This window comes from Bacillus sp. CGMCC 1.16607 (assembly GCF_042683745.1).
Lineage (GTDB): Bacteria > Bacillota > Bacilli > Bacillales > Cytobacillaceae > Pseudoneobacillus.
Window position 1 is genome coordinate 57,672 of record NZ_JBHUJX010000019.1, and the last position, 57,671, is coordinate 115,342.

The window sequence follows — 57,671 nt, forward strand, 5'->3', positions numbered from 1 at the left end:
AAAAAATTTGGTTAGCCGCTAGCTGCGGCATGTTTGTTGTAATGATCAGGTGTTGACGCACCTGATCTATTCTCTTATATCCTTATTATAGAGAAGATATTCGTTTAACTCAAGTTTCCCAAAGCCTTCGATCATAAAGTAAGCATAACCAGGAGGATGTTCCAGATGGTCTCTAATACTAAAAATAAAAAACTGTTCTTCAAACCCATTTACTAATGACAACATGTTGTGTTCGTTATTTCCAATTCCATGCATCACAAAAAGTGCAGGATAGGTTTTATTAGGGTCAATCTGTTTCGGTCGACGAAGTTCATAAATCATAGGTGCATTAAACTTTCATCATCCCTTCTTTACTATTTTTCTACTAGTAGCATTCCTTTTTATCTTAGCTCTAGTCATACCAAGAGCATAATCTCGTGCGGTGTCTCCCACTTCCCTCAATTTTCCGCAAGAGTATAGTGAATTCCGCTCTAATCAACAGTTGCTAAAAATCAACATTACCTTACAACGCAATCCAAAAAAACAGCTTGTCCCCAGCACTAGGAACAAGCACTTCACTTGAGTTAAGAACCTTAATAATTCCCAACTTCCCTCAAAGCTTTATATTGATTAGAAATCATCTGATAATAAATTCCTTCACTAGCCATCAGTTCATCATGGCTACCCTTTTCAGCAATTCCCCCATTTTGAATCACCATTATCGTATCCGCATCGCGAATAGTGTTCAATCTGTGAGCAATGATAAAGCTTGTTCTCCCTTTCATCACTTTCGCTAGTGCATCCTGGATATGTAACTCTGTTCGAGTATCAATACTACTTGTTGCTTCGTCAAGGATTAGCAAAGATGGTTGACTAAGTATGACCCTTGCAATCGCCAATAATTGTCTTTGACCATGACTTAGATTTCCACCATTTTCAGATAGTTCTGTCTCATATCCTTTTGGCAAACGATTGATAAATAAATCGGCATTCGCCATACGGGCTGCTGCAACTACTTCCTCATTTGTTGCATCCCGCCTGCCATATTTAATATTTTCCATAATGTTCCCAGAAAACAAATACGTGTCCTGAAGAACAATTCCAAAGCAGTTCCTTAAAGACTCTCTTGTATATTCTCTTATATCACGACCGTCAATGAAGATTTGCCCTTCTGTCACATCATAAAATCTAGTTAGTAGATTAACAATCGTTGTCTTACCTGCACCGGTTGGTCCGATTAAGGCTGTACTACTGCCTGCCTCTGATGTAAAGCTTACATTTTTTAAAATCGGTACATCTTGACGATATCCAAAACTTACATTTTTAAATTCTACACGACCTTTTGGGTTAACGAGAGGAATAGCATTGGGATAATCCTTAGGTTCTTCCTCTCCATCAAGAATTTCAAACACTCTTTCTGCTCCAGCAATACCTGATTGTAAAATATTAAATATATTCGCTAGATCATTTAATGGTCTGACAAATTGACGTGAATAGGTGATGAAGCTTGCAATGACACCAATCGTAATCATATTTTCAACAGCCAAATATCCACCTACAACGGCCAAAATTGTAAAACCAAAGTTATTGATCACATTCATGATTGGCATGAGAAATCCTGACCAAATTTGTGCCTTTGTTCCGACTTTACGCAGTCTTGAATTGATTTCTTCAAATTCGGCAATCGCCTTTTCTTCATGATTAAAAGCCTTTACGACCTCTAAACCTGAAATCGTTTCTTCAATATGCCCATTTAACATTCCTAGCTCTTTCTGCTGATTTCTAAAGTAAACTTTGGTTCTTTTTGCGATTGAACGTGTTAGTAAAAAGACCAAAGGCACCGTCACAAGACTTGCTATAGTTAAGATTGGGCTTAAAGCAATCATCATCACCAGTGAACCAATAATCACGATGGAGCCGGACATCAATTGAGTGGTTGTCTGAGAAATTGTATTACTTACGTTATCAATATCATTCGTCAATCGGCTCATCATCTCTCCATGTGTACGCGAATCAAAGAATGATACGGGAAGATTTTGGAGTTTTTGAAATAGATGGCTTCTTAATCTCTTAACAATCCGCCCAGCTACTCCAGCCATCATCCGACCTTGGGAAAAATTCAACAGTGCATTGGTGATATAGGCAATGAAGAGGGTAATAACCATCACATGAAGGTACCCAAAATCCACTATTTTTCCAAGTGACATGGCATCAACTGCTTTACCAATTAAGTAAGGTGTAGACAAAACAATTATCGAATCTAATAAAATGAAGGTAAAAACAATCGTTAAAAGCTTTCTCTCTTTTCCAAAATAGGACCAAAGCCTTTTAATCGTTCCCTTAAAATCCTTTGGTTTGACAACCTGACCACGAAAACGAGCAGCAGCTCCTCCAACTGGACGACCTGGTATCGGAGGGATGTTATTGTCCTTTTGCTCTTGATTTGTTTTTTCAGCCATTTAGTGCACCACCTTACCGAACTGCGACTGATAAATTTCTTGATAAGTCACGCAGCTTTTTAATAAATCTGCATGTTTCCCATTTCCTACGATCTCGCCATCATCTAACACAATAATCCGGTCGGCATCCATGACAGAAGAAATTCGTTGGGCAATGAGAAGGCACGTTAACCCATCGGCATACTTTTTCAGAGATTCCTTGATTCTTGCTTCTGTTGTGACATCTACGGCACTGGTACTATCATCCAATATTAAGATTTCGGGCTTTTTAATAAGAGCTCTTGCTATCGACATTCTTTGTTTCTGACCACCGGAGACATTAACCCCACCTTGACCAATCCGTGTTTCATACTTTTCAGGTGATTCCATAATAAATCCATAAGCATCCGCGATTTTGACCGCTAATTCAATTTCTTCCAAGGAGGCATTCTCACGTCCCCAGCGGATATTTTCTTCCACTGTCCCTGTAAACAAGGTCGCTTTTTGCGGCACAACAGCAATTTTTTGACGTAAAGCTTTAGGGTTAATTTGACTGATGTCTTCCCCATTGATTTTAATTTTGCCAGTTGTAATATCGTAAAAGCGTGGAATGAGACCAACTAGACTGCTCTTTCCCGACCCAGTCGAACCAATAATACCAACAGTTTCTCCTGGCATACAGGTAAATGTAATGTTTTTAAGAACAGGTTCACCTGATCCCCCCTCATAGGAAAAAGACACATTCTCAAAATCAATTCTGCCACCTTTTTTAGCAGAAGTTATCGTCTCCTGATTCCATGTCATGTCATCTTCCTCAGCCAATACTTCTCCGATCCTGCTAGCAGACGTTTTTGCTCTGACAAACATATTAAAAACCATCGATATCATCATTAGAGAAAAGAGAATTTGGGTCATATAGTTTGTAAATGCAATAACATGCCCTACTTGAATGGTCCCCTTATCAACACCGTAACCCCCAAACCATAGTACTGCAACGATTTCCAAATTCATGACAAGCATGATGAAAGGCGTAATGGTCGCAATCACTTTGGCAACCGCAACGGATTTATCCTGTAATTCTTCATTAAATCCGCTAAATTTTTCAATCTCATAGTCAAAACGATTGAATGCTTTTACCACCCGCACTCCAGATAAATACTCTCTCATAATCCCATTTACTTTATCTATTGCCTGTTGTACTTTCGCAAAAAGCGGTAAGCTCATTTTCATATTTAGAATAATCAAAACAGCAACCATTGGAACTACAACAGCCAATACAACAGATAGTTGAATATTTAACCTTGTCGCCATAATCAGCCCGCCTATGGCAAGTAGCGGAGCTTTTACAAAAATTCGCATGAGACCATTCACAAATATTTGGACCTGCCCCACATAATTCGTTAATCTCGTAATCAATGACGCGCGATCATAGCGATTAATATTTTTAAAAGAAAGATGTTGAATCTTCCGAAATAAATCAAAACGTAATTCGGAACCAAAGTTTTGCGAGGTAATGCTGGCTACGATACTTCTCGTTGAGGCGGCAACTGCTCCCAACATAGTCACCCCAAGCATCACTGCCCCCATTTTTAATACATAATCTAAATCCCGGTTAACGACACCTACATCGACGATTTTTGCCATGATCGTAGGTTGAAGTAAATCACAAATAGCCTCTAGCGTAAGAAATAAAACAGCAATACTAAACGGCTTGCCGTATTTTTTTAGATACTTCTGAAAATTCGACATATCCATTCCCCAATCTTTCATAAGAACACTTAAAAACCGTAAAATACAGTTCTTTAGTTAAATTGTCCTCACAACTTTCATTATGTTTATTAATAAATTGACTATAACAACAAAAGTTTTTTAATGGAAGAGAATTCATTCAAGCTTCTCATTCGTGAACATCCTCGGCCAAAAGTTGTAATCTCTCTCAAACTATTAATGGACTCATTCAAATATTATTCCTGCTATACTTTCCCTATAAGAAAGTTAATGAGATATAAGGTGGGATACAAATGAAAGTCCGATTTGAATTATTTGTTGATGAATTAGAAAACTCCCTTTATTTTTACGAACATGTACTAGGCTTCAAAAAGGGATATATGAACAGGGAGTATGCAGAGGTATTTAATGGATCAGTTGAAATTGGGATATGTCTAATGGAAAAACTTTCGGAGGATCACCCATTAAAAACGAAGTCATCAGATGAAAGGAAAGGTCTAGGTGTTGAAATTGTTCTAGTCGTAGACGAGTTAGCATCTTTATATCAGAAAGTGATTGATTCTGGCTATCCGATTTCTGCTGACTTACAAACACAGCCCTGGAAACTTAGGGATTTCCGCCTTGTTGACCCAGATGGTTATTATCTTCGAATCACCGAATAGGATTAGAAGCAGGAAACAGTCCCCTGCTTCTATTTTTGAATAAAAAACATCCCAGTCATCTTCCGTTCGCTCATCTAGTTCCTTATTCATCTCTCCATTTTGATAGCGAATGGGCAGTTCTTTTAAAAATTGATCAAAAGATTTAGGAAGTTGTAAATGGTCCAATGACTCGATAGGATCTTCTTTTTTAATTTCCATACGTTTTAACCTCCTGTATAAAGGTGGTGGATTCATTCATGATTTCGGCAAGCATTTGCTTCCCACGTTTCATCCTTGTTTTAACAGTATTGAGATTTTCACCTATGATAAGAGAAATGTCCGCCACTGACATGTCCTCATAATAATGAAGAGATAGTGGTAGACTCAGTTTTCTTTTCAATTTTAAAATTTCATTTAACATTTCCTGTTTATTTTCTTTTTGAATAACCAATTGCTGGGCAGATTGATTGATCAATTTCATATGTACTTCATTTTCACGATCAACATCGTTATGTATGTGTCGTTTGTTTTTGCGATAAATATCAATCGATCTTGAATACACTAGACATATAACCATGCCTTAAAATTGGGCATTTCTTTATTTTTCATGATGCTAACATAAGCACCCTCTAAAGCGTTTTGAAGGGCATCTTCTGCGTGTTCCTTTGATCTAAGGATCAAAAAAGCCTTTTTATAAGCAATAGGAAGCAAATCTTTTACCAGAAGACCAAATGCCTCTTGCTCTCCACTTCTTACTTTTTGTAATAATTCCGTTCCTTCTTCAACTAGGTACCTCCATTATTCAAGCTGTCTATAAAGATAACGAAATGAACACAATTATTGGTTTCGCATTATCTGAAAAAATTCTATTTTATTCAATATAAATTTTCTTTTTATTTTGAAAATATTATTTTATTTCGCCAATCGAAATGATAAAATAGATTCATAGTTTACAAATATGGAGGTAATTTAAATGACGAAACGTCCTATTACAGCTGAAGATCTAGTTAAGTTTAAGTTTGTAGGTGATCCTGTAGTGTCTCCTGCTAAAGACAAGGTTGCTTATGTTTTAACTCATGTAGATAAAGAAAAAGATGGCTACTATTCTTATATCTACGTAACTGATTTAAACGGTGAAGGCAGACAGTTTACCTCTCATTATTCAAAAGATAGCTTAGTTAAAGATGTTGCTCCAAATTGGTCACCAGATGGAAGTATGATTGCCTTCCGTTCGAACCGCACTGGGAAAAATCAAGTTTGGCTTTTACATACTGATGGCGGTGAAGCCGTTCAATTAACAGACGTAAAACAAGGAATTGGTGATTTTGTTTGGTCTCCAGATGGTAGTCAACTTGCTCTTACCATTAGCGGCGAGTTAAAGCTTACCTCTGATAAAGAAGACGAAAAGAAGGAAGATAAAAGTGATGTCAAAGTAATTACTAGACTTCGTTATAAAGGTGACGGAGTTGGTATTTATAATGATGATCGTAAGCATGTGTACTTATTTGATGTAAAGACAAAGTCTTATACGAAGATTACAGACGGAGAACATGATTTTGGACAGCCGCGTTATTCTTCTGATGGCAAAATCCTATTCTATATTGGAACAAAGGCTGAAGATAAAGAGTGGGGTTACCTCCCTGCGATTTGGAAATATGATATTGCTACAAAGGAAGAGGTCCTTTTTTATCAAGGAAATGGATATATTATGGCACCTTCCGTATCACCAGACGGTAAATGGTTAGCCGTTGCAGGTCATACTCGTGGTGAAAGAAGTCAAGGAAATGCGAATGTTCTCCTACTTTCTGTTGAAACAGGTGAACTAACGAATTTAACAGAAAGCTTTGATTACACGGTTGGAAATCTTGTTGGTGTCGATGCGAAATATGACACAGCTGAGCAAAAACTCGTTTGGGACGCTTCGAGCTCTCACATTTACTTTAACGCAACGGTTGGTGGAGATTGCCAACTGTTTAAGGTAAATCTAGCAGGTGAAGTTTCAACTACTCTATCTCCTTCAGTCGCATCTGTTACTTCTTTTGATATCGTAAGTGAGGATCAAGCTATTCTTATTCTGGCAACACCTCATTCAACAGGAGATGTCGTGACTCAAGATTTAACGAATGTGAATAACGTTGTGAAATTAACGGATTGGAATAAAGAGTTATATAACGAGGTTTATTTAAGTACTCCAGAAAATATCCATTACAATAGCACAGATGGCAAGGAAATTGAAGGCTGGATCATGAAGCCTTATGGATTTGAAGAAGGTAAAAAGTATCCAATGATCCTGCAAATTCATGGTGGTCCAGCTACCGCTTATGGAAATGGTTTACACCACGAAATGCAATTAATGGCTGCTAAGGGTTATGTAGTGCTTTACACGAATCCACGTGGAAGCCATGGGTATGGACATGATTTTGTGAATGCTGTTATCGGTGACTACGGTGGCATGGATTATGAGGATATTATGGCTGGTGTAGATTATGCTTTAGCTAGCTATAACTACATTGACCAAGACCAATTATTTGTTACTGGAGGAAGCTACGGCGGGTATATGACTAACGTCATCGTGACTCGTACAGACCGTTTCAAAGCAGCCGTTACTCAGCGCAGTATTTGTAACTGGCATAGCTTCTACGGAACGAGTGATATCGGTTTCTTCTTCGCTGAATGGCAGCATGGACATGCGGATCTTTGGGATGATGTCGAGAAGCTATTAAAAGTATCACCACTTACCTATGCTCGCAATGTAAAAACGCCAACACTCATCCTTCATAGTGAACAGGACTTACGCTGTCCAATGGAGCAAGCGGAGCAATGGTATATTGCCCTTAAACGTCTAGATGTGGAAACAAAGCTAGTCCGCTTCCCGGATGAATGCCATGAGCTATCTCGCTCTGGTAAACCGAAACACCGCTTAGAGCGTTTACAGCATTTAATTGGTTGGTTTGATGATCGACGAAATTAAAAATCAATGATAAAAGGAGAAAGGGTCCTATCGGACTCTTTCTCTTATTTTTTCATTAAAAGAAGCAAGGGGACGGTTCTTTTGCTTCCCCTGCTTTATTTTGTGTTAAAAAAGAAGCAGAAGAACCGTCCCTCTGCTTCCCACAGGTTGGCATTCTCTACATCATCCAGTAAAATCTGTAGAGGGGTTATGACTAAGTGCAAATGAGCAGATGCTAAATTTAGTGGGTAATTAAGATTATATTAAAGGCCAGTAGGAGAGTTTTTATGAGTATTTTATTTCTAATTTTGCTAAACGTTATTTTACCAGTATTTTCACTAATAGGGGTAGGAGCTTTTCTACATAGGAAATTTACATTTGATATGAACACTTTATCAAAACTAAATACCTTTTTATTAATGCCCGCTGTAAGCTTTGTGAATATTTACGAAAATAAAATTGGAGGAGGAACCCTTTTACATATCATTGGTTTCCTGATTATACAAAGTCTTTGTTTAATGGTCTTGAGTTCTGGAATATCGAAAGTAGCTAAGTTTGAAAGTAGTTTATCAGCAGCATTTAAAAACAGTATTGTTTTAAATAATTCCGGGAACTTCGGGTTACCTGTAAGTCAACTTGTTTTTCAACATAACCCTTTAGGCTCTTCCATCCAAGTTTTGGTTATGATATTTCAAAACCTTTTAACCTACACGTATGGATTATTTAATTCTGTATCAGTAGATAACAGCAGCCTAAAAGCAATTAAGGAATTCCTTAAAAACCCTGTTATATATGCTTTTTTGTTAGGGTTGATTCTACATACCTTTTCAATAAGCATACCTGGTTTTATTTGGACTCCTATAGATAATATTTCAAATGCATTTCTTGCGGTTGCCCTTGTTACACTTGGTGCTCAAAGTGCTTTCCTAAAAATAAATCGCTTTTCCTTGCCATTGGTTTTGAGTATACTTGGTCGCCTCGTCTTATCTCCAATAATAGCGATGATCATTATTTTCACTTTAAAATTAGATGGTATTACAGCACAAGCGTTATTTATTGCAAGCTCATTTCCAACTTCAAGAAATAGTGCCCTTTTCGCCTTAGAATATAACAATCATCCTGAATACGCAGCACAAGTTGTTTTGATGTCTACCTTACTAAGTATGGTCACAGTAACCATTGTCGTATATTTATCAACTATATTATTTTAGCAAAAAAGGCTTTGCTACTTGGAGGAATGTTCCCTGAGTTCCATAAAAGTTTCACTACAAACAAAAATACTCTGGCTAGTTCTTTCATTAGGACTATTATTAATTCTTTTATTAACAGGATTTTTCAGCTATATGGAAAGCAAACAAATCGAAGAAAACCAAGCTAGAATGGCACTACAATTATCTAAAACGGTATCATTTATACCAGACATCATCGATGCATTTCAAACGAATGACCCTTCCAAAACAATTCAGCCAATCGCTGAAAAGATTCGGATTGAAACAGGTGCCGAATTTGTCGTAATAGGAGATAGAAATGGCACACGATATTCTCATCCTAACATTTCTAAAATTGGGAAGAAAATGAAAGGCGGAGATAATGACAAGGCGCTTACTAAAGGAGAATATTATGTATCCGAGGCGAAGGGTTCGCTTGGTCCATCTCTTAGAGGAAAATCCCCTATCTTTAACAATCAGGGTGAGATTATTGGAATTGTTTCTGTCGGATTTCTTCTCCAGGATATCCAGCAGTTAATAATGAAAAAAGTTTTCAAGGTGCTACTTGTCTCGCTTTTCGCACTTCTAGTTTCCATTATTGGAAGCATGTTATTAGCAAGAAATATCCGCAGGGATACAATGGGGCTTGAGCCGTATGAAATTGCAGCACTTTATAAAGAAAAAAACGCTGTGCTGCATGCGGTAAAAGAAGGAATCCTAGCCATAGATAAAAAAGGCTACATCACAATGATGAATCCGCAGGCGAAGAGACTTTTACATATTCAAGGCTCAGTCAGACATATGAAAATTGACGGGCTATTCCCTTCTACCTATCTTTATGAAGTATTAAATTCAGGAAATCCTTTAACAGATAAAGAAATTGTCTGGAAGAATAATACAGTTATTGTGAATAGCACTCCACTATATGATAAAAATGGTATCAGGGGAGTTGTTGCCTCTTTTCGGGATAAAACAGAAATTGAGCAAATGCTGAACACCATCTCAGAAGTCAAAAGATATTCTGAAGATTTACGCGCCCAGACACATGAATATACAAATAAATTGTACGTTTTATTAGGTCTGCTTCAACTCGGTGAATATGACCAAGCTATCGATATGATTCAAACAGAAACACAAGTACTGAAATATCAAAATTCCGTTGTCTTTAACCAAATAAAGGATACGAAAGTACAGGCGATCCTATTAGGAAAATTGGGAAAAGCATCTGAAAAGAAAATTAAGTTTGAAATTGTTTCAGACAGTTATCTGGAAACATTGCCATCTCACTTTAAGCTTTCTAACTTAATTGTTATCCTTGGAAACCTAATCGATAACGCTTTTGAAGCCGTTTATGGAATAGAATCACCATCGGTCAAATTTTTTGCAACAGATATCGGAAGTGATATCATTTTTGAGATATCAGATAATGGGGTGGGAATAAGTAATGTTGATATTCCACTTCTCTTTGACAGGGGCTTTTCTTCTAAAAGTGGTGTTGAGCCTAGAGGATATGGCTTACCAAATGCTGAAGAGGCTGCGCTTGAAATGAAGGGGATCATCGAGGTTCATAGTTCTCCTGAAAGTGGAACAGTCTTTACGGTGTATCTACCAAAGAATTACATAGGGGGGCTTTAAAACTTGAATCGAATTAAAGTAGCCATCGCGGAAGACGACTTCCGAATAGCCGATATTCATGAAAAGTTTTTAATTAGATTTAAAGAAATTGATGTAGTTGGTAAAGCATTAAATGGTACTCAAATTCTTCAATTGTTAAGAGAGGAAAAAGTTGATTTACTCCTACTGGATGTATATATGCCAGATATACTAGGATCTGAGCTGCTTCCAATTATACGAGAAAGTTTTCCAAAGGTTAGTATTATCATGATAACTGCAGCAACGGATAAAGCTTTTATTGAAAAGGCCTTAAGCTATGGTGTAGAAAACTATTTGATTAAACCCGTTAGCAAAGAAAGATTCGACGAAATCATACAGGAGTTTATTAAAAAGCACTCCCTTCTATCATCCAATCAAGAGGTAAATCAGAATTATGTAGATCTATTATTCGGTAAAAGTAAGGATGAAAGCATAAGCAAGAATACTTTATTACCAAAAGGAATTGATGAAATCACTTTGGGAAAAGTGAAGGCTGTTCTCCATCTTAGTAAAGAAGGTTATTCTGCCGAAGAAGTCGGGAAGGAAATTGGAGCTTCACGGATTACCGCTCGCAGATATTTGGAATATCTCTCATCAATCAAAGAAGTAAGGACGGAAGTTGTTTATGGCATTGTTGGCAGGCCAGAAAGGAAGTATTATCCGGTGTAGTGGGGATGACATAACACTCCCCTCTCCGAAAGAGTTTTTCAAACAGGATTATTCTATGAACTTAATGTACTAAATATATTTAATTTACGATAATAACATTATTTTGAAAACGTTTTCACTCGTTGGTATTTTCAGTATATTTGAATTACTAACAAAAGGGGTGAGAACATTGTTGGCAACATTAGGATTTTTAATGATCATTGTATTTATGGTTTTAATTATGACAAAACGCCTTCCGGCTATGATTGCATTAATAGTGATTCCTATAATTTTTGCATTAATAGGCGGATTTGGAAAAGAAATGGGCCCTATGGCGCTCGACGGAATAAAAAGCGTAGCCCCTACAGGGATCATGATTCTTTTCGCTATTCTCTTTTTCGGGATAATGATTGATGCTGGAGTATTTGATCCTATCATTACAACGATCTTGAAAATTGTAAAAGGAGACCCTGTAAAAATTGCCATTGGAACCGCTGTCCTTGCCTTATTGATTTCACTAGATGGTGATGGAACAACCACATATATGATTACCATTTCAGCCATGCTTCCTTTGTATAAAAGAATTGGAATGAAACCATTGATTTTAGCAGGAATTGCTGTTTCATCTTCAGGTGTTATGAATCTTCTTCCTTGGGGAGGACCTACGGCTAGAGCAATGACAGCATTGCATCTTGAAATGTCAGATATCTTTACTCCAGTTATCCCAAGTATGGTTGGAGGAATATTGTTTGTATTGTTCATGGCCTACTGCCTTGGAAGAAAAGAACGGAAAAGAATAGGTGTTCTAGAAATCGATTACAGTACAATTGCCAAAGCAACAACTTCATCAGGGGATGTAGAACTTAAACGCCCTAAGTTAATTATAATAAACTATTTATTAACCATTCTTCTTTTAGTTTCTTTAATCAAAGAAGTTCTACCGACCACAGTATTGTTTATGATTGGGTTTGCAATTGCTATTACGATAAATTATCCAAAGTTAAGCGATCAAAAAGCACGGATTGCTCACTATGCAGATAATGCGTTATCTGTTGTATCTATGGTTTTTGCCGCAGGAGTCTTTACTGGTATTCTTTCAGGTACGGAAATGGTGGATGCAATGGCCAATTCTATGATAACTCACATACCAGAAGGACTTGGTTCACATTTTGCAATTATTACCGCGGTTATCAGCGCACCGTTTACATTTTTCATGTCAAATGATGCATTCTATTACGGGGTTTTACCATTGCTTGCTAAGGCTGCTAGTGTATACGGAATTGATCCTGCCATGATTGGACGTGCATCACTATTAGGACAACCCGTCCATTTATTAAGTCCACTTGTACCTTCAACATATTTATTAGTCGGTATGGTTGGAGAAGATTTCGGAGATTTGCAACGCATGGTCTTAAAATGGGCCTGTGGATCAACAGTTGTTATGATTGTAGTTGCACTACTATTAGGAATATTTCCATTTTAAAATGGGAAAAGAGAATATTGGAATTAAAATGCACAGTGTAAAAATACTGTGCATTTTTTGTTTTTTTCATGGACGAGGGAACAGGTTTACTGTCTTCTCGTCCTATCAGACACCAACAAAATGTTAAAAAAAATGGGCATTTTAATCAAATTCAGAATATAATCTAATTATTTATTGCATTCTAATTTATTAGAACGTATAATCATTTTAAATCATTAGATAAATTTGGAAAGGCGATGGAACATGGAACATGAAAAGAATTACATGGAAATCAATTTGGAGCAGCAAAAACTTATTTCCAATCCGTTAAGGGTGAAAATTATTTATTTGCTGGATGAGCGTCCAATGACAGCGAAACAAGTAGCAGATGAACTGGGAAAAACGGCAGGCAGTATCCATTACCATATTCAGCAGCTCTTTCAAAGCGGTATTTTAGAAATTGAAGAAACAAGAGAAAACAAAGGGATTATCGAGAAGTACTATCGGTCAAAAGCTACTTATTTTAAGCTTAAGGATGAAAATGAACCAATGCTTGATAATCTAGTACGCACAAGAAGCACCAGTCTTTCTCTATCAGATGAAGAATTAAGAGAATTCGAAGCAGATTGGGATGTCCTCATAACGAAGTATTTAAAGAAAACGATCAATTTGGGTAAAGAAAGAACACCGTATCATGTCGCTTGTCAGTTTAAAAAACTATCCGAAGAGGAGGAAAATTAAATGGCCAATGCCATTCAAAAAAATCTCATATTATTTGTAATTGGGAAAATGACAGCAGTTCTAGGGTCATCCATATATTCTTTTGCCATTGGACTCTATATTTTAGATAAAACGGGGTCCAGCCTTAACTTTGCGATTACACTCTTGTTGGGTGCTTTGCCGCGAATTCTTCTATCTCCAATCGCTGGAACATTAAGTGACCGCCTCAATCGAAAGCTTATTATTATTACATCTGATTTTGCTTGTTCCATTTGGCTTGCGATTGTCTTTTTCGTTTTTACGTTTATCTATTCAGAAATTTGGGTGTTATACTTAGCAACCGCCATCCTTAGCATCCTCAATACCTTTTACTCCAATGCTGTGACATCTGCGATCTACAATATGGTCGGCCCTGACCACCTGCAAAAGGCTATGTCTTTAAATCAGGCAGCAGGTTCTGGTTCCACTATATTAGGCCCTGTTCTTGGCGGTGTCTTCTTTGGATTATTTGACATCAGTTTATTCATGATTCTTAACATCATTACGTTTATTATTTCAGGACTTGCAAGTATTTTTATCCAATACGATCTATTTGCTGAAAAAAAAGCGAAGCCTACTGGCAACTCCATTTTTACCGATCTTAAATTAGGTTTTGTTTACGTTAAGCAGCAGTCATTTATCAAAAATTTAATATTGATTAGTATTTGGCTTAATTTTTGGTTTGCAGTTTTTCCTGTCGCCGTCCCTTATCTTGTCCTAACCGTTAGAAAAATGGAGTCGTTCCAGCTTGGGATTATAGAAGGTACTTTCTCAGTAGGTATGTTGATCACATCAATCATTTTATCAACACGTCCTGAAATAAAGCGAAAAGAACTGACTCTATTCGGTGGACTCATTGCGATGTCCACGGTGTTAATATTACTCGGACTCCCTAACTTCCCTGGTATGGCAAACGTTTCTAACATAGTGTTCTTTCCCTATTTAGTCATCATGGTGTTCCTGCTATCTACTTTTATCATGATCGTCAATATGCCCATGATGGTTCTTCTTCAAAAGAATACCCCAGATGAATATCGGGGTCGAGTCATGTCCCTTCTAGAAACAGGCGCAAGTGCCATGACACCACTTGGTTTTATCATCTTTGGCTTCACACTTGAAAAAATGCCTGTCTGGGTCCTACTTGCCATATGTGGACTAAGCATAATCACTTTAATCCTATATCATCTCAAAAAGCAAACCATCACTCCTTACCTACATGGACATCACCAAGTCAAGCAAAATGCATAATTGAAAATAGGTGGGACATAGGGACAGGTTCACTGTCCCCACGCCCCACTATTCTTTCTCTGCATCTATATCCAGTGCCGCTTTATCGACCTGATAAGCGATATCTGTTAGTGTCTTAATGGATGCTGTACTTGCCAAAACCATCGTATAGCTGTTCCGTTCCCAAGTGATATAGTTTGTTACGTCGGTTTGATCGGTTTGACTAAATTGATAGGATAGTACATCTGCTTTGATTCCATTTATATCTACATTTGATTTAATGACAGGATTAACACTATATCCATCAAATTGAGGCAGATTAATCGCATTCGGTACAACAGAAAAGATAATCGGTTCATTTTCTACATTAATGGAAGTTGTTATTTCATATTGATTTTCACCAAATTTATCAACCCTAATAAACGAAACTTCACCACCAACTATTTTCGGAATATCCATTTGAATATATTCCTTCAATTCCTCGGTATATCCTTTAAACATTTGTGTTTCAACAACTTCTAGATTGTATGGTCCACTATCCTCATTTCCAAAGTGAAAGGTAGAACCATACATAACATTTGGATTCTCTTCAACCTGTGTTAGATCCTCATAAGTGGCTGAAAAAATATAATTAAGGCCAGGTACCTTTGAGAGAGCAGCTGCCATAGTTGGAGACGCAAATCCTGAGCCTATGATCCCAGTAGATAATAAGCCAACTGCCGCCGCTGAATAAAGCCAGTTCCTTTTTTTACTATTCGTTGTTTTCAAAGTAATGAAATTTTGTTGATCTGGGAGTTGACTCAATGCTTTTTCTAGTCCTGCACTAAAAAAAGCTGGTACTGACTTCTTTTTATTTTCCTCAGCTAATGATTTAAAACCGGAATCTAAATTAGATTTGTTCATTTAAAATCCCTCCAATATGATTTTCTTTCCCTAAGTACCCTGCCAGTTTTTTTCTTGCCCTGCTAAGTCTTGACTTAATGGTTCCTTCTGGTTGTTCTAGTATCTCTGCAACCTCCTTGAGAGGAAGATCTTGAATATAATAAAGTAAAATAACTATCCGGCATTCGTCCTCTAAAGCATTAATAGCTTCTTTCAATTCAAGATTGTCTACATTATTCTGATTCTTATTATCAATTACTTCTTGCATAGAAATGATTTTACGTTGATTCCGTTTCATTCGAGCACATTCTCTAATTAAAATTCGAGTAATCCAGGTTTTAAAATATTTAGGTTCTTTAAGGTTAGGAAGAGAAATGTAAGCTTTTATAAGAGCCTCTTGTGTCGCATCTAATCCCTCTTGATCTGAGCCCATAATCGAAGTAGAAATCCTATAAAGATAAGATTCTAAACTCCCTATTAATCGAGTAAAAGCAATCTTATCCCCCATCTGCGCTTTTCTAACATCACCTTCTAGTTTATCCTTCAAAACGATACCTCCTTTTTCAATCTCACTTATTAGAAACGCAAAGTGGGTAGATTGGTTCTCACAAATATAGAAAAATTTTTGAGAATTTATTTTTCTACCAGTCATAATGGTCTTACCACTAATCATTACTTTTTATTTATTCATGTCTTTTACCTAATATTGGTTTATAATAATTGAATATTGCAATCTGTTTCACATCAATGAAACGTACAATCGGAGGATATACATATGAACAGGCTTTTAAATGTCTTTAGGACCTATCATCCTATCGTCATTATCCTAATTATAGGAACAGCACTAATCTTCACTGGTTTGGCAATGAGCACACCTTTTCTCGCCATTTATTTAGCAGAGAAGACGAACTTGAATGCTACTTCGATAGGGCTATTAATTGGCTTAGGAGCACTTTCAGGGACCTTTGGGGGCTTTTTGGGAGGGACATTTTCTGATTTATTAGGAAGAAAATCGTTAATCATCGGTTCTCTATTAACATCTAGCCTCGTTTATTTTGGCTATGCATTCGCAAATCAAATCTTCCTTCTATCAACCTGTATAATTGCTGGGGGATTTGCAGCTTCGATTTTTCGGACGGTATCTAATGCATTTATAACGGACTTAACAGAGAAAGAGCAGCAGATTAAAGTCTTCTCTTTTCTAAATATGGCTGTTAACATCGGGTGGGGAGTCGGACCACTGATTGGCGTTTATTTCGGTTTAACCTCGACGAACATACCGTTTATTCTTACCGGAATCATTTATGTTTTTTACACTTTTACTATATTTGTTCTGCTATCCATTTATCATGTTCAGCCAAAGGTTCAAGAAAACAGGCCTTCGCGTATTACCTTTACACAATCTTTAAAAATGCTTAAATCGGATAAAGTATTATTTTGGTTTGTATTGGGTGGTTTAGTTCTTGCCATTTCTTGGGGGCAGTTTTCCATTTTGTTATCACAATTTTTAGTTTCTGAGTTTGATAATGGCACAAAATTATTTGGAATTTTACTAAGTGTTAATGCGGTATCGGTCATTGTCATGCAATTACCGATGACAAGATGGCTTGAAAAAAAGCAGCCACAGCAAATTCTAACTGTTGGAGTCCTATTCATCCTTGGAGGGTTGCTCGGTTTTTCTATTTCGTATCATATCATTACCTTAATTATCGCTATAATTTTATTAAGTATAGCGGAAACAGTTATTATGCCTTTATCCAATGTATTAATTGATGAAATTGCTCCGAAAGGAATGAGTGGAACTTATTTTGGTGCACAGAACTTTTCTTCTTTAGGTATTTTCATGAGTCCGATCCTCGGAGGGTTTTTATTAGATGTATTTAACGGAAGAATTATGTATATCGTACTTGCAGCCATTGCTATTGCTAGCATCGGAGTCTATCATATTGGTTTCAGACTGCATCAATCTAAACAGCAGAAAGTACTTTCTGAACGGCAAAGCGCAGCTTACTAGAATTCTATAAAAAGCAAAGTGGCCAGTTCATTCCAAGACTGGCCACTTTGTCATGCAATATTGACTAAACTCTTATACCTTTTCGTCCAATAAACTCTTCTTTTATCTGTTCCAAAAGCTCTTTGTTTGTCAAAACCTCATATCCTGTTAATGCCATTGCTTTAGCTCCAAGAATCATCGCTTCCCTCGCTTGCTCACTCATCGCTGCCTCGCGAAATTCGTGAGTATGACAAGCATAAGCTTCATTACAGATTTTGATATAAGGATGAATGGAAGGAACTACCTGACTGACATTCCCCATGTCCAGAGAGCCAGAACCATCACGATCTGTTTCGATCTCCGTTTCCTCAACACCAAGTGAAACTAACTGTCTAGTAAATGTTTCGGATAAGTGGGAATTCGTAATCATATCATCATACGAGAACTCGTAGTTGGATACTTTCAAAGTTGCCCCTGTTTGCAGTGCAGCACCTTCCGCACACTTCTTCACTTTTTCAACTAGCTCGTTTAAATAGTCACGCTTACCAGCACGTACATAAAATTGAGCTACTGCATAATCAGGTACAACATTTGCAGCTTTTCCACCTTCTGGGATAATGCCATGGATCCTTGCATCAGGCGTGATATGCTGCCTTAAAGCATTTATGCTATTAAAAGTTTGGAGGACCGCATCTAATGCATTAATTCCTAAATGCGGATTGGCTGCAGCATGGGCTGGCTTTCCAAAAAACTCAAACTGAATCGCATCCATCGCTAAAGATGTGCCACTTTTCATATAGCGGTCTAACGGATGGACCATGATGGCCACATCCAAAACGTCGAAAATGCCCTCTTCTGCCATTGTTACTTTGCCACCCTTTGTTTCCTCAGCCGGAGTACCAAAAACAATGACTTTTCCACCTGTCTCATGAATGACTTTACTAAGACCAATTCCTGCTGCAATCCCCATTGTTCCAATTAAATTATGCCCGCATGCATGACCCACCTCTGGCAAAGCATCATACTCAGCCATGAATCCGATAACTGGACCTTCTTTACCGCTATCGAAGGTTGCCGTAAAGGCTGTCGGCAGATTACATGTTCCTACCTCCACAGAAAAATCATGTTTACATAAAGCTTCTGTCAGAATGGCACATGCCTTAAACTCTTCATGCCCAAGCTCTGGATTTTCACCGATATAAATACTAATGTTGTAAAAATCTTCTTTCAATCGGTCGATTTCTTTATTAATCCATTGTTTCATTTCATTCACTCCTAATGCTAAATTTTTGTAAGAACAATACCAAGCAACGCCGTTACTACACCAAAAATCTGATAGATTCGCAGTTTTTCTTTAAAAAGAAAATATCCAGCTAAAACAACGATAAGACAATTCAAGCTGACAACTGGGAAAACAATGCTTGCAATACCTGTCTTCAGGGCAAAAAAATAACAGCTGAATCCTGCAACGCTTATGATACCGACTGTAGCTCCCAGTTTTACTTCAGGCACTCTCGTTTTTTCTTTTCTGCTTAGTCTCATTATTAATAGGTAAAGACTTCCTCCCCCATACATGCTAATTAATATATTTAAAGAACTGATGTGGAGATAAGAAGTTAATTTCATCAAGACTCCTAAAACACCAAATGATAAAACAGCTAAAATAATTCGAAAAATCCACGAAGAATATTGAGTTTGAACCTTGAGTTGACTAGGCATGTACTGAATGACAACAGCTGAGACTAGCATTAGTAGAATACCGGACCACTGCAAAGTCGAAATCTCTTCATGAAAAATCAGCCCCGCACTTAGCACAGGAAAAATCGCATTTGCCGAAATGATAGGCGAGGTTAAACTGGCCGGACCCTTTTCAAAAGCTTTTGACATCTGGATGTTGCCATTCGTATTTAATACTCCGATAATAGCGCCTAGGACAACTGTTAAAAGATGCAAATCAAGTGAATCTGATATCACTCCATATGCAAGAGTTAATAAAAAAGCTGAAAAATAGAAGAAAAATTGAATATTTACTTTTGAATATCCCTTACCCGTGCTCCACTTAAAGATTGCATTATTCGTTCCAAAACAAACCGTTGTCATAATTGCTGCCAATAACCACATATTGATCCTTCTTTCATTATAGGTACACCTTTATTGTAATCCCTTTTCTATTATTCTCAATATTTATTTAATAGAATACTAAAGTTATTGTCGAAAGTTACTGTCGCAATTTTTAGAAAACTATTACATTATTTCAGTTGATTACTCGTTTATAATAATAGAAGTAATGTTTGTAAGCGTTACCATTGTTTGCAAGCGTTACATGAAGGTGTCTTACATAATAAGGTTAAGGGAGGAAGTTCATTGACTCAATTAGCGGTCGGTTTAAAAGAAAAGGTAGAAAATTTCTTAGTAGGAACAAAGAAACTGTACATTGATGGACAATTTGTTGAAAGTCTCTCTCAAAAAACATTTGAAACGTATAATCCTGCTACTGGCGAAGTGCTTGCTACAGTATATGAAGCTGGTCCCGAGGATATTGATCTTGCTGTAAAAGCAGCACGAAAAGCATTTGATAGTGGTCGTTGGTCGAAAATGGGTACAGCCGAACGTAGCCGTTTGATGTATAAATTAGCAGACTTAATGGAGCAAAACAGAGAAGAACTTGCTCAATTAGAAACCTTGGATAACGGTAAACCGATTCGTGAAACAACAAATGCAGACATCCCACTTGCCATTGAGCATATGCGTTACTATGCTGGCTGGGCGACAAAAATCGTAGGCCAGACGATCCCTGTAAATGGACCGTTTTTTAACTATACTCGTCACGAAGCGGTTGGAGTGGTCGGACAAATCATTCCGTGGAACTTCCCTCTTTTAATGGCGATGTGGAAGTTAGGAGCTGCGCTTGCAACAGGTTGTACAATTGTGTTAAAGCCTGCAGAACAAACACCATTATCGGCTTTATATTTAGCTGAGCTAATGGATGAAGCAGGATTCCCTGCTGGTGTCATTAATATTGTACCTGGATTTGGAGAAACTGCTGGTCAGCCGCTTGTTGATCATCCACTAGTTGATAAAATTGCTTTTACCGGCTCAACTGAAGTTGGGAAGCTTATTATGGAGAGAGCCTCTAAATCACTTAAGCGTGTAACATTAGAGCTTGGCGGTAAGTCACCGAATATTATTTTACCTGACGCTGACCTATCTAAAGCAATTCCTGGTGCATTGAACGGAGTTATGTTTAACCAAGGTCAGGTTTGCTGTGCAGGTTCACGTGTATTTATCCAAAAGAAGCAATTTGATAATGTTGTAGCCGATATGGTCAGCCATGCTGAAAAAATTAAACAAGGCGCTGGTTTACATTCGGACACAGAAATTGGCCCTCTTGTATCCATTGAGCAACAAAATCGCGTTCTTGGATACATCGAAAAAGGGATGAATGAAGGGGCTGAATTGTTAATCGGTGGTGAAAAGCCATTTGAACAAGGCTACTTCGTTTCGCCGACAATTTTCGCAGATGTTCGTGACGAAATGACGATTGCAAGAGAAGAGATTTTCGGCCCAGTTATCTCGGCCATGCCATATGAGGATTTAGATGAACTCATTGATCGTGCAAACAATAGCCAATATGGTCTGGCTGCTGGTGTATGGACGCAGGATGTTTCCAAGGCACATTATATTGCTGGACGCCTGCGTGCTGGTACTGTTTGGGTGAATTGCTATAATGCATTCGATGCTGCGTCACCTTTCGGCGGGTATAAGCAATCCGGAATTGGCCGTGAAATGGGCTCATATGCATTAAACAACTATACAGAAGTGAAAAGCGTTTGGATCTCAATGAAATAATAATTCCCAAAATGAAAGAAAAGAGAACAGTTCTAGATAACTGTTCTCTTTTCTTTTAATATTACTTTTTTTCCATAACTGCAAAGTAATTATTTTCACTATCAGCGAAGTTAAAAACTCTACCGAAAGGCATATTAACCATTTCTCCAACAGTAACGTTATTATTTGTTAAGTCGTTATATAATTTATCGAGATCTTTTGAAAAGAACATTAAAGAAGGTGTACCAAGATTTAATTCAGGCTGCATTTTAGAAATTAATTCTTTATTATGGAGTATAATACTTGTTTCAGCATCATTTGTTGGAGCGATTTCAATCCATCTCATACCTTGTCCATTATCTTGTTCAGAAATAACACTAAACCCTACTTTTTCCTTCCAAAAATTCACAGCCTCATCTTGATTATTAACATACAGCATAATTTGACCGACTATATTAATCATTAATTCCACTCCTTAATTATAGTATTTTAATTATATCATTTTGGACTTATTGAAAAAAATGTAATCCTTATAACTAATTGGTAAAATTTTTATTCATTTATATAATCTTTACCACGCTATATTCCATGTTATAATGATTTCTGGCATAAGTATGAGTTTTTACTATATGCGGGTGGGAGAGGGCGAATACGAAAGTGTGAGATAAAATGAAAGGAGTTTTCAAGCTTAAAGAAAACAAGACAAATTTGAAAAAGGAGGTTACAGCAGGATTAACATCGTTTTTTTCTATCATCTATATCATCGCTGTAAATGGACACATTCTTCAGGATTCTGGAATACCATTAGAAGCTGGGATTATTGCTACGGTATTATCTTCATTTGTAGGCTGTTTATTGGTTGCGTTTATCGCAAATGCACCTTTAATCATCGTTCCTGGAATGGGAATTAATGCCTTATTCACCTATACGTTAGTGGGTTCACTAGGGCTCAACTATATGGAAGCATTAGGGGCTGTTGTAATTTCAGGTGTCATATTTGCCATAGTAGCCTTTTCCAAACTATCTACCATAATCTCAAAGGCGATTCCTTCCTCTTTAAAGGAATCGATAACAGTAGGAATCGGCTTATTTATCGCTTTTATCGGCTTGCAAAAAAGTGGTATCGTGATTAATAATCCTAGTAACTTCGTTGCGTTAGGGGAATTATCTTCTCCATTGGTATTAGCTTCAATCATCAATCTAATTATTACTCTCTTTTTATTTTTGAAAAAAGTACCTGGGAATTTCTTAATTAGTATAATAGTGGGAACACTTATCTCCTATTTTTTTGGATTATTGAATTTTTCCCAAATGGATACTAGTTTCATATCCTTTGAGAGTTATCAGAATGTGATGTTTAGCTTTGACTTTGGAAAAATTAGTACGATCCCATTTTGGACGGCTACTTTTTCATTAGCATTAGTATTAGTTTTTGAAAATATCGGCTTGCTCCATTCTCAAGTCAATGGAATGCTTCAAGCACCTGAGAAAAATTCCAAATCTTTAAGAGCGACTTCCCTTTCAACAATTGTTTGCGGATTTTTAGGAACGAGTCCTTCCGTTTCAACCGTTGAAACAGCAGCAGGTATAGAAGCAGGTGGAAGAACAGGTTTAACTTCTGTTGTAACAGGCTTATTAATTTTATCATCCCTTTTCTTCATGCCTTTTATAAAATTAGTCCCAAACGCCGCAATTGCACCTATACTCATCATTTTGGGCGGTTTAATGTTAACAAATGTGGTAAATATAGATTTTACAGATTTCACCGAAGCGTTTCCAGCCTTCTTAGTGATCATTATGATCCCATTAACCTATAGTATCGTTGACGGAATTGCCTTCGGATTTATTGCTTATCCTTTAGTAAAGCTTTTTACAAACAGACAAAAGCAGCTATCGTTACCTATATTTATTATTTCTATTTTGTTCTTAACTAATTTTCTACTGCATTCAGTAGGATAATCATAAAGCCTCTCAACATTGGGAGGCTTTATTCATTTCTAGTTTTAAAAATCCCTTTTTCCATAATGTATGACTGACTTTTAGCATATCGATTTGATTCATGTCTAAAATGAACGATAACCGCTAGTAGAAAAGGATCATAAATGGTATAGATGGACTAAAGTGTCCAAGAGCGTACCACCTAAATTTCAAAATAAGATTCCCCTTGGTTAATCATACCATGATTGCAAGAATAATAGATTCTATCTCTTTAAATAGGCAATTCCGTCAGGATGAATTCCAACATCAATACGGGTTTCTTCTTTTAACGTACTCATGTTTAATACCGATACATCATTTGTTTTATTATTTGCCACATAAGCAAATGTACCTTCTTCATTAAAGACAATACCACCAGCCCATATGCCGACAGGGATTCGTTTAATTTCCCAAGGACGAACTTGACCATTTATTTTTTGTTCACATTCAATCACAGACACATCTCCCGAATCACGATTCGCGATGAGTGCATATTTGCCATCTGGGGAAAAAACGAGACGAACAGGTATTTTACCAACACGGCGCTTATGAAGAACTTTATAAGTTTTCGTATCCACAACGATTAAAGTGTCATCATCTTGGTTAGCAATATAAAGATGTTCACCCTTTGGATGGACAGCCACTCCTTCAGGTCCAGGCCCTACTGGAAAATGATTTACGATCTCCTCTTTTTCCACATCGATTACCGTAATATTATGACTACCGATATTTGGTACATACACAGTTTTTCCATCTGGTGAAAAAGAAATCATATGAGAATACTTTTGGTATGTAGGAATGACTTTTTCAATCTCATCTGTATCTGTGTTAATAATAAATACCTTTTCACTGTATGTAGAAGCTAGGTAAAGCTTTTTCCCATCCGGTGTTAGCCCAAGTCCATGAGGAAAATTAAAGTCGGGATGTTCAAGTCTTTTCACGATCTCAAATGTATCATTATCAATGATGTCAAGCTTATTACCTAAGGAACACGCAACATATGTCTTTTTTCCGTCGGGAGTTACGATCACTTCATGGGGGTTATGATCCGTTTCAATTGTTCTTTCAATCTTGTTTGTTTCTAGATTCACTATCGATATTGTGTCTTCATCTTTGTTTAAGACAATTAGATGCTCTGACATGTTTCTTCCTCCCTTTGCATTAATATCTGAATTTTAACATAATGATGGCTTATAAAATAGCGTCAAGAATCTTAACTAGATATTGCTCCGTTTACCTATTCGCTTCACCACTTACAATAAAAAACCGCAAAATATTACTCAAACGTAATAAGGATTAAGGCGGAGTTTCCCCTATCCTTCCTTTCTTTTTTAATGTTTGAAATCCATTTGTTTGATGATATTTAACAATATACTAATACTCGACTCCACTTGTTCAACTTTCCCATCGGGAACTTGAGCTAATATTAGAGTGTATAGTTCATTCATTTTTTGATTGACTTCCTGAAGCACAGAAAGGCCATGTTCCGATAGCCTGATTAATACCTCTCGACGGTTCTCTGGATTCATCTGACGATCAATATACCCAGCTTTATCCAGAGGATCCAGCGTTCTTGTGAGGGTTGAGGGATCAACCCCTAAATTACTTGCCAAGTCCCCATGTCTAAATGTATTCTGACCGACCTCCATTAGAATGTGTACCTGTTTAGGAGTCAATCCTTTCACAAATGATTTGTCTGAACCTAATACTCCAGAAAGTTTTAAAAATTCATTTGCAAACTCGCTAAATATACTCGCACTCATTTTCATTCCCCTTAAACAGTTTATTTACTTAAGATTCTACAATAAAAAATTTGATAAATACAATTATTGTTGATTTTAAACTATTGACAATTTAACTAAAAAGTTTATATTTGTAATTATACAACAGTGGATAATAAACAACAAATGTATTACGTTAAATATTGTAGCTGTAAAAGTAATGAGGAGGATTAAAAATGAAATCAACAAAAGTACGGGTTGTTTTAACCGCTCTATTTATCGGAGTGTTTATGGAAAATTTAGACCACACTATAATGGCTACCGCCATTCCCTCTGTAGTAGCTGAGATTGGAGGAATGGATGTCTTTTCCTGGGTGTTTTCTGTCTACTTGCTAACATCGACCATTTTTATTCCGGTTTTCGGCAAATTATCAGATCAATACGGAAAGAAGCCTTTTCTTTTAATTGGGTTCATGACATTTGTAGTGGCGTCTGCATTGTCGGCAAATGCTGAATCCATGTGGCAGTTAATTACCTATAGGGCAATACAGGGTTTAGGAGCAGCACCGCTAATGCCGATTGCCTTCAGTATGATATTTGAACTCGTGAAACCTGAGAAACAAGGGAAGATGCAAGCGTTATTCGCTCTTATAAATGGATTATCTTTAATACTTGGTCCTCTAGTTGGAGCATATTTGACTGACAACCTTTCTTGGCACTGGGTGTTCTGGATCAATGTACCTCTCGGAGCTATCGCTGCTGTTTTAATTGCTTTATTTTATAAAGAACAAAAGCTTCGCAAAAAAGTGTCAATCGATTACGCAGGTGCAACATCTCTCACTTTAGCAATTGCCCCCCTCATGATTGGCCTAGTAACAGGAGGTAAAGAATTTCCATGGACTTCATGGCAAACCATAACCTTATTTAGTTTAAGCGTGCTGTTTACGTACATATTTATTCAAATTGAAAAGAAAGCCAAAGAACCGATCATCGCTCTTCATTTATTTAATAAAAAAGTGGTGTCTTCATCTGCTGTTGGTCTAATTCAGGGATTTGTCATGATAGCCGTAATGGTCTATATCCCGTTCTTTATCCAAGGTGTACTTGGAGGTTCAGCCACACATGTTGGAAAGATTGTGGTCCATATGATTATTGCAATGATTGTCGGTACTGGAATCGGTGGGCATTTATTGGCAAAGATTTCTCCTCGAGCTCTGATGTTCTCTTCTATTTTGCTGATGACTCTAGGAAGCTTACTTTTAATACAGATTGATGCCCAAACAACGGATATGTTCTTTTTTATAGCAATGATTTTAATTGGTTTAGGAATGGGACCTCTTTTTCCTGTAACCACATTGCTCGCTCAAACTTCGGTCAATCACGAGCATACAACCAGCGTCACATCTATTGTTAGCTTTTTTCGTAATATTGGCATGGCATTAGGAAGCAGTTTGCTAGCTGTCATTGTCAATTCACAAGTCTCGAAATCTGTACTTAAGATTGTGGAAATTGAAGATCTTAATAAAGAACAAGTAGAGTTACTAAAGGATCCCAACTTGCTGGTCGATCCAACTATTCAAGCTTTAGTCCCACACCAGGTTTTCCAAACACTTCAGAATGCTTTAAGTGAAGGAATTGTTCAAGTCTTTATAGCAACCATAGGAATGATAATATTAATGTTTGTATTCAGTTTTCTAGCCGGTAAAGAACGTTTAGTGCCATCTCACCATGGTAAAAAAATAGGATTTCATTAATACTTAAACTATCTTTATGATTCCCCAAGTTAAAACAGTAAAAGAAAAGCGTCAAATAGTCCCCTAATCCGTAAAAAGGATTAGAGATTATTTGACGCTTTTTATTTAAAAATTATAGTTCTTTTTAATCATACTTAGTTCTATCATATAACTACATTATTAAAAGGAGTAGGGCTTCATTTGACTAAATTGTTTTTTTCTTATATTTAATATTACTATTTGTGCAATTAGCAAATTTAAGGTCCAGCTTAACCAACTTGAAAAAGTCCACGCATGAATATAATCTATGTTTAGTAATTTAGATAATATATTCACCACTAAATGCAAAGTAATATTTGATAATGTCAAAGCATAACATCGGATCATCCATTCTTTATGTTTGATTAAATTAGAGTTTTTGATTTCTACAATCGAAATAAACAAAGAATATAACCATATAGTTGTAGATACCGAGAAACTGAAAGAAGTCATAATGCCTCCAGTTGCATAATAAATAAGATATATTGAACTTAAGGCACTAATAATAACTGATACTGAATAGATCCAACCATTTATTTTGTGATTTTTTTTCTTTTTAAAACTCCACTTAGATAGATTAAAAGCTCCACTTACTAAAGCAATACATGAGCTTATTACATGGATGCGTAAATCAATGAACCAAACAGAAGTATTAAACGGATTCTTAACCTTCAAAATTTTAGTGGCTAATGGATCTACAATGAAAGTATTTGAAATGTTATGTAAAACCCACATTAAAGATATCGTAATTATTAAAGCCAGAAATATTCTATTTTTCAAAATTTCAACCTCTCTAATCCCCTTTTAGACTTATTCTTTTTAGCTATACATTTTCTATCAATAACAAAAGCTACCAATATTGATAAGAAACAAGTTAAAAATAGATTAAAATAAGTTTCGTACGGAAAAGGTTTTCCTTCAAGATGAATATTGTTGGCTCGATATTCCAATCTTTTTATGGCATACCTAGCTGTCCATCTATCTTCCTGTTTCGCCAAGTCTTCAATAGGCGCCTCAAAGATATATCTATTAGGTGAATCACTGTGGACAAATAAAACATCGCTACTCTTATTCTTTGTTTCCCAATTTTTAACGGTATCCTTTACCAATGATTTTGCTCGAGTTCCCGAAACAATCATCTTATCTAATTTAGGTGTATCTGAGATTTTATGTCTAGCGATTAAATTAAGCTGATGTTTGGTAACAATAGGATTTTCTGTGCTGGCAATCGTAAATGTTCTAGTTGTTCCAGTATCTGAATATGTATCAAAAATAGACGATAAAGCCATTTCTTCCATATCATCATAGAGTAGAACACCAACTTCTTCTTTATTCCACTGGTATGCAATATTAAATACAAAAGTAGTAATAAAATGTATATCCCTAAAATATGGGTCCATTTTTGGATTTTTTAGAAAATGTAATGACGGGTAGTTCATTTTTTGTGCAATATCTAATGCTATTCCCCGTCCTAGCTCCTGAGAAATCAAATGCAGCATGGCATCTATTCCAGCAGAAAGTCCCGCTGAAGAAATAATATTTCCATCTTCGACATACCGTTGATCTTTAATCCATTCTACTTTAGGAAACTTCTTAGCCATTGAGGAAATGACTTGCCAATGTGTTGCTGCTGATTTTCCATCTAGTAAACCTGCATCAGCTAGGTTCTTGGCACCATTACATATACTTATAAACTTTGTATATTCACTCTTGGAATGTTTTTGAATCCATTTACGCGTAGGTTTATATTTCTTTTCGTCAGTTATACGGATAGCTGGAGCAACAATAACATCAGGGCTTTTACCTAATAGCAAACGATCTATTTCGTCATAGGAGTAATGTGGTATGATTTCTAAACCTCCAGTTATGGACATTACTTTATTCTTTGGAGCAATAGCATACACATTATAAGCACCTGTCATTGCCAACATCTCGTAAGGTACCAAAAAGTCCAATACCTCTGTTATTGGCTCGCCTAATAAAACTACCGCAGTTGGTTTTTCAGGGTTGTACATAGGTATTTTAACTTTATCTTGATTTATAGAAATATTAGTATCGTCATAGCTAGAATAAGTTTCATCAAAATCTTCCAATGAACGATTATATCCAAGCCAGCCGACTCCCCCAAAGAAAAGAATAAAACAGGTGGAATAGACCAAGATGCGTTGTATTATTATTTTCATAAAAATTCTCCTTTACTTGCAGTTAATATTTAAAGCCCTAAGCTAAACAAATGGGAAAATAAGATGTATTTCACCTTATGTCATCTTGCATGTGCAATTTTAAAGTTTCTTATATAAATAAAAAACGCAATAAAATTGCGGTCTCCCGCATTTTTTGCGTTTTTTATAAATTATTCGCGTATTTTCAGATATGAAGATTTGAAATTCATAGAACTTAATTAAAAGAGCTATCCGAATTAGTCTGCGATAACCGACTATTTTGGGCAGCCCTTTTGTATAAATAAATCGATATTGTCACCGCTATTGCTAATTAAGCATAAAGATCAAGTACTCCGATTTGTTTTTTGGTCACTTTGCTTGGAGGCAATAAAATAAAGAATAGAATATATAATAAATATAAATAAAGTTGGTAAATGTAATTGACCGTTTGATAAGTCTAGAAGAACACCGATTCCAAATATGACAAAGGAGAAAAACCATAACCCTTTTAATTTTGTTATTAGTTTCATTTTTGTCCCTCCGTTCATTTATAAATACTCGAATTTGTTCATTCCCTCCACTTTATCTTTATTCACCTTTTCAAAAAAATTTAGACACATTAAATAAACTTTGCTGAAAATGAAGTTAGAATTAGAATCCTTAATTGAATTTCTATGCACAAAGCCTCCAAAAAAAGCGCGACAAAGGAAACTCAACACATTGAAATGAGTATATTAAATGGGAAGGACGTTTTGGACAGTTGGAGCATTCTAAATGATTGAAACAGATCCTCTTATTTTCTATACTTATGTGAAAGAAGCTTTAAAATTATGGATCATCCGAGGTGATAAGGTGAGATATCTAAACTTAAAACTAAAGAATAGTAAATTTATGATGACTCATTTAAAACCTCATTCATCCGATCCTGTCGAACATGATCATGGAGAGGATTTCCAAATTACCATTCCTATTCTTGGAGATCCTAGCTTACTATTAAATAATCAATCAAATCAACTTCACAAAAATATCCGAATGATTACTCAACCTGGGGAGAAACATTTGCATTTTACTGGGGAAAATGAAAGTCGGATTTTACTCATAAATATTAACAAACGTTTTTTAGAAAAAGTCCTATTTTCTCGTATTAGGAATAGTATTACTGTTGTTGATTTTTCAAATTATAAAGAGGGTTCCTCAGATAAGCTAATCAAAATAGCTGATGAGGCAATTAGTAATAACCTTTATAATGAGGATGACTTGGTTCGTATGGAAGAACTCGAATGGGAGCTAGCAGAAACCTTATTGGCAATCCATGAGGGTTCCCATAGTGAGCAATGGAGAAAAGAAGTGCTTCTGAATGAACACCCGACTATAAAAAAAGTGATCGAATATATACTTGAAAATTATCAAACTGAAATATCGTTAGATGCATTATCTGCCGAATCAAATCTAAGTAAATTCTATCTTATCCGTGCCTTTAAAGAGATTATCGGATGCACACCTAGTCAATATATTATGAACATTCGCTTAGAAAAAGCAATGGATCTATTACTTTCAACTCGTTTAGACATTACGACCATTTGTTATGAGGTTGGTTTCGGAAGCTTAAATACATTCGAAAGAGTGTTTAAGAAAAGAATGGGCTGTACGATTTCTGAATTTCGAAGACGACATACGAGCTAAAAAAACCCATTTCGAATGGGTTTTTTTACATTTAAAAGTCATTTAAGAAAATGGAGGCAAAAATTTCGATGGCACGATAAAAATAGTTGAGCTCTAAATTCTCGTCGTGAGTATGCTGATTGCAATCAAAATTGGAGGTTGGAATACCAATAACAGGTAATCCTATTTGTTGAAATACATATAATGGTAGACTTCCTCCCTCCGTCGGCATTACAACCAACTCTTCCCCTATAGCTCGTTTTACAGAATCAATAACAAAAGCAGCTTGAGAAGTATCCATTGGTGTTTTCGTTGCAACAAAACTACCTTTCTTAACGATTTGCACAATTCGAGGGTGTTTACGTAATTCTTCGGCACTCGGTTCTCTAAACATTACTGTCCAATTTTGTTCTTCGATATGATGGATCATGAGATGAAGGATTTTATCAGGATCCATGCCATGAACTAAACGAATATCAATCTCAGCTGTTGCGACACTTGGTATAATATTTCGGGCAGACGTTCCAACAAAACCACCAGTGATGCCGCGAATATTAAACGTTGGAAGATTGATTAATTCCTGTAAAGATTTGTTTTTCATCTCTGGCTCGTAAATAGAAAATTGTTCAAGTATTTTTCCTTCTATTTTTGGTATCTTCGAAATGGCATCAAGTTCTGACTTAGATAAGGGAATGACATCATCATAAAAATGTTTAATCATGACCTCTCCCGAATCGTTTTTCATGGAACTAAGCAAATGAATGAAACGTTGAATTGCATTGGGTGCAAAGTTTCCAAAATGACCACTATGTAGATCTGTAGACATCGTATATACTTGTAAATCTAGTTGCAGCATTCCCCGAAAACCTAATTCCACAGTGGGTAGACCACTTTGATGTGTTTCACCAGAGGCAGAGATGACTAAGTCACAGGAAATTCTTTCTCGATGAATTTCCATTAAACGATGTAAATTCGGTGATTCAATTTCCTCCTCCCCATCAAAAAGGAATTTTAGATTCACAGCAGGTTTATTATCCTTTACTTTCATGTAGTCTAGAGCTGTCAAGATCGCTACAATCGCATTTTTAGAATCAGCAACGGAACGACCGAAAAGTCTATAGCATCCTTCAAATTTATCTATATCTTCATAATTTAAGAAATTCCAATCATCCCCTTTTCCAAAAGGAAGCCTTTCACGAAAAACTGGCTCATACGGGTCAGAATGCCACTCTGCTGTCTCGACGGGAACTCCGTCAAAATGACTATAAATCAAAATCGTTTTTGCATCTGGATTGGAAATGAACTCGCCATATACAAGAGGACTTCCGCTAGGACTGGACCAGATTTCAACCTCAATCCCTCGACTTTCCATCATCTTTTTTAAAAATAATGCATTTTCATAAATTTGATTTGTATCAAATACATCATTTGGAACCTTAACAAAGTTGATTAGTTCGTGTACAATTTTTTTATCATTTTCATTTATATAATTCTTCACATTATTAAGGAAATGGTCCATAAATCGAAGAGCCTCCTAGATCTTTATATTGGCATTTACATCCCCAATTTATCATCTTTAAAGAGAACATTCTCTTCAAAGTTTGCTCATTCTCATACAGCAATTTTTGAATCGAGAATCATGCCTACTCCCAATCTAGAAGTTTCCTAGTTATTGAACTCAATAAGTAAGTATTTATTATAATTATAATTATAATTATAATGAACCGTATATTTTGTTAAACAAAACATAAAACGCTTGGGATAAATCCCCAAGCTTACCATTTATTCAAGTATTTGATTAGCCATTTCAACTATTTCCTTTTTATGTTGTTCTTTTGAAATAGTATCATTCTTATAGAAAACAATATATGAAATACCTTTACTATGAAAATTTAACATATTCTCGTAGTAATATCCTGTAATCTCCTTATTTAAGTTGATTTTTTCTGCTTCTTGACTCATTTCTAAAAACTCTTCATTAAAAGCAGTTATATCTAAAAGTATCTTTCCCTCTTCATCTTTTGAATTCGTAATAAATTTAATCGATACTTTTTTACCGTCATGAGAGTTATCGTAAATGAAAGGAGCTTGAAAAGGTTTTGCATCAAAAGGGAAATTTTCAGGTAATGTCATTTCAAAAGGTAGTGCTTCTAGTCCAACCTTAACAGACGGCGCTTTATAGGTAACGGGATTGTGATTTTCTTCTTCTTCAGATACATCTTGCATTTCGACTTTACTTAATTTAGATGTATCAAGTATTCCGTTTTTAGTGTTTTGGCAACCAACTAGTAAAAGTAAAATTAGTGTAGAAATTGAAAGTATTTTTTTCACAAATATCTCCCCTCAAAATCGTTTCAACTATTTGACGATTACTCATATGAAAAGTTTCCTAAATGAATTGATTTTTAACGGATTAAATTTCTAACTATAGTTAGATTAGACTGTTTACCTAAGTAGTTGAATTCGTCTCATTTTTCGGGATATTATTTGAAATATTACAGAATTCCTTCCGATACTCTTTACCTGCTTTAGCGATAAAATCATAAATACTTATAAATTCTAATATTAATAATAAAATTTACATTTTTTACCCCTTATGGGAAAATTATAGCGAGTTGAATTCATTTCTAATAAAAGGGTGGAATAATGTACAGATTCACTAAAACTGAAGCAGAGAAAATATTAGCAAACGAGTTAGACCACGAAACACTAACAGGCAAGTATCACCATCTGTACCAGGAGGTAATAAAAGATATTTCCAGTTTACAAGGTAGTGCTAGTGTAGAAGATATAGTAGGTTTTATTAATAAATACAAAGCAAAAGCTAACTATGCTATTCATTATATTAAGAAAAGTGGAAATAGCCCCAAGTCCTTGGATTCCTACCTTCCTGAAATTATCAAAGCTAGAATGGCTATTTCGATCATTGAGAAGCTAAATATGCTTGCTCATTCCAATCAAACATCCGCAAGTGTGAAATTGAATTTTTGGGATGGATTCATTCTTCAGAAATTACTATTTAAGCGCGATTTGGTGAGAAAACCTGCATCCATTTTCTGGTTCAAGCTTTTTTGGCCACTGATTACTGACAAAAAGGTATTAATGCCATTAGTCAATAGTAAGGGAATTTATTGTTTTTACTCTAAAAAATTGATTCAGGAGCTCTCCATACTGATTGGTTCTTCTAAGTGTCTAGAACTGGGGGCTGGCGACGGAACATTAACACATTTTCTTAAAGAACATGGCACAGATTGTCATGGAACCGATGATTACAGTTGGGAACATTATATTAAATATCCAGGCTCTGTTGAAAAACTAGGTGCAAAAGAGGCCCTGCGAAAATATAGACCAGAGGTTGTTATTTGTTCGTGGACACCTCCAGGCAATACATTTGAAAGACATATTTTTGAAACGGATTCAGTCCAACTTTATATTGTTATTGGAACAAAAAGTCCAACTTATTCTGGCAATCATGAGGTTTATAGTAACCAAAAAGAATTTGTAATAGAGTGTAATGAATCTCTTTCCTCTTTATTACTTCCACCATCAGTTGAAAACGCCGTATACTTATTTCGTAGAAAGGTAATAAACTCAGAAATAACTCAGAAAGCACTATAGTAAGTGATGGTTGTAGATCATCAGTCTAATACTTCGGTAAAAATACCGAGGTATTAGACTTTTTTTATATTTCAAGTTCTTCAAAGATGTAATCCATGTTTTATTGATATTACCCTATTGGTAAATATGGTGGCAACAAGACTTAAAACTTATGAAAATCACTAGTAAAAAACATGACAGAAGTGTTACATTCTTATGACCGTAATGGTTAGATTGTGTAGGAGTTTAAACTCCTATGACAGACAGCCCTTTTAATATTAAAACGTTAGCAAAGTTGATTAGTTCGTTTACCATTTTATTATCTCTTCCATGAATAAATTCTTTTATTTTGTTAAGGAATTGATCCAATGAATAAAAGAACCCCTTAGGTCTTCAAATTGGGATAAAGTACTTTCATAATTTTCATCGATCTAAGGCTCTCTTTTCAATATTTGCATTTGATCATGTAGCAGTTTTTAATAGAATTATATACATTAGTATATTCCTGATGTATTCATTAAAACGATACGATAGCCATCAGGATCCTCAATGGTTACTCCACCTCTATCCCAATATGGATTTTCTGATTTTTGTTGTCCGTAGCCCATATCTGTCAATCTCTTTACAATCTTGTCTCTTTCAAACCTATTTGGAATATAGAAAACAAGTAAATGCTCCTTAGTCGGAGTGGGTAGATCTATTGGTTCCGCTGATTGTGTAAATTCAAGATGGTACTCAAAATTTGGAAGTCCAAGCATAATGCCGTCATAACCTTCATGGTTCCGAAACTCGCCTATTTTTTTTAAACCTAGGCCTTGTTGGTAAAACTCTACTATTCTTTCGAGTTGATTCGTTGGGCGGGCAACTCTAAATTGTACACTTGGAGCACCTATTTCCCATTCTTTCCTGACTATAAAGGTATATGGATAATTCAAAATATCGAAAGTATGATCCTTTTCACCTGAAATGATGACTTCAATGGGATGAATGCTGGATTCTCTATTTGTCGGGTACCAATTTCGACCCTCTTTCACTAATACAAAATGACCGTTTTGATCTCCATAAAAAGCAAACTGATCATTATCTCTCTGTTCCTCGTCTTTTATATAGGATGAAAGGCTTTTCTGAAATCCCTTAACATCGTTTACAGGAACTCCAATTTCACTAACATGATACCAACCAACTGGAACTTCATTATCATAATTAAATGGACGCTCTAGCATTTCAAGAACATTACCATCTGGATCAGTAAAATATGCCTCCTTTCCCTCCCAAAACATTCTCGTTTCTCCTGTTTCATCTTCTAGAAGCAAAGACCTCATATTCAACTTTTCAAAAATATATTCAAAAAATTCGCTACTTGTATTAAAGCAAAGATGATAAAAAGGAACCTTATCCGTTTTATAAAATATTAATTTTGTTGTTCCTCCAATAACCGAAAAGGACGAACTAGTACTAGATATAAGTTCCATTTCTAAAACATCCGTATAGAATCGTTTCATTTCTTCTAAATAAAAACAACTTAAATTAACTTGATAGATTTTCATAAATAACCCTCCCATTATTTTTTCTACCGTGAAACAACAATGATTTTATAAAAGATTAATGTATGTTATATATGTTATGGTATCTGAATCCTCCAGAAATTAAATAATATATAAGATTGAATTTTTTATACAACTTTAGCCCCAATTCAAAAACCCATTTCATTTAACAGAAGAAATGGGTTTTTCGATAAAAATTTAGAATCACTTGTGAAAAGGCAATCTAAATTAGAGGTTGGAGTACCTATGAAAGATGACCCACCAAATTAGATCAGTTAAAAGCTCTAATCCTCAAACTCTATAAATTCATGTGGATTTTCTCGAATATAATATCCAATTTGAATTAAAATTTCAGGAGAAATATTGTTGAACTGGGTATTTAAAGAGCTAACTATAGTTTGCAGCTCCGGATCGTTTCCAAGGTCCCTATAAGATACATCGAATGTTTCTATATTTCTTGGATGATCCCAATCTTTTAATCTCTCCTCAATATCATCAAGTAGCCTAATCATGGCATCTGCTTTAAAATACTGTAACCCAAGCTTTAATTCAGACCAGATCTTAGGTTGTGCCAAATAATATGCACTCCACCAATAAAACTCAACCAAGGATTTACTTACATGGTTATAATACGCACAGAACATGAATAAGGCTTGCTGTCCTTTAGTTAATTTGTTATAAACTTGAGTTTTTACCCAATTGTCTTTCCCTCGAATTAGTGGAATAATCGGTTCAAAACACTTTCCCCCAAGTTCTATATCCTCCAGCGAATCAAACAACTTTCTATTCATTTTTACCATCAAAATAAAATCCCTCCTTCCCAATAATCATAGATGATATGGAAATAAAGGGAAAATATTATTTTGTAAAATGAATCAATTGAATACGACAAACGATCGTTCTATAATAGAAAAGCTAAAATTCAGTATGTAGTAACGTTTTTCGAAAATCAACTTAATAATGAATGGAGTAAATCATGATAATTAATAATCAGGATTATTATATTAATGGGATAAATTATACGATTAGATCTGCAATTGAAAAGGATGCACAGGAATTGTCTAAAATACGATTACAAATTGACGGAGAAACTGAAAACTTAGATAGAGAAAAAGGCGAAGCGTTCATAGATATAAATGGATTTGAACAGTTAATAAAAGCGGATACTGAGAATCTAGGAAACTTATTTTTAGTTGCTGTCGTTCATAATCGAATTGTCGGTTTTTCAAGATGCGAAGGAAGTCATTTAAAAAGATTCTCACATAAAGTAGAATTCGGAGTAGGCGTATTGAAAGATTTTTGGGGATACGGTATTGGAAAAAATCTTTTAAAAGAATCTATATCTTGGGCAAATTCCAGTGGTATTAAAAAAATAACATTGAATGTTCTTGAAACAAATGAAAAAGCCATTAAACTTTATCAAAAGCTTGGCTTTGAAATAGAAGGAGTATTAAAAAAAGACAAAGTCCTTTCTGATGGTCACTACTATAACACCATTATTATGGGAAGATTTAATGATTAGCTTCAATATTCCAAACTATAGTAATAGAGCCATAATTATTATGACTCTATTACTAAAAGCTCTATGAAACATCTACATACATCTTAATGCATCTATTTGAATCTCTTCAAATTCAACCTATGACTATGATAAACAATGCATCTTCTCTTCCGCTTCATCCCATGGAACTGAATATCCCTGTCCTTTCGCACAGAAAATAGACGATGAGGTGTATTCAGGATCTGCATTCTTACTGTACCCCATTCGTTGGATAACCTCGTTCTCATTATGACAACGGCTATAGCCAGCAAATACTAAGCTTAGCGTTCCTTTTCCTTGTGAAAAAGAAGCAAGTTTGGTGCTGTAATTCATAAATGTTGCTACCGGAACATGTCCAGTTATGATCGCTTTGTTCGCTACTGTTTTCGGAGTGCCAAAACTTCCATGTGCCGTTTGAATATCAGCTATTACACGGCCCATATGGTCTAATTCTACTTTAATTTTAAATTGATAAATGGGTTCTAGAAGAATATTAGCTGCTTTTTCCAAACCTTGTCGCAATGCTCTATAAGTAGCCTCTCGAAAATCTCCGCCTGAAGTATGCTTATTATGGGCTCGTCCAGTTAATAGTGTCACTTTTAGATCAGTTAATGGTGAGCCTGTTAATAGTCCATGATGTTCCCTTTCAAAAACATGGTGACGAATTAAATTTTGATTTCCAACAGATAGATCGTCTGCATGACAACGGTTCTCAAATACAACCCCTTCGTTTCTTTCCCCTGACTCCAATTGAAGATGAACTTCGGCGTAATGCCCTAAAGGCTCAAAATGACCGTAACCAACCACTACTGAATCAATCGACTCTTTATAAAGAATTTCTGGTTCCTCAAAAGAAACTCTTAGCTGGAACCGTTCCCAAACTAGTTGCTCTAATACCTCTAGTTGGATCGTTCCCATAACATGAATATGAATTTCCTGTAGGCTTTCTTCCCAACTTACGTTTAACGAAGGATCTTCCGCATCCAGTTGTTTAAAATATTGGATCGCTTCTTTAATATTTACAATCGGTTCGAAAATGACCTTTGATTTAAGGGTTGGAACCATTTCATAAGAAACCTTCTCCGTTATTGATCCAATTCCATCACCAACTGATGTCATTGATAAGCCCGTTACCGCAATTAGCTCTCCTGCAACGACTTGATCAACTGTTTTAAATTTGTTACCACTATATACACGTATTTGTGTTATTTTTTCAGAAATCCGATTCTCTTCTTCCCCGTAGCTTATTTCCTCTCGAACTTTTAACGTTCCACTTAATGCTTTAATAAAAGTAATCCTAGTCCCACTACTATCATGACGAATTTTATAGACTCGACCAGAAAAAGTTCCTTGATTTGAGTAATTCGTCACTGATAATTGATCGAACTTTTCTAAAAAATTTTCAATGCCAATATCTTGAAGCGCAGATCCGTTAAAACAAGGAAAAATCTTATGATCCTTGATCAATTCTTTAGTCTTTTCTAGCCATAACTCTTGTTGATACCCATTTTCCAAATAGTATTCGAGAAGCGATTCACTCCGTTCGGCAACAAACTCAGCAAGAGCGATCCCCATTTCACCATTATGAAAGGAGTCTGTCATCTCACATACATCCTCTGTTAAGTTCTGTTGAATTTCTTTTATCACTCTATTTACATCTGCACCCACTCGGTCGATTTTATTGATAAAGAAAAAAGTAGGTACTCTATATTTTCTTAATAGCTCCCAGACAGTTTCAGTATGACCTTCAATCCCCTCCACAGCACTAATAATGATAATGGCATAATCCATCACCTGTATGGCTCGTTCCATTTCTGGGGAAAAATCAATATGACCTGGTGTATCAATTAAGTAGTAATTGGAGTCACGATAGGAAAACATTCCTTGATCGGCAAATACCGTAATCCCACGTTGTCTCTCAATTTCATGACTATCTAAAAAGGCATCCTTATGATCGACACGCCCTCTTTGTTTAATGCTTTTTGTATGATAAAGGAGTTGCTCTGAAAATGTTGTTTTTCCAGCATCGACATGTGCTAAAATCCCGATTGTTTTATTCATTTTGTAACCTCTTTTCAGGCTTTTCTAACTTAACAATTATAACAAATTAATGTTATAGGGATATCTGTGTTTATTACCAAAGTAATAAAATACATTCTGTTATAATACAAAATGAATTCTGTACTATATCACAAATTCGGTATTCAACCTTGTAATTAGAAAAGATTCCTCATGGTGTTTGCTTGTCACGGAAAACCTGTTGTATTTGATTTCATATCCTGTTACAATTTACCATATAAGTTTATTGAAAATTTATAATATTCCACCTCTACACACTAGGGGTAAATCAAACAGATTGGAGGAACTCTTTTTGACAAAACTATCAAAAAAGAATGATTTAGGTTTTTTTGAAATCCGCCTTGAATCGATTGGCGGATTGGGAGCGAATTTAGCTGGAAAAATGCTCTCTGAAGATGGAGTCGTCGGAAATGGTCTAAATGGAGTTGGCTTTTCTTCCTATGGATCAGAAAAGAAAGGCTCCCCTGTCAAAGCACATATTCGATTCTGTGAACCTGGCACAAACATCCGAGATACCACACCAATTGAACGCCCTCACGTTGTCGGCATTTTCCATGATGCCTTGTTTAAAACAATCGACTGCACAAGTGGAATTTATCCTGACAGCACCATCCTAGTAAACTCACAAAAAACTTCAGACGAACTAAAAAAAGGAATGAATATCCTTGGTGGAACGATCGCAGTTGTTAACGCGACCGAAATCGCTTTGGAAGAACAAACAAAAGTAAACACCGCAATGCTCGGTGCGCTTTACCGAATTTTAGATTTTTTAGATCCAGAATCTATGAGAAATACGATTCGTAAAACATTTGAAAAAAAATATCCACATTTAGTAGAGCCCAATATTCGAACCTTTGACCGCGGCTACCATGAAGTGGAATTTAAAACGTATAACCCTGAAGAAGGGGTGGAACCAAAACCTTTTAAACGTGCAGAATCAATACTTGGCTATGAAACACAGCCATTAGGCGGAATGATCATTAATCCTGGAAATAGTATTTTAAAAGATTTAAGTATTTCACGTGCGGGAATGCTTCCTCATTTTCATGATAGTAAATGTATTAACTGTGCCGCATGTGATACAGCTTGTCCTGATTTTTGTTTCGTTTGGGAAGAAAAGGAAGATAAAAAAGGCAGACCACAAATGTTTCTTAAAGGGATTGACTACCAGTATTGTAAAGGCTGTTTAAAATGCGTTCATGCTTGTCCGGTGGAAGCGCTAACAAGTGAGCGAGAATACAATGATGGCTACGCTGAAACTCATCGTGTCCCTCATCTATTTGACCTAGTCACGCAAAATTAAAAGAAAGGCGGGATCTGTATGTCCATTGATTTAAAAAGTGAAAACGTAAACATTCCAACTGGTTCGGTTGAACAAACGATTGTATTCGAATCAGGTAATGAAATGGCTGCCTATGCAGCACACCAAATAAATTATCATGTGATGGGGTATTACCCAATCTCTCCATCTACGGAAGTTGCCCAGTTCCTTGATGGAATGAAGGCGAAGGGTGAGCATGATATCGTGTTAATACCTGCTGACGGTGAACACGGTTCAGCTGGAATTTGCTACGGTGCATCAACAGGCGGTGGGCGTGTATTCAATGCAACTAGTGCGAATGGTTTTTTATATATGCTGGAACAGCTTCCTGTACAATCAGGAACACGTTTTCCAATGGTGTTGAATCTCGTGAACCGTTCCGTATCAGGACCTTTAAACATTCACGGTGACCATTCCGATCTTTATTTTGCCTTAAATACAGGATGGCCGATCTTAATGGCTCGTGATCCACAAATTGTTTATGATATGAACTTGATTGCGATTAAACTTGCAGAAGATCCAGAGGTTCGTTTGCCGGTAATCGTTTCCTTCGACGGATATTTCACTTCTCACCAAAAGAGACGTGTTCAGGTAATCAAGAGTAAAGAAGATGTTCAACAATTTATTGGTGAACCGAATCCAAACTTCCGTCACGCTTTAGATCGTGATAATCCGGTAACGATTGGACCATATATGAATGAACCAGATTATATAAACAACTGTTATCAGCAATCTGAAGCGATGTATAAAGCGGAAGAAGTTTATGAGAGAATATCAAAAGAATATGCTGAGCTGACTGGGCGCGAGTATCCTGTACTCGATTTATATCGAATGGAAGATGCCGAGATTGCGGTATTTATGCTGAATTCAGCAGCTGAGGTTTGTAAAGACGTAGTGGACCGACTTCGTGAAAAAGGGATTAAAGCTGGTGTCATCACACCAAATATGATCCGGCCATTCCCGCAAAAACAGCTTGCTGAAGTATTGCGAAATGTGAAAGCAATTACAGTTGGCGATCGTGCGGACTCTTACGGTGCACATGGTGGTAATATGGCTCTTGAAGTGAGAGCAACATTACAGACTTATGGAAATGTGACAACAAAGGTTGTCAATCGTGTCTATGGCTTAGGCGGCAAAGATTTTTACGCCGATGACGCAGAAAGCTTTTTTCTACTAGCCCAAGATGCAGCGGAACAAGCGTATGTAGAAAAACCTTTTGACTATTATGGACATGAACCGGGAAGAGCTGAACTTGCTCCGAAACGCGTATTGAATCCAATGAAAAAAGAAGATTTAAACACAGGGCTAATCACTGTTACTCCTGATGAAAAAACAGGCCAATTAAACGTGAAAATTCCACCCTTACGTAGCTTAACGAAAAAACCGAAACGATTAGCTTCAGGACACGGAGCTTGTCCGGGCTGCGGAATTTTTTCAGGTTTAGAATTGTTCTTCAAAGGGATTGAAGGAGATATTGTTGCTTTATTCCATACAGGATGCGCAATGGTCGTTACTACTGGCTATCCATACAGTTCACATAAAGCCACTTACATCCATAACCTTTTCCAAAATGGTTCGGCTACCCTTTCAGGATTAGTCGAAATGTTCCATGAACGGAAACGACGCGGCGAATTTGAAAAGCTCGGTTTAAGTGATGACTTTACATTTGTCATGGTCACAGGCGATGGTGGAATGGATATTGGTATGGGACCAGCGATCGGAACGGCACTAAGAAACCATAAAATGATTATTTTGGAGTACGATAACGAAGGTTATATGAATACAGGAAGTCAGATGTCTTATTCAACACCAATGGGACATATGACAAGTACTTCGGGCGTCGGCAGCTTCCAAAACGGTAAGCCCTTCCATCACAAGGATACTGCTCAAATTATGGCGGCTACCCATATTCCTTACGTATTCACAGGAACCGAAGCGTTCGACCGCGACCTATTGAAAAAAGCAGCAAAAGCGCAGTGGTATGCGAAGAATGAGGGTCTTGTGTACGGGAAAATTTTAATCACTTGCCCACTGAACTGGAAATCGAAAGATGAACTAGGACAAACAATCGTTGAGGCAGCCGTAAACTCCTGCTTCTTCCCTCTTTACGAAGTAGAGCGCGGAATCACGACCGTTACGTACAATCCAGAAGAGAAGAACAAACGTATTGACGTCACTGAGTGGTTGAAGCTGATGGGGAAAACGAAGCATTTGCTCCAAGAAAGCAGTCAAGAAATGCTTCAGTTATTCGACAAAGAAGTAGAACGCCGCTGGAGACAGCTTAAAGCGAAGCATGAAAGTCCAGATTTATAGGTATAGCTTTTTGAAAAAATGGTCCAGAGCACTTTGGCTCTGGACCATTTCCTATTTTGTTTGATAATTAATCCTACCTAGATCTTAAAGCTTTCCATATCAGTAGACACTTCTTTAAGTGCCAATTCATCTGCAATCACGGTTACATGTTTGTGAAGTTTAAGAGCTGAGGCAGGGAAGTTTTCGGTTATTTCTCCTGATAGTAGTTCTTTTATTGCCTTTGCTTTGGATTCACCTGATGCCAGCAATAGGATTTCTTTGCTTTTTAAAATACTTGAGATACCCATTGTAATGGCATGTGTTGGAACGTCTTTCTGATGATGAAAGAAACGGGCATTCGCCTTACGGGTTGATTCAGTAAGCTTTGTAACATACGTTTTCTGTGAAAAAGGCGTCCCCGGTTCATTAAATCCGATATGACCATTACTTCCAATTCCTAATATTTGAAGATCAGGATAGTTTAGACTTTCAATTAAGCCATCATACCTTTTACACTCTTCCTGTAAATCGGAAGCCATTCCATTTGGAATATGGGTGTTTTCCATTTTTAGATCGAGATATTGAAACAATTTATGAATCATATAGTAATGATAGCTTTGTGGATGATCACTTGCGAGCCCGATGTATTCGTCTAGATTCACTGTCCGAACGTTTTGATAGGAAGTCGCATTAATTTGATGATCTCGAATGAGTAGATCATATGTTTTCTCAGGAGTCCCCCCCGTCGCTAGTCCGAGTATGGTGGCACTCTTAGTCTTAACTTTTTCACTGATCATTTTTGAGGCAATTTCACTTAATTCAGTATCATTCTTCACAGCTATTACATTCATCCATTTCACCTCTTTTATAGACCAAATGGCCACGACAATACGTCATCATTATATTCAAGTTGGAATCTAAAATAACGAAATCAGCGTCTTTTCCTTCCGTGATACTTCCTTTTCGATCAAAAATATTTAAGCTCTTTGCTGGATTCATAGATGTGATTTTCACCAACTCTTCTAAACGGCACCCAGTATATTTTTGAAAATTTTGTAGCGCCGTCCCCATTTTGAGAATACTGCCAGCTAATGTGCCATCTTCTAAAGTTGCACGATCCCTTGTCACGATGACCTTTTGACCACCGAGTTCATATTGGCCAGCTTTTAAACATTTTGCCCTCATTGAATCAGTAATGAGAAGAATCGATTCACTTGTTTTACTTCTATACGTATGCTTCACGATTTCTGGTCGGATGTGAATTCCGTCGACAATCATTTCGACTTTTAATTCCTCTCGTAAGAGCGCGGCACCTACTACACCAGGCTCACGATGATGTAAACCCGACATCCCATTAAACAAATGGGTCACATGCGAGGCACCAGCATTAATCGCATGATCTACTTCCTCATACGTTGCGTTCGAATGACCAATAGAAGCGACCACTCCTGTTTGACTTAAATGATGTATAAACTCCAAACCATTTTCTTCCTCAGGGGCTAAAGTAACAACTTTAATATTTCCACCACTAAGTTCTTGCCATTTCATAAAAAGAGTAAGGTCAGGTGCCTTAATATATCGGTTAGGCTGAGCACCTGCCCGCTTTTTCGAAATAAACGGTCCTTCAAGATGGATGCCCACCACCTCTGCAACATCAGCTTTTTTCGACATTCCCATATAATTGGCCACATTTTGAAGTGCCTTTTCAATTTCCTCTTCACTCTGTGTTATAGTTGTCGCGAGAAAGCTCGTTGTTCCTTCCCTAGGAAGTGCCTTTGCCATTGTATGTAAGGCTTCTGGTGTGGCGTCCATTGTATCTACCCCATCTACCCCATGAATATGAATGTCAATCATTCCTGGGATTAGTGCTAAATCAGGGGTTAGAGTAATGATCTTTGCTCCATTTATTATTTCTTCTGTTAGTTCATCATTATGTCCCGTTTTAGTGATGATTCCATCTTCAACCTTCACAAAACCTTGTTTATAGAAATCTTCTTCAGTATAAACAGTTACATTAGTAATGATAAATGATTCCATATGTTCTCCTACTCCTATAAAAATCATTTTGATTCAGCGAACATTTCATGTGTGATCATAGTCAGGTATATTCTACACAATATGATTACATCTTTCTATTTTATGAAAAGGAAGTTAGCGTTTTAATCGACACTTTTCTCCTACGATAAACAGTTCTTAATAGCAAGATCCCAAACTATTCAGAGCGAATAGAGTAATTTAAATATGAGAATATCCATGATCTATCTCCCTCAATTATCACTTGAATCGGAAAGATTGCTGCTTTTTTATCGCTCATAAACCACGGACGATCTTTCTTAACGATAATGAATAGTCCTTCCTCGTCACCAATTGCCGCAAATGTATCGGATGGTTGCTTCCATTCTGATATTCCCAACTCACTTTTTATTTTCCCAACTACTTCTAGTACATTGAATACAGGGATCCCTATTTCATCTATTCTTAAAAACTCATTATTTGAAAATGCTTTGGTTGTTAATGAACTTTTGAGTTGATGTCTTGCTATTATTTCAACAATATTGCCAGCAGGGTCATTAAAATAAACAGAATGTGCATCCCATGATTGGAAATGAATTACTTTCTCTCCCTCATAGGTTGTTATCTTTACCCTTTTTCCGATCCATTTAAGTGCTTCATTCATCCTACTTTCAGGAATATTAATAGCAAAGTGATAAAATGGTTTAGTGTTCTCATTCCCCTCTATAAAGGTTAAATGAGTTGACCCAATCTTGATAGTGAATTCATCTCTAGTCATTTTTATTAATGGAAAACCAAAATGTATATGGTAGAAATCAAATAGTTTTTTCAGTTCAGTCGTTTCAAGAATCAGTTCTTTTATTTTCATAGTGCTATACCTCCGAATCACTTTTCTTAATTTTACTTGTAAAAGTGAGGCGAAGATTCGTTCAAACTGTGGAAGCTTCTTAAGAAATTGGTCTTGGTTATTTTCAGTTGCACTACGACTAATGGAGTAATTGACGAATTAAACAGGAGTTGAATACATTATCTGTTAAAAGAGAATAGTGTTGGAATTACTTTTTTGGGAATTGTCCCAAAAGAATGACCTGTAAATAGATTTACAGGTCATTCTTTTAAATAATCTTTACAAGGTTTTTTGTTTTAATTAATCTTCTTCTTATCCTTTCCCAATACGGTTATTTCAAAAGGATCGTTACGAACGGTTTTGGTTCTTTCGTCCGTTTTGATGAAGGTCATGATTTCGTCTTTGATCCTTTTGGCTAGTTCTTTAGCTTCAGGATCTGTTGATTTAACGGTAGTTTTAATAGTAATTTGCAGTGGCAGTGGATGGAAGGAATACGAATAGGTCTTCACCTTAAAAGTCTCGTTTTCCATTAATCCGCCACCGATGATATGAATAAGTCCCAATTCCCCCCATCTTTGTTCTTGTTCACGGGCTGCCATATCGATTCTGGTGACTCGATATCGGAATGGTTCTCCATATGGTTTAGATAATTCCTCAAGTCCTTTTTTCAACGCCGCCATTCGTTCCTTCGATTCTGTTTTCGGAACAGCGACGTAGATATATTTATCAACGACTCGAGCTTGTGGTGGGAATGCCATGACGTAATTATTTTGCTTTAACCATTCAATAATTTTATTCTCAAGTTCCATGCCTTCCTGGATGTATTTTTCAACCTCTGGACTGGGTTCTTCCATTGGCACTCGGTCGTCTTTCACAGATTGAATTTTAATCTTATACTTGCCGAAATTGTTATCCATTAAGGCATCATGAATTTTTCCCTTTGCTTTTGCATTATCCTTTTTGCTCGATTCATAAAGCTCTAGTTTGATTTCTCGCTTTGGAACCGAAATATCCCAGTCATGAGGTTCGAACTGATTTTCCATCAACGTATCCCCAACAAGATTAATAACAGCATATTTGTATTCCTCTTGTTTAATGAACAAGCTTAAATATGGAATTTTCGCTGTGACCTTTGCCATGCCAAGTGATAGATTGGAAAAAACAATGAGTAGTGTGAATATGGCTACGGCTGCGAAGGTGGAATAAGCGAATTTTCTTCTACCCGTTTTTGGCCGATGAGCTTTTAATTCAATAATTTTATTGCCCTCTCTTACTGCCTTTAGAACATTTTGCTTATGCTCTTTTTGAAAACGGATGTTTTTCCATTCGGGATAGTTCAATTTATTTTTCATGACTATTCTCCTCCTCAAATGAAAGTTTTAACAAGTTTCTGGCGCGAAAAAGTCTCGTCTTCACAGTATTCGCGTTCTGACTTAATAAATCAGCCATTTCATTTATCGATAATTCTTCATAATAATGGAGGATAATTACTTCTCTCAACTTAATTGGGAGGGCTAATATTTTTTCAAAAAGGAGGGCTTGATCCTCCAATTCTTCCATTCTATCCTCTATAGAATTTGTTCTGCCCTTAATAATAGAAAAAATAAAGTCTTTGTACTGAATATTTTTATAGGACCAGCTTTTTAATAAATCCTTGCATTTATTGACAGTAATTCGGTAAAGCCATGTTTTGTATGTAGATCTACTTTGAAACTGGTCTAGACTTTTGTAGCAGCTAATAAACACTTCCTGAGAAATATCTTCCGCTAACTGCTTTTCTTTCAAATAAGTGTAAGCTAATCTCATCACCATATCGCCATATTCCTCCATCAACCAAATTAATTGGTCTTCTTTAGGCAGATGGTGGATTTCATTTGAGTTTTCTTTCGTTTTTTTCAAATACATTCACATCCTCCTTTCTTTACATTTAGACGAGGCTAACCGTTATTGGTTCCGTAAGAGAATATAAAAATAGTGACTGCTTGAAAAACAGTCACCATCATTTTAAAGAGCTTTCTTCATTTATAATGTAAATTTATCAATCTCTTTCTTTAGCTCATTGATATGCTCATCTAGTTCACTTGCGGAATCTGCAACAACCGTGATCGCATTTAACTGTTCATCGACAGAAGAAGAAATTTCTTCAATCGTAGCCGCTGATTCCTCACTAATAGCGGCAATATTCTCTATAGAACATACAACGTTGTCCTATAAAATCATTAGAGAATCAATGCTTCCATTAACCTCACTGATAATTTTTCTAACACCTTTAATGGAACTTGCGATTAATCTAAATGAATCCGTACTATTCACAGCATCAGTTTGTTCTTGGACTAAATCTTTCGCATTTTCTATTTCAATTACTCTATTTCACATCATACATTTTACATTTATCGTAAAATTTTGTTTTTCCTATTTGCAATAGCTTGGCTGCCTCTTGTTTATTTCCATTCGCTAAAGAAAGTGCATGGAGGATAGCTTGTTTTTCCGCTTGTGCAAGCGTTTCTCTTAATGGCAATACAGGTAGATTGTAAGACTCATTTCCTAGCTCATTTGAAGTATTCGTATCTTTCATTGATTCAAAGTTTCTATCCTGATCACGAAGATAAAGTGGCAGATGAGCAAACTCGATTTGCCTCCCATCTAGAACATTTATCGCTCTTTCTAATACATTTTCTAGCTCGCGGATATTGCCTGGCCACGAATGCTGCTGCAATCTTTCAATAACATGTTCCGATAATTTTATTCCCTTACGGAAAAACTTTTTTTCTAACTTATTTAATAGATTGGTTGCGATCAGTGGAATATCTTCTTTTCGTTTTCTAAGCGGTGGTATTTCAATTTTAATCACATTTAAACGATAGTATAAATCCTTTCGGAACTTCCCTTCCTCTACCATCTTCTCTAAATCCCTGTGTGTGGCCGCAATCACTCTTACGTCCACAGGAATAGAGCTTTGTCCACCTACGCGCTGGATTTCTTTTTCCTGAAGAACACGTAAAAGTTTACTTTGCATCGAGAGAGGCATATCTCCTACTTCATCAAGAAATATCGTCCCATAGTTGGCAATTTGAAACTGCCCCTTTTTCCCACCTTTTTTCGCTCCAGTAAAAGCACCATCTTCATATCCAAACAATTCTGATTCTAATAAATGCTCGGGTATCGAGGCACAATTAATTGGAACAAATGGAAAAGAGGAACGAGTACTGTTGGCATGGATGGCATGGGCAAATAATTCCTTCCCCGTACCCGATTCCCCTAATAGCAAAACAGCCGACTGACTCCCTGAAATTCTTTCTGCAAGCTTTTTGGCCATTTGGAAGGATGGTCCTTCCCCTATTAAATCATGAAATGAATACTTACTTTTCATATCCTTTTCTAACTTGTTTTTGTAATATTTAAGCTCATCCAATAAAGGTTGGATTTTCTTTTTATAATCCCACCAATCCTCAGGGGTTCTGAACATAACGGTTCCTAAGGCACCAACTAATTCCCCTTCAACAATTAGTGGAAAACGATTAGCAATCATTTCACTACCATTTATAGGCTGAACAACAGCCAACTCTGCTTGACCCGTATTTGCCACAATATGCATTCTTGTATTTTCGATGACATCTTTGACATTGCGGCCAATAGCATTTTCCACCGTTGTTCCTAAGAACTCACAATAAGCTGAATTGATATAACAAATCATACCTTCTCGGTCTACAATCACAATTCGTTCAGCTGCTAGATTAATAACTTCCTCTAGCCATTCATAAGGAATGAGATCAATTCCAGTGTTTTTCATCATGCTCACCTTTGCTTACATTTATTTACTACTCATTATACCAAAAATCGACAACCACCAAAGGGAAGGTAATTCCAATTATAAAAATGAACCTTATTTGCACAGCAAACAAGGTTCAGAGAATCTTAGCTATTGAATAGTATATCCGCCATCCAAAACAACGGCTTGACCGGTGACGCCTCTTGCTTTTTCACTTGCTAGGAAAACAGCATAATCTGCAATTTCTGAAACATCTAACAGCCTTTTTTGTGGTACTAGCGGATAAATTACTTCCTCTAATACACGATCAAGCTGGACATTTCTAGTTGTAGCTAAATCTTTTAGTTGATTTCTTACAAGTGGTGTATCAACATACCCAGGACAAAGCGCATTCACAGTGATCCCTTGAGCTGCTCCTTCTAAAGCTGCCACTTTGGTTAACCCAATGACACCATGCTTCGCACTGTTATAGGCTACTTTACCTGCAAAGCCAACAAGTCCATTAATAGATGCCATATTTATGACTCTTCCATACCCCTGCTTCTTCATTATTGGAAAAACATGCTTTATTCCAACAAATGGTGCTGTAAGCATTACTTTAATTAAGAATTCAAATTTTTCCGTAGGAAAATCCTCCAATGGTGAAACATATTGAAGTCCTGCATTATTGACTAAAATATCTAAGCTGCCAAAGGTGTCATAGGCAAGCTCAATAGCATTTTTAAATACCTTTTCATCTGTAACATCACACGGAATAGCCAAAGCGCTAAATCCTTCTTCCCCCAGCTGTGTTGCTACTTGCTCACATTTTTCTTGATTCAAATCGGATATAACGACCCTTGCGCCTTCAAGAGCAAAAGCTCTCGCTATTTCCAAACCAATTCCACTAGCCGAGCCAGTGATAAAGGCTACTTTTCCTTCTAGGAGCTTCCCCATTCCTGTTCCTCCCAAATTCTTTTTGATATTTTTGGTAGAAAGAACCTTTAAAAGATAATTTTATGATGACCGGTTTCTCTGTTTTTTCTACCTTTCGGGCAATATGAAATAAATGAATTAACTTTGCTTCGCCAACAAAAGAGGGCTGACGGTAAAGGTCGCTTCTGTTTTCTCCTGAATTTCCTTTAAAGTGGCGCCTGATTGTATTTCAGTCAATACCATACCGTTCTCTTTAAAATCAAAAACTGCCAATTCAGTGATTAATCGGTGTACTACCCTTTGTCCAGTCAAAGGAAGCGTACATTGTTTTTTAACCTTCGATTCACCATATTTATTCGTATGCTCCATAACCACAACCACTCTTTTAGCTCCGTTCACTAGGTCCATGGCGCCGCCCATCCCTTTAACCATTTTCCCAGGTATCATCCAGTTCGCAAGGTCACCATTTTCGGCAACCTCCATGCCACCTAGTATCGCTAAGTCAATATGACCTCCACGAATCATCGCAAAAGACTCTGCACTGTCAAAATAAGAAGCACCTGATACGGCAGTTACAGTCTCTTTGCCAGCATTAATCAGATCAGCGTCTACTTCTTCATCTGTAGGATATGGTCCAATTCCTAGCAATCCATTTTCTGATTGAAGCATGACATTGTACTCGTTTGGAATTTCATTCGCAACAAGGGTAGGCATTCCGATACCAAGGTTTACGTTCATCCCATCTGAAATTTCTAACACCGCTCGTTTAATGATTTTTAACCGAACATCCATCCATCACAACCTCCTTTAAACACTAGCCACAGTCCGGCGTTCAATTTTTTTCTCGTATGAGGATCCCATAAGGACATGTTGAACGTAAATGCCAGGAGTGTGAATATGATTAGGATCTAACTCTCCAACTCCTACGATTTCCTCTACTTCTGCAATGGTGATTCTTCCAGCCATCGCAGCTAGAGGATTAAAATTGCGTGCGGTTTTTCGGTAGATTAAATTCCCGTGAGGATCGGCTTTCCAGGCTTTCACAAGTGCAATGTCACCGACAATCCCTTTTTCTAAAATAAACATTTTCCCATCAAACTCTTTATGTTCCTTACCTTCTGCAATTGGAGTACCTACACCCGTTGCCGTATAAAAACCCGGAATCCCCGCTCCACCTGCACGAATTCGTTCAGCAAGAGTTCCTTGTGGCACAAGCTCCACTTCTAATTCTCCACTTAAAAATTGTTTCTCAAAAATTTTGTTTTCTCCAACATAGGAAGAAATCATTTTTTTGATTTGCTTGTTTGCTAATAAAAGACCTAAGCCCCAATCATCAACCCCACAATTGTTACTTACAATCGTTAGGTCCTTCACTCCCTTATCTCTTAGAGCTAGGATCGCCTTCTCAGGTATCCCACAAAGGCCAAAACCACCAACAATTAAGGTTGCACCATCATGTATACAATCGATAGCTTCATCAAAGGAATACAACACTTTCCCAGTCGCCATGTAACCATCTCCTTTTTTGCCACTTATTCCGATATTGATTAAACAATTCCTAAAAGCGTGTATAAAGTAATGATAAAGAAAACAGCAAGTGTTTTAATAACCGTTATTGCGAAAATGTCACGATAAGATTGTTTATGAGTTAAACCTGTCACAGCTAGTAATGTGATAACAGCCCCATTATGCGGAAGTGTATCCATTCCACCAGATGCCATTGAAATTACACGGTGCATCACTTCCGGAGGAATATTGGCAACTGCAATGGCCTTATTATAAGTTTCAGACATCGCACTTAATGCAATACCCATCCCACCTGAAGCTGAACCGGTAATACCTGCAAGAGTCGTTGTTGTCACTGCCCCATTTACTAATGGGTTTGTAAACGTACCAGAAATGCCATTACTAATCACAGCGAATCCTGGTAGCGCTGCAATTACTCCACCAAATCCGTATTCAGCTGCTGTATTCATCGTCGCTAACAACGAGCCACCGATGCTTGTATTTAGACCTTCTTTAAAGTTTTGCGTAACACGCTTCCAATCGAATAAAATAGTTGAAATAATACCAACAATCAATGCCATTTCAACAGCCCAAATTGCTGCAACTGTCGAAACATCCATAACACCTAGAGCTTTCATGCCTATTTTTGAAAAATCAAAGCCCTCTGGATACCATTTAGGAATAAGAGTAACAAAGACTTTATTCATCACACCAACAAGAATAAGTGGAACAAAAGCTAGAATTTGACGTCCAAGAGGTTGATTCGTTGAAAGCTCCTTAGTAAACGATTCGTTATCAGCCAACTTATGAGCCTCAGCTGCTGCAGCCGTTTCCGAACCAAATCCAAAGTAACCTTCTCCAGCTCTTTCTGCCTTTTTACGACGAGATTCAAGATATAAAAGACCAACAATAAGGACAAAGATTCCACCTAAAATCCCTAAAACTGGTGCTGCATAAATATCTGTTTTAAAGAATGAGGTTGGTATAACGTTTTGAATTTGTGGTGTACCAGGTAGCGCGTCCATCGTAAAGGTAAATGCTCCTAGAGCAATCGTTCCAGGAATGAGTCTTTTTGGAATATTAGCTTGTCTGAATAACTGTGCTGCAAACGGGAAAATTGCAAACACGGCTACGAACAGACTCACACCACTGTACGTTAAGATTGCTCCTAATAATACAATCGCTAACATCGCCCGCTTCGCACCAATTGAACGAACAATCGTTTTTGCAATTGACTCAGCAAGTCCAGACATTTCAACCACTTTACCGAAAATAGCCCCTAATAAGAAGACAGGGAAATAGTTCTTAATAAAGCCAACCATTTTATCCATAAAAATGCTTGAAAAAAACGGCATTACATAACTTGGTTCTGTTAATAAGACAGCAAAAAGTGCACAAATAGGCGCAAACAATATGACGGAAAATCCTCTGTACGCAACAAACATTAAGAGTCCGAGTGCCAATAATATAATGATTAAATCCATGTAAATCCCCCTTGTGTTATTAATTTCTAATTACCCTATTTTTCCTACCCCTTAGTAAGCGTTTACAAAATAAAGCCTAAACCTCCTTTTCTATCACTACATTTTTTAATTGCAACTTTCGTGCCAATATAACAATTAATTCTAAATTATCAAAATACGATTAAAAATAGTTACTAGTTACATAGTTTAATTTGTCATTAATTCATTTTTTGAACATGTCCCATTTACTAGAAATTCCGCAATAACGGAAATTATTCAAATGAAACATTCCGATATTGCGGAAATTTCCGACTTTTCGGATTCATAGTTATGAAATTTTACCGAATTAATTTACACACTTAATCAAATCGTTTAATCAATCTAATTTAGGTAGCCCAATCACTAGGCAGATTAGGTATAATAATAACTACTATAATGAGAAAGGAAAATGAAAATTTGAGCAATTTACATCGTATTATTTGGTTTGATGACCAAGTTCGGATGAAAAGGTACCCTAATAGTAAAAATATCGTTCAAAAATTTGAAATTTCTAGTCGTCAAGCTTTGCGCGATATTGAATATTTAGTTAACACAATGGGAGCCCCCTTGCAATATGTACCCCAAAAAAGAGGCTATGAATATATAGAGGATACCTACATTCTTCCTTACCAGATCATTACCGAAGAGGAGCAAAAAATCCTCAGCTTTCTTGCGCACCGATATGGACAATTTTCATATGAAAATTCCTCTTCTATAAATAGGCTCGCCTCCTTATTTAAGCGCCTCGGAGGTAAACAAGTGAGTGTAACCGACTCGTATCCCTTTTTTTCTGTTCACAATTTTTTAATCGATCTTATCCACAAAATTGATTTTGCCATAACAGAAAAAAAATACATACATGTCACTTATTACTCCCATGATTGCCAATCGCATGTTACGAAACATTTAGAGCCGATTACATTACTTTATAAAGGAAGTAGCGATTTTCTTGTATCATATAGCCCTGAAGATCAGGAGGAAGTGCTAACGGAATTGAAAGACATAAGTGAAATGACCATTTCAGATAAGACTACAAATCTAGTTATAAATAGTAAGAAGCATTCTTTAACAAAAGTTCCTTTTGAAGCAAAAGTAGAATTTCTCTTTCCCTTCGAGGGTAATTCCTGGTTAGGATATAACATAAAATGGATCGAAAAAAAGGCTTTTACCATCGAGTTTTATGATGTGGAAAGCTTTTTAGACCAGTTATTAGGTTCTTCAAATACGATTAAATTAATTGGTCCAGAGTGGTTAAAGGATAAGCTTTTTGAAAAATGTCGTACTATTCTTCAAGGATAAAGGAGTCAAAGATGGCAAGAAATGTTTTACAGAATATTCAAATTGAGAAAGATTCCAATTCGTATATAAATTGTCTTCACGCTGTTTTAAGTAATTGTGGCTTGTTTGAAGGTCCCAAGTATTTACTTTCGGGTATGACTGGCATGGCTTTCAAATTCACAATCGAAAAAGGGATTTCACCTAGATCCGTTCATGCATATGGACCTTGGGTAAGAGATAATTGGAAAGCTGTTGATAATTTGGGGATTTACAATTCCGCACAGGCCGACCGGTGCAGGCATCGAACGTTTCCTTTAATTCAGCAAAAAGCAATCGAAAATATTAAGATGTCAATCGATAAAGGAATAGGTGTTTTATATTGGTGCCCACCTTTTGGGGTGATCCATGGGTATGATGATGAACAGAGAATTTTTTATTATTTAGAAGGGGACGATTTTTTTCAAAGAGGCGGGATTGCCACTCGTGAAGAAAAGATTTGTCTATTCGATAATATTTGCTTAAACCCCTCCCTTATTTGGTTTTATCAAACCTTTGATGAAAAGATTAAGAAAGAGTTAAAGGATATTTATCTAGATTCCTTAAATGATGCGATGGTTGTATGGAACCAACCTCCAAATTCTCATTCTGCGTCGGGACAATCCGCTTACCCTTATTTGATAAATGAATTAGAGACAAATGAGTTTCATCTAGAAGGGGCAGCATACACTTTAGATACATATGCTACATCCAAGTTTGAAATCTATCAATATATGAATGAAGTAAAAGTACTGTATCCTGAACTTTCACAATCTAGTGAACTATTCTCTGTGGTCCATTCCATCTATAAAGAAATACAAAAAATCATCCGTTATGAAAATAGACATACACGTATTGAAAAACATCAATGCAAACCAATAAACGGAATGCTAAAGGAAGCAGAAATCTTTGAGAATGCAGCGATGAAGGAAATAGAAAGATTCCTGAACAATCAGCCTGCAGATAGACAAATTGATTTATTCAGAACGAATTGGCTCCAAGGCGATGATAGATAAATAAGGATGTGAATCGATTGGGTAAGAAAAATCTTCCTATAAGCTACGTGCGAAATAGTTCTACTATCATTGATCCAATGTACAGCATTTTGGATTATTTAAATATCATTCCATTTAATCAAGACATTTTTTCTGGTGTATCCAGTCTAGTTTTTCGATTTTCTGTAAATAGAAAATTAGATTTTCCATCCACTTTTATTTACAACTGGAATGAAAATTGGTTAGCTACTGACTTTATCGGTATTTACTCAAAAATGTACTCTTCTTATACAGATGACTTCACCTTTCCTCTGTATCAAAAGAAATTACTTCATGCAATAATTAAAAATATTAATGATGATATCCCTTCGATTATTTGGAGAGATGAGTTTGTTGTGGTTAAAGGATACGATGATGAGAAGAAAGTACTCATCTATACAGATGGTGAAGCTGAGCATCTACTCTCTTATCCTGAGCTAGGATATAGTTCACTGCCCATGTGGTGTATCCATTTATTCAGTAAAGATAAAATCATCTTGGATGAAAAAGAACTATATCTTGAATCTATTTTTCAAGCAGTGTACAAAGCTAGATCACATGATCCTAGCTTATCTGAAGAGCATTATGCTTGTGGACTAAAGGTCTATGACTTTATTAATGATGCCCTAAAAGACAGATTAACACTAGATGAAAGTACCATCCGAACTTTAAAAACATTTTCTGCACTAAAACACCAACTAAGTAACTATTTCCATGCAATAAAATGGAAAATGCCAGAGCTGGCCGCTACTCTTGATCAACTTGATAACCTTTCAGACGTTTTTTCTACCATTAAAGAGCAATTGTATTCAGGGAAACCAGCATCATTAATTCCACTATTTACTCAAGCCAAAAAGTTTGAAACCAATTTTTTCCAATCACTAGAAGAAACGTACCAAGTAGAATTCCATAATCGAATGGGTTCCATTTGGCTACGCTAATTTTTTAAAAATTATTGCCATGACATTATATGTCATACCACCTTTGGTACTCTATGTAAGAGATCTAAGTCTTAATAGTATCAAGAGGTGAACAATAATGGGAAAAACAACAAGAGGTAAGGGTTTATGGAAAACACCGGCTAGGGGACGTGGGACTTGTCCAGTATGTAATGCGACTAGAATCAAAGTACTTTACACGAACATTTCTTCAGCAGGTACTCAGGTAAAAGTATGTAAAAAATGCAGAACAAAGGATATATAGGAGGGCTCATGGCACTTTCGATTCATAATTTTAAACCTGAATTTTTGCAAGGGGTTAAAGCATTATATCAATCTATTATAAACAAGGATCCTAATTCAATCTTTTGGTGGCCTGGAGAAACAGAGTTTTCGTGGGAGTATTGCCTTTGCGCTTTCGAAGGTGAGAACCTTGTTGGTAAAGGACAAGTACAACCGATCAATGTCCAACAACCTGGTACTAACGAACAAGCAAAACATGCAATATATCTAAATATTAAACTTCATCCAGAGTATGAAAACAATCATGAAATATTTAATAAACTTTATGAAGCATTATATGAAAAAGCTTTATTGATAAAAAACACATTACCTAGTCAGTTTGAAACAGCATTATGCGTAGGGAATGCCATTTCAGAACAAAGCAATAACCAATTGTTTGAAGCACAGGGATTTGTCCCTTTTAACTATTTATACGAAATGGAGACAGACCTAACTAATTTCTCCCCACCAATAAGCTCACTACAAAT

General features: G+C 36.4%; 51 protein-coding genes and 1 pseudogene (1 of these 52 only partly in view). 21 read left to right on the forward strand and 31 right to left on the reverse strand.

The window, feature by feature from the left end; translation table 11 throughout:
* Positions 1 to 66 precede the first annotated feature (66 nt).
* The 3 genes from ACFSO7_RS12690 to ACFSO7_RS12700 all read right to left on the reverse strand — a co-directional run bounded on the left by ACFSO7_RS12690 (position 67) and on the right by ACFSO7_RS12700 (position 4,166).
* The gene (locus ACFSO7_RS12690) at positions 67 to 321 is read right to left on the reverse strand and encodes an alpha/beta hydrolase (protein WP_377877697.1); all 255 of its coding nucleotides are present in this window, start codon (positions 319 to 321) and stop codon (positions 67 to 69) included.
* A 251-nt stretch (positions 322 to 572) separates the two neighbouring features.
* Complete coding sequence (locus tag ACFSO7_RS12695) at positions 573 to 2,438, reverse strand: ABC transporter ATP-binding protein (RefSeq protein WP_377877698.1); 1,866 nt, start codon at positions 2,436 to 2,438, stop codon at positions 573 to 575.
* Positions 2,439 to 4,166 (reverse strand): ABC transporter ATP-binding protein, encoded by a 1,728-nt coding sequence (locus tag ACFSO7_RS12700; RefSeq protein WP_377877699.1) that lies wholly within the window; start codon positions 4,164 to 4,166, stop codon positions 2,439 to 2,441. It lies immediately after the preceding gene.
* Between the two features lie 272 nt (positions 4,167 to 4,438).
* Here ACFSO7_RS12700 and ACFSO7_RS12705 point away from each other — a divergent pair, with 272 nt between their 5' ends.
* The gene (locus tag ACFSO7_RS12705) at positions 4,439 to 4,807 is read left to right on the forward strand and encodes a VOC family protein (RefSeq protein ID WP_377877700.1); all 369 of its coding nucleotides are present in this window, start codon (positions 4,439 to 4,441) and stop codon (positions 4,805 to 4,807) included.
* Between the two features lie 187 nt (positions 4,808 to 4,994).
* Here the strand turns inward: ACFSO7_RS12705 and ACFSO7_RS12710 are convergent, their stop codons facing one another.
* Both ACFSO7_RS12710 and ACFSO7_RS12715 read right to left on the reverse strand, forming a co-directional pair.
* Entirely contained in the window at positions 4,995 to 5,348 is a 354-nt protein-coding gene (locus tag ACFSO7_RS12710; protein WP_377877701.1) for an RNA polymerase sigma factor, read from the reverse strand.
* Entirely contained in the window at positions 5,348 to 5,497 is a 150-nt protein-coding gene (locus ACFSO7_RS12715) for a sigma factor (RefSeq protein ID WP_377877702.1), read from the reverse strand. Before ACFSO7_RS12715 ends, ACFSO7_RS12710 begins: the two co-directional genes overlap by 1 nt.
* Before the next feature lie 262 nt (positions 5,498 to 5,759).
* Between ACFSO7_RS12715 and ACFSO7_RS12720 the strand changes: the two genes are divergently transcribed.
* From ACFSO7_RS12720 to ACFSO7_RS12750, 7 genes are all read left to right on the forward strand, one after another.
* On the forward strand, positions 5,760 to 7,757 hold the full coding sequence (locus ACFSO7_RS12720) for a S9 family peptidase (protein ID WP_377877703.1): 1,998 nt from the start codon (positions 5,760 to 5,762) through the stop codon (positions 7,755 to 7,757).
* A 266-nt stretch (positions 7,758 to 8,023) separates the two neighbouring features.
* Positions 8,024 to 8,947: an AEC family transporter gene (locus ACFSO7_RS12725; protein WP_377877704.1), complete on the forward strand. Its 924-nt coding sequence runs from the start codon at positions 8,024 to 8,026 to the stop codon at positions 8,945 to 8,947.
* A 33-nt stretch (positions 8,948 to 8,980) separates the two neighbouring features.
* The gene (locus ACFSO7_RS12730) at positions 8,981 to 10,579 is read left to right on the forward strand and encodes an ATP-binding protein (RefSeq protein WP_377878005.1); all 1,599 of its coding nucleotides are present in this window, start codon (positions 8,981 to 8,983) and stop codon (positions 10,577 to 10,579) included.
* A gap of 3 nt (positions 10,580 to 10,582) precedes the next feature.
* On the forward strand, positions 10,583 to 11,266 hold the full coding sequence (locus tag ACFSO7_RS12735; RefSeq protein ID WP_377877705.1) for a response regulator: 684 nt from the start codon (positions 10,583 to 10,585) through the stop codon (positions 11,264 to 11,266).
* 169 nt (positions 11,267 to 11,435) lie between these two features.
* On the forward strand, positions 11,436 to 12,728 hold the full coding sequence (locus ACFSO7_RS12740; protein ID WP_377877706.1) for a CitMHS family transporter: 1,293 nt from the start codon (positions 11,436 to 11,438) through the stop codon (positions 12,726 to 12,728).
* A gap of 243 nt (positions 12,729 to 12,971) precedes the next feature.
* Positions 12,972 to 13,448, forward strand: coding sequence for an ArsR/SmtB family transcription factor (locus ACFSO7_RS12745; protein WP_377877707.1), 477 nt, complete (start codon positions 12,972 to 12,974; stop codon positions 13,446 to 13,448).
* Complete coding sequence (locus ACFSO7_RS12750; RefSeq protein WP_377877708.1) at positions 13,449 to 14,714, forward strand: MFS transporter; 1,266 nt, start codon at positions 13,449 to 13,451, stop codon at positions 14,712 to 14,714.
* Between the two features lie 48 nt (positions 14,715 to 14,762).
* Here the strand turns inward: ACFSO7_RS12750 and ACFSO7_RS12755 are convergent, their stop codons facing one another.
* Positions 14,763 to 15,596, reverse strand: a complete 834-nt coding sequence (locus ACFSO7_RS12755; RefSeq protein ID WP_377877709.1) for a DUF4179 domain-containing protein — start codon at positions 15,594 to 15,596, stop codon at positions 14,763 to 14,765.
* Entirely contained in the window at positions 15,583 to 16,122 is a 540-nt protein-coding gene (locus ACFSO7_RS12760) for a sigma-70 family RNA polymerase sigma factor (RefSeq protein ID WP_377877710.1), read from the reverse strand. Before ACFSO7_RS12760 ends, ACFSO7_RS12755 begins: the two co-directional genes overlap by 14 nt.
* A 228-nt stretch (positions 16,123 to 16,350) precedes the next feature.
* Here ACFSO7_RS12760 and ACFSO7_RS12765 point away from each other — a divergent pair, with 228 nt between their 5' ends.
* On the forward strand, positions 16,351 to 17,589 hold the full coding sequence (locus tag ACFSO7_RS12765; protein WP_377877711.1) for an MFS transporter: 1,239 nt from the start codon (positions 16,351 to 16,353) through the stop codon (positions 17,587 to 17,589).
* A 64-nt stretch (positions 17,590 to 17,653) separates the two neighbouring features.
* Here the strand turns inward: ACFSO7_RS12765 and ACFSO7_RS12770 are convergent, their stop codons facing one another.
* Both ACFSO7_RS12770 and ACFSO7_RS12775 read right to left on the reverse strand, forming a co-directional pair.
* Positions 17,654 to 18,832, reverse strand: a complete 1,179-nt coding sequence (locus tag ACFSO7_RS12770) for a M20 family metallopeptidase (RefSeq protein WP_377877712.1) — start codon at positions 18,830 to 18,832, stop codon at positions 17,654 to 17,656.
* Between the two features lie 17 nt (positions 18,833 to 18,849).
* On the reverse strand, positions 18,850 to 19,689 hold the full coding sequence (locus ACFSO7_RS12775; protein WP_377877713.1) for a DMT family transporter: 840 nt from the start codon (positions 19,687 to 19,689) through the stop codon (positions 18,850 to 18,852).
* A 243-nt stretch (positions 19,690 to 19,932) separates the two neighbouring features.
* Here ACFSO7_RS12775 and ACFSO7_RS12780 point away from each other — a divergent pair, with 243 nt between their 5' ends.
* Positions 19,933 to 21,417 carry an aldehyde dehydrogenase family protein gene (locus tag ACFSO7_RS12780; RefSeq protein ID WP_377877714.1) on the forward strand — a complete coding sequence of 495 codons (1,485 nt, stop codon included), beginning with the start codon at positions 19,933 to 19,935 and terminating at the stop codon, positions 21,415 to 21,417.
* 61 nt (positions 21,418 to 21,478) lie between these two features.
* Here ACFSO7_RS12780 and ACFSO7_RS12785 read toward each other — a convergent pair whose 3' ends face one another.
* On the reverse strand, positions 21,479 to 21,859 hold the full coding sequence (locus ACFSO7_RS12785) for a VOC family protein (RefSeq protein ID WP_377877715.1): 381 nt from the start codon (positions 21,857 to 21,859) through the stop codon (positions 21,479 to 21,481).
* A gap of 206 nt (positions 21,860 to 22,065) precedes the next feature.
* On the opposite strand from ACFSO7_RS12785, the gene ACFSO7_RS12790 reads away from it, so the two are divergent.
* A complete protein-coding gene (locus ACFSO7_RS12790) occupies positions 22,066 to 23,355 on the forward strand; it encodes an NCS2 family permease (protein WP_377877716.1) in 1,290 nt (429 codons plus the stop codon).
* Positions 23,356 to 23,597: 242 nt separating this feature from the next.
* Here ACFSO7_RS12790 and ACFSO7_RS12795 read toward each other — a convergent pair whose 3' ends face one another.
* Positions 23,598 to 24,515 (reverse strand): YncE family protein, encoded by a 918-nt coding sequence (locus ACFSO7_RS12795; protein ID WP_377877717.1) that lies wholly within the window; start codon positions 24,513 to 24,515, stop codon positions 23,598 to 23,600.
* A 189-nt stretch (positions 24,516 to 24,704) separates the two neighbouring features.
* Positions 24,705 to 25,136, reverse strand: a complete 432-nt coding sequence (locus tag ACFSO7_RS12800) for a MarR family winged helix-turn-helix transcriptional regulator (protein WP_377877718.1) — start codon at positions 25,134 to 25,136, stop codon at positions 24,705 to 24,707.
* Between the two features lie 194 nt (positions 25,137 to 25,330).
* Here ACFSO7_RS12800 and ACFSO7_RS12805 point away from each other — a divergent pair, with 194 nt between their 5' ends.
* Positions 25,331 to 26,848, forward strand: coding sequence for an MDR family MFS transporter (locus tag ACFSO7_RS12805; RefSeq protein WP_377877719.1), 1,518 nt, complete (start codon positions 25,331 to 25,333; stop codon positions 26,846 to 26,848).
* Positions 26,849 to 27,007: 159 nt separating this feature from the next.
* Here ACFSO7_RS12805 and ACFSO7_RS12810 read toward each other — a convergent pair whose 3' ends face one another.
* The 3 genes from ACFSO7_RS12810 to ACFSO7_RS12820 all read right to left on the reverse strand — a co-directional run bounded on the left by ACFSO7_RS12810 (position 27,008) and on the right by ACFSO7_RS12820 (position 29,558).
* Entirely contained in the window at positions 27,008 to 27,646 is a 639-nt protein-coding gene (locus ACFSO7_RS12810) for a DUF2306 domain-containing protein (protein WP_377877720.1), read from the reverse strand.
* Entirely contained in the window at positions 27,643 to 29,049 is a 1,407-nt protein-coding gene (locus ACFSO7_RS12815) for a DJ-1/PfpI family protein (protein ID WP_377877721.1), read from the reverse strand. The genes ACFSO7_RS12810 and ACFSO7_RS12815 overlap by 4 nt, the downstream gene beginning before the upstream one ends.
* 323 nt (positions 29,050 to 29,372) lie before the next feature.
* Positions 29,373 to 29,558, reverse strand: coding sequence for a hypothetical protein (locus tag ACFSO7_RS12820; protein WP_377877722.1), 186 nt, complete (start codon positions 29,556 to 29,558; stop codon positions 29,373 to 29,375).
* 244 nt (positions 29,559 to 29,802) lie between these two features.
* Between ACFSO7_RS12820 and ACFSO7_RS12825 the strand changes: the two genes are divergently transcribed.
* On the forward strand, positions 29,803 to 30,711 hold the full coding sequence (locus tag ACFSO7_RS12825) for an AraC family transcriptional regulator (RefSeq protein ID WP_377877723.1): 909 nt from the start codon (positions 29,803 to 29,805) through the stop codon (positions 30,709 to 30,711).
* A 31-nt stretch (positions 30,712 to 30,742) separates the two neighbouring features.
* Here the strand turns inward: ACFSO7_RS12825 and ACFSO7_RS12830 are convergent, their stop codons facing one another.
* Entirely contained in the window at positions 30,743 to 32,209 is a 1,467-nt protein-coding gene (locus ACFSO7_RS12830; protein ID WP_377877724.1) for a M20/M25/M40 family metallo-hydrolase, read from the reverse strand.
* Positions 32,210 to 32,472: 263 nt separating this feature from the next.
* Complete coding sequence (locus ACFSO7_RS12835) at positions 32,473 to 33,021, reverse strand: hypothetical protein (protein ID WP_377877725.1); 549 nt, start codon at positions 33,019 to 33,021, stop codon at positions 32,473 to 32,475.
* A 315-nt stretch (positions 33,022 to 33,336) separates the two neighbouring features.
* Between ACFSO7_RS12835 and ACFSO7_RS12840 the strand changes: the two genes are divergently transcribed.
* A complete protein-coding gene (locus ACFSO7_RS12840) occupies positions 33,337 to 34,308 on the forward strand; it encodes a class I SAM-dependent methyltransferase (RefSeq protein WP_377877726.1) in 972 nt (323 codons plus the stop codon).
* A gap of 473 nt (positions 34,309 to 34,781) precedes the next feature.
* On the opposite strand, the gene ACFSO7_RS12845 is transcribed toward ACFSO7_RS12840, so the two are convergent.
* The 3 genes and pseudogenes from ACFSO7_RS12845 to ACFSO7_RS12855 all read right to left on the reverse strand — a co-directional run bounded on the left by ACFSO7_RS12845 (position 34,782) and on the right by ACFSO7_RS12855 (position 36,634).
* Positions 34,782 to 35,201, reverse strand: a complete 420-nt coding sequence (locus tag ACFSO7_RS12845) for a VOC family protein (RefSeq protein WP_377878006.1) — start codon at positions 35,199 to 35,201, stop codon at positions 34,782 to 34,784.
* Positions 35,202 to 35,519: 318 nt separating this feature from the next.
* A pseudogene (locus ACFSO7_RS12850) lies at positions 35,520 to 35,849 on the reverse strand (VOC family protein); the annotation flags it as partial.
* 266 nt (positions 35,850 to 36,115) lie between these two features.
* Positions 36,116 to 36,634 carry a hypothetical protein gene (locus ACFSO7_RS12855; protein WP_377877727.1) on the reverse strand — a complete coding sequence of 173 codons (519 nt, stop codon included), beginning with the start codon at positions 36,632 to 36,634 and terminating at the stop codon, positions 36,116 to 36,118.
* Positions 36,635 to 36,807: 173 nt separating this feature from the next.
* Between ACFSO7_RS12855 and ACFSO7_RS12860 the strand changes: the two genes are divergently transcribed.
* Complete coding sequence (locus ACFSO7_RS12860) at positions 36,808 to 37,353, forward strand: GNAT family N-acetyltransferase (protein WP_377877728.1); 546 nt, start codon at positions 36,808 to 36,810, stop codon at positions 37,351 to 37,353.
* 123 nt (positions 37,354 to 37,476) lie between these two features.
* Here ACFSO7_RS12860 and ACFSO7_RS12865 read toward each other — a convergent pair whose 3' ends face one another.
* Positions 37,477 to 39,432 (reverse strand): GTP-binding protein, encoded by a 1,956-nt coding sequence (locus ACFSO7_RS12865; protein ID WP_377877729.1) that lies wholly within the window; start codon positions 39,430 to 39,432, stop codon positions 37,477 to 37,479.
* Between the two features lie 310 nt (positions 39,433 to 39,742).
* Between ACFSO7_RS12865 and ACFSO7_RS12870 the strand changes: the two genes are divergently transcribed.
* Both ACFSO7_RS12870 and ACFSO7_RS12875 read left to right on the forward strand, forming a co-directional pair.
* Positions 39,743 to 40,753, forward strand: a complete 1,011-nt coding sequence (locus ACFSO7_RS12870; RefSeq protein ID WP_377877730.1) for a 2-oxoacid:acceptor oxidoreductase family protein — start codon at positions 39,743 to 39,745, stop codon at positions 40,751 to 40,753.
* 18 nt (positions 40,754 to 40,771) lie between these two features.
* A complete protein-coding gene (locus tag ACFSO7_RS12875; RefSeq protein WP_377877731.1) occupies positions 40,772 to 43,084 on the forward strand; it encodes a thiamine pyrophosphate-dependent enzyme in 2,313 nt (770 codons plus the stop codon).
* 77 nt (positions 43,085 to 43,161) lie between these two features.
* On the opposite strand, the gene nagB is transcribed toward ACFSO7_RS12875, so the two are convergent.
* The 10 genes from nagB to ACFSO7_RS12925 all read right to left on the reverse strand — a co-directional run bounded on the left by nagB (position 43,162) and on the right by ACFSO7_RS12925 (position 53,597).
* Positions 43,162 to 43,914 (reverse strand): glucosamine-6-phosphate deaminase, encoded by a 753-nt coding sequence (nagB, locus tag ACFSO7_RS12880; protein ID WP_377877732.1) that lies wholly within the window; start codon positions 43,912 to 43,914, stop codon positions 43,162 to 43,164.
* Complete coding sequence (gene nagA, locus ACFSO7_RS12885; protein ID WP_377877733.1) at positions 43,889 to 45,100, reverse strand: N-acetylglucosamine-6-phosphate deacetylase; 1,212 nt, start codon at positions 45,098 to 45,100, stop codon at positions 43,889 to 43,891. The genes nagB and nagA overlap by 26 nt, the downstream gene beginning before the upstream one ends.
* 175 nt (positions 45,101 to 45,275) lie before the next feature.
* Positions 45,276 to 45,944 carry a VOC family protein gene (locus tag ACFSO7_RS12890; protein ID WP_377877734.1) on the reverse strand — a complete coding sequence of 223 codons (669 nt, stop codon included), beginning with the start codon at positions 45,942 to 45,944 and terminating at the stop codon, positions 45,276 to 45,278.
* A 275-nt stretch (positions 45,945 to 46,219) separates the two neighbouring features.
* Positions 46,220 to 47,275: a DUF4030 domain-containing protein gene (locus tag ACFSO7_RS12895; RefSeq protein WP_377877735.1), complete on the reverse strand. Its 1,056-nt coding sequence runs from the start codon at positions 47,273 to 47,275 to the stop codon at positions 46,220 to 46,222.
* A complete protein-coding gene (locus ACFSO7_RS12900) occupies positions 47,265 to 47,828 on the reverse strand; it encodes a sigma-70 family RNA polymerase sigma factor (RefSeq protein WP_377877736.1) in 564 nt (187 codons plus the stop codon). The genes ACFSO7_RS12895 and ACFSO7_RS12900 overlap by 11 nt, the downstream gene beginning before the upstream one ends.
* Before the next feature lie 460 nt (positions 47,829 to 48,288).
* The gene (locus ACFSO7_RS12905; RefSeq protein ID WP_377877737.1) at positions 48,289 to 49,713 is read right to left on the reverse strand and encodes a sigma-54 interaction domain-containing protein; all 1,425 of its coding nucleotides are present in this window, start codon (positions 49,711 to 49,713) and stop codon (positions 48,289 to 48,291) included.
* A gap of 129 nt (positions 49,714 to 49,842) precedes the next feature.
* On the reverse strand, positions 49,843 to 50,628 hold the full coding sequence (locus tag ACFSO7_RS12910; RefSeq protein WP_377877738.1) for a 3-hydroxybutyrate dehydrogenase: 786 nt from the start codon (positions 50,626 to 50,628) through the stop codon (positions 49,843 to 49,845).
* A gap of 117 nt (positions 50,629 to 50,745) precedes the next feature.
* Positions 50,746 to 51,399 carry a 3-oxoacid CoA-transferase subunit B gene (locus ACFSO7_RS12915; RefSeq protein WP_377877739.1) on the reverse strand — a complete coding sequence of 218 codons (654 nt, stop codon included), beginning with the start codon at positions 51,397 to 51,399 and terminating at the stop codon, positions 50,746 to 50,748.
* A 15-nt stretch (positions 51,400 to 51,414) separates the two neighbouring features.
* On the reverse strand, positions 51,415 to 52,116 hold the full coding sequence (locus ACFSO7_RS12920) for a CoA transferase subunit A (protein ID WP_377877740.1): 702 nt from the start codon (positions 52,114 to 52,116) through the stop codon (positions 51,415 to 51,417).
* Between the two features lie 38 nt (positions 52,117 to 52,154).
* Positions 52,155 to 53,597 (reverse strand): GntP family permease, encoded by a 1,443-nt coding sequence (locus ACFSO7_RS12925; protein WP_377877741.1) that lies wholly within the window; start codon positions 53,595 to 53,597, stop codon positions 52,155 to 52,157.
* Between the two features lie 435 nt (positions 53,598 to 54,032).
* Between ACFSO7_RS12925 and ACFSO7_RS12930 the strand changes: the two genes are divergently transcribed.
* The 4 genes from ACFSO7_RS12930 to ACFSO7_RS12945 form a co-directional block, all read left to right on the forward strand.
* The gene (locus tag ACFSO7_RS12930; RefSeq protein ID WP_377877742.1) at positions 54,033 to 54,914 is read left to right on the forward strand and encodes a helix-turn-helix transcriptional regulator; all 882 of its coding nucleotides are present in this window, start codon (positions 54,033 to 54,035) and stop codon (positions 54,912 to 54,914) included.
* An 11-nt stretch (positions 54,915 to 54,925) separates the two neighbouring features.
* Entirely contained in the window at positions 54,926 to 55,945 is a 1,020-nt protein-coding gene (locus ACFSO7_RS12935; protein WP_377877743.1) for a hypothetical protein, read from the forward strand.
* A 17-nt stretch (positions 55,946 to 55,962) separates the two neighbouring features.
* Positions 55,963 to 56,904, forward strand: coding sequence for a hypothetical protein (locus ACFSO7_RS12940; RefSeq protein WP_377877744.1), 942 nt, complete (start codon positions 55,963 to 55,965; stop codon positions 56,902 to 56,904).
* A 270-nt stretch (positions 56,905 to 57,174) separates the two neighbouring features.
* On the forward strand, positions 57,175 to 57,671 hold the 5' portion of the coding sequence (locus ACFSO7_RS12945; RefSeq protein ID WP_377877745.1) for a GNAT family N-acetyltransferase. Its footprint extends 451 nt past the window's final position; 497 of the gene's 948 nt are visible here — the first part of the coding sequence; it begins with the start codon at positions 57,175 to 57,177; the stop codon falls past the right edge of the window.

What these genes read in the sequence shown, in the direction of transcription:
- ACFSO7_RS12915 (WP_377877739.1), bottom strand. Translation starts at nt 51,399, where the DNA reads ATGGATGTTCGGTTAAAAATCATTAAACGAGCGGTGTTAGAAATTTCA.
- ACFSO7_RS12890 (WP_377877734.1), bottom strand. Translation starts at nt 45,944, where the DNA reads ATGAAAATAAAAGAACTGATTCTTGAAACGACTGAACTGAAAAAACTA.
- ACFSO7_RS12910 (WP_377877738.1), bottom strand. Translation starts at nt 50,628, where the DNA reads ATGGGGAAGCTCCTAGAAGGAAAAGTAGCCTTTATCACTGGCTCGGCT.
- ACFSO7_RS12860 (WP_377877728.1), top strand. Translation starts at nt 36,808, where the DNA reads ATGATAATTAATAATCAGGATTATTATATTAATGGGATAAATTATACG.
- ACFSO7_RS12755 (WP_377877709.1), bottom strand. Translation starts at nt 15,596, where the DNA reads ATGAACAAATCTAATTTAGATTCCGGTTTTAAATCATTAGCTGAGGAA.
- ACFSO7_RS12790 (WP_377877716.1), top strand. Translation starts at nt 22,066, where the DNA reads ATGAAAGGAGTTTTCAAGCTTAAAGAAAACAAGACAAATTTGAAAAAG.
- ACFSO7_RS12770 (WP_377877712.1), bottom strand. Translation starts at nt 18,832, where the DNA reads ATGAAACAATGGATTAATAAAGAAATCGACCGATTGAAAGAAGATTTT.
- ACFSO7_RS12775 (WP_377877713.1), bottom strand. Translation starts at nt 19,689, where the DNA reads ATGTGGTTATTGGCAGCAATTATGACAACGGTTTGTTTTGGAACGAAT.
- ACFSO7_RS12785 (WP_377877715.1), bottom strand. Translation starts at nt 21,859, where the DNA reads ATGATTAATATAGTCGGTCAAATTATGCTGTATGTTAATAATCAAGAT.
- ACFSO7_RS12935 (WP_377877743.1), top strand. Translation starts at nt 54,926, where the DNA reads ATGGCAAGAAATGTTTTACAGAATATTCAAATTGAGAAAGATTCCAAT.
- ACFSO7_RS12725 (WP_377877704.1), top strand. Translation starts at nt 8,024, where the DNA reads ATGAGTATTTTATTTCTAATTTTGCTAAACGTTATTTTACCAGTATTT.
- ACFSO7_RS12875 (WP_377877731.1), top strand. Translation starts at nt 40,772, where the DNA reads ATGTCCATTGATTTAAAAAGTGAAAACGTAAACATTCCAACTGGTTCG.
- ACFSO7_RS12750 (WP_377877708.1), top strand. Translation starts at nt 13,449, where the DNA reads ATGGCCAATGCCATTCAAAAAAATCTCATATTATTTGTAATTGGGAAA.
- ACFSO7_RS12815 (WP_377877721.1), bottom strand. Translation starts at nt 29,049, where the DNA reads ATGAAAATAATAATACAACGCATCTTGGTCTATTCCACCTGTTTTATT.
- ACFSO7_RS12830 (WP_377877724.1), bottom strand. Translation starts at nt 32,209, where the DNA reads ATGGACCATTTCCTTAATAATGTGAAGAATTATATAAATGAAAATGAT.
- ACFSO7_RS12865 (WP_377877729.1), bottom strand. Translation starts at nt 39,432, where the DNA reads ATGAATAAAACAATCGGGATTTTAGCACATGTCGATGCTGGAAAAACA.
- ACFSO7_RS12720 (WP_377877703.1), top strand. Translation starts at nt 5,760, where the DNA reads ATGACGAAACGTCCTATTACAGCTGAAGATCTAGTTAAGTTTAAGTTT.
- ACFSO7_RS12745 (WP_377877707.1), top strand. Translation starts at nt 12,972, where the DNA reads ATGGAACATGAAAAGAATTACATGGAAATCAATTTGGAGCAGCAAAAA.
- ACFSO7_RS12925 (WP_377877741.1), bottom strand. Translation starts at nt 53,597, where the DNA reads ATGGATTTAATCATTATATTATTGGCACTCGGACTCTTAATGTTTGTT.
- ACFSO7_RS12765 (WP_377877711.1), top strand. Translation starts at nt 16,351, where the DNA reads ATGAACAGGCTTTTAAATGTCTTTAGGACCTATCATCCTATCGTCATT.
- ACFSO7_RS12840 (WP_377877726.1), top strand. Translation starts at nt 33,337, where the DNA reads ATGTACAGATTCACTAAAACTGAAGCAGAGAAAATATTAGCAAACGAG.
- ACFSO7_RS12700 (WP_377877699.1), bottom strand. Translation starts at nt 4,166, where the DNA reads ATGTCGAATTTTCAGAAGTATCTAAAAAAATACGGCAAGCCGTTTAGT.
- ACFSO7_RS12805 (WP_377877719.1), top strand. Translation starts at nt 25,331, where the DNA reads ATGAAATCAACAAAAGTACGGGTTGTTTTAACCGCTCTATTTATCGGA.
- ACFSO7_RS12905 (WP_377877737.1), bottom strand. Translation starts at nt 49,713, where the DNA reads ATGAAAAACACTGGAATTGATCTCATTCCTTATGAATGGCTAGAGGAA.
- ACFSO7_RS12825 (WP_377877723.1), top strand. Translation starts at nt 29,803, where the DNA reads ATGATTGAAACAGATCCTCTTATTTTCTATACTTATGTGAAAGAAGCT.
- nagA (WP_377877733.1), bottom strand. Translation starts at nt 45,100, where the DNA reads ATGGAATCATTTATCATTACTAATGTAACTGTTTATACTGAAGAAGAT.
- ACFSO7_RS12900 (WP_377877736.1), bottom strand. Translation starts at nt 47,828, where the DNA reads ATGTATTTGAAAAAAACGAAAGAAAACTCAAATGAAATCCACCATCTG.
- ACFSO7_RS12695 (WP_377877698.1), bottom strand. Translation starts at nt 2,438, where the DNA reads ATGGCTGAAAAAACAAATCAAGAGCAAAAGGACAATAACATCCCTCCG.
- nagB (WP_377877732.1), bottom strand. Translation starts at nt 43,914, where the DNA reads ATGAATGTAATAGCTGTGAAGAATGATACTGAATTAAGTGAAATTGCC.
- ACFSO7_RS12820 (WP_377877722.1), bottom strand. Translation starts at nt 29,558, where the DNA reads ATGAAACTAATAACAAAATTAAAAGGGTTATGGTTTTTCTCCTTTGTC.
- ACFSO7_RS12895 (WP_377877735.1), bottom strand. Translation starts at nt 47,275, where the DNA reads ATGAAAAATAAATTGAACTATCCCGAATGGAAAAACATCCGTTTTCAA.
- ACFSO7_RS12920 (WP_377877740.1), bottom strand. Translation starts at nt 52,116, where the DNA reads ATGGCGACTGGGAAAGTGTTGTATTCCTTTGATGAAGCTATCGATTGT.
- ACFSO7_RS12800 (WP_377877718.1), bottom strand. Translation starts at nt 25,136, where the DNA reads ATGAGTGCGAGTATATTTAGCGAGTTTGCAAATGAATTTTTAAAACTT.
- ACFSO7_RS12705 (WP_377877700.1), top strand. Translation starts at nt 4,439, where the DNA reads ATGAAAGTCCGATTTGAATTATTTGTTGATGAATTAGAAAACTCCCTT.
- ACFSO7_RS12795 (WP_377877717.1), bottom strand. Translation starts at nt 24,515, where the DNA reads ATGTCAGAGCATCTAATTGTCTTAAACAAAGATGAAGACACAATATCG.
- ACFSO7_RS12690 (WP_377877697.1), bottom strand. Translation starts at nt 321, where the DNA reads ATGATTTATGAACTTCGTCGACCGAAACAGATTGACCCTAATAAAACC.